Here is a 55,195-nt window from a genome sequence, read left to right as displayed (position 1 = left end):
ATTGTTTCCACCTCCTCCAGTTCCAACTACACAGATCTTAGCTCGACTTCGTTGAATGATGTCTTCTAATTCTTGGTCGATACTACTATCATATCCATGATGCTTTGAGGTTGTCTTCCTATCCCTTCTTTTTTCGGATTCTCTTATGGTATTGTCTATAATAGATTTCAATCTCTACCCCCACAGCAAATGTTACTTATCTTAAATGTGTTATTGTCTAAACTTATATTTAAAAGCAACGGTTATTTAAGCAATAATTTACCATCAATCTAAGAATTTTTGATTAATATCCAAAGATCATCTCCAACATTTGACCATGGAGTGATTGTAAACTCAAAAATTTCACAACTTTGATGACCGAACCATTGGGGGTTAACATCAACTGTTAGAATCATTAGGTTCTAAGGTCTGGGCATAGCAATGATTTCATTTATCCGTAGGTCGAAGAAGTTACCCATGTGCGCTGGCTTCAAAACTACTGCAGTATCAACACCTTTAGCACTTCCACCTATAGCTATAACCTCTTTATCTGTAGGTATTAGCCCAGCATCAGCAGCCATGATACTTATTTCTACACAAACTTTCACTCCCTGTGAGAATAATCTCAAAGTACCAGCTATGATTTCAACAGGGGTGATACCACCGAATTTGTTGCTTATACCCCTTCCAACTCCACTAAGAGAATGTGAACCAACATAGATTGGTACATTTGCATTTTCAAGTTTTTTGACATATTCTTCTTCTAGTTCTAAATCATCCCCACCTTTAAATCCAGAATGGTGAGTGATGCTCACAATCTTTGTATCTGGGATATTTTCCAGAACTTTAACACTGCTTCGCCCGGAAACTGATGCCACAACAATGTTTTCAATACCCAATTCTTCCTTTCTTTCTTTAACCAGTTCAATAACTTTGTCTGTATTTTCCGCACCAGGATTTTCAAAGTAGTTGATTTTTTTCTCCATACATGAACCCTCCTTTTAAAAGTTTATTGGATTGATCACGACTCCAATAAATAAGACTCCAATAAATAATATTCTTTGAATTAATCTATTTTATTTATTCCTATCTCATCAGTCTCTTTAATTTGATATCGCCAATAGTTAAGTAAAATCGACAGTCAAAGTCAAAATTATATTATCTTTCTTGGCCTAATTTCCATATTTGAAAAACTTTATTAAATAAAAGGTTAATTTAAATATGTAATTTGAACTATCTAATTGGGATTAAGTCTATAGTATTCAATTAACATATGTTAATTAAGGATTAAATTATAATAAAAAGATCAAATTATAATAAAACAAATATTATAATAAAAATCTTTTTAAAAAAGTGATAGTAATGAACGCCTTTGATTTTCTAGCTCCTCAACGCAACCCTAAAACAGGTACTGGAATCACCATGATGTTAGATAAAGGGATGGGTCCAGTAACTTTAATAGATCTCCTTGAATTATCTGGAAGATATGTTGATCTGGCTAAATTTGGATGGGGAACTTCTGCCATCCATAGTCGAGAAATGATACAGGAAAAGGTTGAAATCTATCTTTCCTATGATGTAAACCCATATCCTGGTGGAACTCTCTTTGAAATTGCATATTCCCAGAACAAGGTTGAAGATTTTCTTAATGAAGCTGATAAGTTGGGCTTTGGTGCCATTGAAATTTCAGATGGAACCATTAATATTTCACCTGAAGAACGGGAGAAATACATTTCACTTGTTAAAGAAAATGGGTACTTGGTGATAACTGAAGTCGGAAAAAAGGATCCTAAACGGGACCACCTGTTATCAGCCGATGACCGGGTGAAACTGGTCAATCAAGATTTAGAATCTGGGGCCGACCTGGTGCTCATGGAGGCCAGGGAAGGTGGAAAAGGAATTGGTCTTTTCGATGATCATGGAGATATTAAAGGAGATGAATTAGAAGTACTGATTGAAGGTACTCAAGTCGAGAAGATAATATGGGAGGCTCCTTTAAAGAATCAGCAAGTTTACTTCATTTTGAAGTTCGGTGCAAATGTTAATTTGGGTAATATTTCCCCTGATGAAATTACGGCACTAGAAACCATGCGGTTGGGGTTGAGGGGAGATACATTGGGAAAGGTGAATCTGGGATGATAGAAGAAATAACTATTTTAGGGGGTTTTGACAAGCAAGGAAATCCCGAACCAGTGAAAAAAGTTGTAATTAGAAAGGGAGAGATATTTGGAGTGGTTGGACCTACTGGAAGTGGTAAAAGTTCCCTTATCGGTGATATTGAACAGCTTTCCCAGGAAGATACCTTCTCCAAGAGAAAGATTCTGGTTAATGGTGAGGCACCTAGCTATGAGGATCGGACCAACCCCAGAAAAAAGATGGTGGCCCAGTTATCTCAAAATATGAATTTTCTTGCGGATATGAGTGTGGGGGACTTTTTAAGTTTGCATGCTAAATGTCGAGGGGCCAGCAGTAAATGTGTGAACGCTGTGGTGAAATTAGCTAATACTCTAACTGGAGAACCTATAAAAAAGGAACATGAATTAACTATTCTCAGTGGAGGACAATCAAGAGCTTTAATGGTTGCAGATGTGGCCATAATCAGCAACTCACCAATTGTACTAATTGATGAAATTGAAAATGCAGGAATACGAAAACACGATGCTCTGGAAGCATTGGCAGGCCATGGTAAGATCGTAATGGTGGTAACTCACGATCCTGTACTTGCTCTTATGACTGATAAAAGAATTGTAATGAAAAATGGTGGGATGCAGGCAGTAGTGGGAACTACTGATATAGAAAAGGCCATATCCCAAAAATTAAATAAAATAGATGAATTAATGTTAAGTTTACGTGATAAAGTGCGTAACGGTGAAATCATTCATGATATTGAAGTTGAAGAAATCAAATTGTAAGTCTGTCATGAAAATCACCGGACATCATCCCATTGGCACAGTATTTACTAATAAAATTTTTTAAGGCATTGATAGAGTTTAAATTAATCTATCAATAATTCTTTTTGATAAAAATAATAAATTACATTATAATTTGAGAAACATCCATACTCCGTACATGGACACTTAAAATATTGTTTGAAAAACCATGTTATAAATCAGGTTCCAAGGTTCCATATAATAGGTTCCATATAATAAAAATTTGAACTAATAATCTATAAAAAAATTATAATTCATATAAACTTAAGCATAATTTAAAGAAAAGAAAATAGGAAATTTCTCCATTCAAAAAAAGGGTGATTTTTCATGAAAATGGTTATTGTGGCCGGAACACCTGGTTCCGGAAAAACTGCTGTTTTAATTCATGCACTGCGCAGTATAAATGACTTGGGATTGAAATCGGCAGTAGTAAAAGTTGATTGCCTTTATACAGATGACGATCGTAAATTTGCCAAGGTAGGAGTACCCACCAAGGTGGGACTCTCTATGGACATGTGCCCAGATCACTATGCTATTTACAACCTGGAAGAGATGATTGACTGGGCGAATGAAAACCAGGCAGAACTATTAATAATTGAAACTGCTGGTTTATGTCACCGTTGTGCGCCTTTCACTGTAAATTCTCTGGGAGTTTGTGTTATAGATGCCACCAGTGGTCCTAATACTCCCCTCAAGGTAGGTCCATTTTTAAGCACTGCAGATATTGCGGTGATCACCAAGGGAGATATGATATCTCAGGCAGAACGGGAGATATTCCGGGAGCGAATTCTGGAAGTTAATCCAAATTGTAAAGTAATTGAAGCAAATGGTCTGAGTGGACAGGGATGTACTGAATTGGCAGATGAATTCCTAAAATCACAGGAAGTTGCTCTTGATGAGGAAAAACTCCGACATTCAGCCCCACTGGCTGTTTGTACTCTATGTGTAGGTGAAACCAGGGTTAACAAGAAATATCACCGGGGTGTGCTCCGCCGTATTGATGGTTTCCAGACTTATGAGGGAGAATAAGTGAATTTTCAGGTGTTTTATAATGAGTAAAGTTCCAGTTGATATTGGCCAGCAGAACAAAGTATTGATGTTACTTCCAGGTTACAATTGTGGTATTTGTGGATATGCACGATGTGATGAATTTGCAGGTGCGCTCCTTCGGAAAAAAACACAGCTTGAAAAGTGCAGATTCCTATATCAAGAAATATTTCAGGAGGATCTGGCTAAACTCCAGGAGATACTAAAGGAAACAAAAATAATTCCTGAGGAGGAGAAGATTATAGGAGTGCTGGATGGTTATGAGGCTGATGTTGTTCTGAAACCTCTTCCAGGGGAAGAATCATGCAGAGAAACTCTATATCCATTCACCAGAGAAGAGATAAAACCTGGAGATATAATAAGATACCGGCCTTTAGGATGTCCTATTATCCATTTTGCCAATGTACTGGAAGAAAACCAGGGATTAATCACAGTCCACCTGGTGGGACCATGCCATCGTCTGGATCCCGAAGCCGAGTTTGACTATAAAGATGTAGGAGTCTGTATGGTTGGTGGGTTTGAGGGAATGATTGAAGGTGAGTTACCACGAGTGGGAGAAACAGTCCGTTTCTTACCCTACCATTGTATGATGCAAAAGGTTCATTCTGGGGTGGTAGTTCAATTGGAGGGTAGAAGAGCAATCATTGAAGGCATTGATCTAAAAGTGTGGGCACCCCCTATCAAGGGATAATCATTTACCATGGTTAGGTTTTTACCATGTAATTTAGAATCAAAGCTCCTGATCATATCAAAACTTCAATATTTTTTTTAACCATTAATGATAACATGAATGAGAAACATTTTTCAGAACCTTCTTTTATGAAATATACTGAGGCAAAGAGTACATACCTTACAATACCAGTTAACACATTTTATATCAAACCAGGAGAACCCTATGATATTATCATAAAAAATGCAGGGGATCTTTTGAATGAGGATGACTTTTTAGTCATCTCTGAAACACCTATAGCAATATCGCAAGGGCGACTGATTGATGAAGCTGAATTTAAACCTTCTATCAGTGCTTATCTCCTGGCGGATCTATGGTCCAAATATCTATGGGGATACATTTTTGGCCCATTATTCAGAATAAAAAAAAGAACCATCAAAAACCTCCGTAAATTGCCTCACGAGGCTCGTTCACATAAACAACTAATATTACATTATTATGGCTGGAAACACGCCACTAAACCAGCTTCTGAGGCTGGTGTTGATTTGAGTAATGCACCTGGAACATTTGTTTCTTTACTCCCTAATAATCCACAGGGAGTTTCTGAGGAAATAGAAAGAAAAATTTGGCAGATACATGGTAAGAAAGTTACAGTTATGATCATTGATACAGATGCAACCTACAAAATTGGAAAAACAAGATTCACATCCCTGCCTATCTCTATACCTCAAATTAAAAACAATATGGGTATTTTTGGCTATTTATTAGGTCGAATTGGTAGAATAGTAGGGCCTACCCCATTAGGGGTTTCACAACCTCGTAATATGGATGAAATTATGCAGATTGCCAGGGCAGCGGAAGAATGTCAGAAGAATCATGAAAACAACATGGAAACAGTTTATGACATGCAAAAATTAACAAATAAAGACATAAAAGACATAACAGTAGAAATTTTAGACTCTGTGACTCACATGCCTGCTGTCATAGTCCGAAAATGTGATAATGGCCACTAAAAAATTTTTCATATCCTAATTTTGCTATGAAAATGATCCATCAAAAAAATTTAAATACTATCTAAACCCATAAAAATAATTAACCCAAGATATTTTTAATACCCAGTAAGTAACTTTATATCAATGAACACTAGGTGAACAGTGATTATTATTGATAATCACTAAGGGGTCTTACAGGGGCAGAGAGAGGCATTTTAACTTTAAAATTTGGCGGCTAATTTACACATGGCGGTTGAACAAATTTAATTAGCATTGCTTGATTTGACCTATCAGTTTTATGGATGATTTCTTCTCTCTCACTAGGAGGTTTTAAATGCTTAAACTTAATGATCCTGAAATTCAAGAGCTGCTAAAGCTCTCAAAACAAGAAGGAGGAACTCAGATGCTTAAGGATCCTAACGTACAGGAGATTCTAATTGATGTTACTAAAGATCATGATAACAGCATCCCCATTATCCAATGTTTATTAAATGGCAAAAGCACTGATGAAGAAATTGCAGAAGAAACTGAGATTAGATTGAATATTGTAAGAAGAATCTTATACAAATTATATGATGCAGGAGTTGCCAGTTACAAAAGGAGTAAAGATCCAGAAACTCAATGGTATACTTACAGCTGGAAATTTGAAGAAGATAAGATTGCAGAAATCATATCAGAGAAGTTTGAAAAATTCTCTGAAGAAATTCATCAATCTCTGGAATACGAAGAAGAAAACATGTTCTTTGTATGTCCCAATGGATGTCGTTATAATTTCGAAGAAGCCTCGGAAAGAAACTTTATATGTCCCGATTGTAACACAAATTTAGAGTTTCAGGACAATTCTTCAATTATAACTGAATTGAAGGAATTAAAGGAAAGAATGAGTTGAATATTTCCTTTTTTTATCTTTTAGCTTTCAATTCCTTTTTTAATCCATCTTTACAGATGTTTTTAAAATTTAAATTTGAAAAATTAGTTTAACAAGTAAAACCATCCATTTTTTTTGAATCAATTGAATTTTCATCCCACAAATGAGAGGTTGAATACTTGACATCTAATCAATATAACCAATATCATTCTCCAACTATTTTGAAGGAATTAAACTGCCCCTCTTATGTGATAGAACACTCAAAGGCAGTGATGTCAAAGGCAACATACTTGGCACGGAATTTTAAAGGAAATGTGGATGTGGGTTTGGTTAAAGCAGGAGCCATGCTTCATGATGTTGGTCGTTCACAGACCAATGGAATAGAACATGCTGTAATTGGGGCTAAAATCCTTGTGGATAATGGATTTCCACCGGAAATCGTGAAAATTGTTGAAAGGCATATAGGTGCTGGGATAACTCGTAAAGAAGCAGAAATAATTGGATTACCCCCCAGAGATTATCTGCCGGTTACCTTTGAGGAAAAAATGGTGGCCCATGCAGATAACCTCATACACGGAACCAGTGAGGTTGATCTGGATTTTGTGATACGCAAGTGGAACAATAAACTGGGCAGTGATCATCCATCTATTCCCAGAATCATTAAACTCCATCACGAACTTACAGGAGAATGAAGATCACCTTTGAATATCAACAGATTAATAAACTGGTGTTTACATGGAACCAAAAAAAATTGTGGTTTTTATTGGACCTTCACTCCCCTTAGCTGAGGCTCGCGAAATTTTAGATGCTGATTACCATCCTCCAGTAGCTAGAGGGGATATTACGGCTCTTTTAAATGATCCGCCTGATGTAATTGGGATCATAGATGGAGTTTTTCACCAGCAACCTGCAGTTTCTCACAAGGAAATAATTCAAGCTCTCAAAGCAGGAATCATGATTGTGGGAGCATCTAGTATGGGTGCTCTCAGAGCTGCAGAACTGGATTCCATTGGAATGGTTGGAATTGGGACAGTATATCAATATTATAGGGATGGAATCATTGAATCTGATGATGATGTGGCCATAGTTTTTGATCCAGTAACCCATGAACTGCTTTCTGAAGCCCTAGTGAGCATGAGCTACAACTTCCAGATGGCTGAAAACGAAGGCATCATCAATTCTAATGATTATAATGTCCTCTATGAAACTGCTAAAAATATTTTCTATCCTCATAGAACATATCAACGCGTTTTTAACCAGTCAAATCTTGAAAAAAATAAGATCACAGAACTTAGAACATTTTTAGATAAACATGGTATTGATATTAAGGCAGAAGATGCAAAAAAGGCTTTAAAGTATATAAAAGGCATTATATGAAGAAAAAAGGTCGTATACAAAAAGGTTTAAAAAATTAAAAAAAATAATCACATTATTTCCAATTAACAAGATATTTGTTAGTTACCGGATAAATATCAAATTAAATAATTTTGATAAACAAGTCAATGTTTGTGATAATCCATGGAACTTGAAAGAAAACTGGATAATTTAAAGACTTTTTTCAAGAATAAAAAGGTTGTTCTAGCATTTTCTGGAGGTGCAGATAGCACCCTGTTGGCTTTGCTTGCTAAAGATCATGCCAAAGAAGCCCTGGCAGTTACCGTGGATAATGGGGTTATGCCTTCAGAATGTATTGGTAAGGCTGGAGAAATAGCGCAAAAAATTGGAGTTAAACACAAAATTATAACCATGAACTTTTTGGAAGATCCTTCCTTTGAAAAAAATCCACCAAATCGCTGTTACATCTGCAAAAACATAATGCACCAACAGATAAAGAAAATTGCATCGGATTATCATTATGATCTGGTGGTTGACGGCACCAACATAAGTGACCTACTGGAAGATAGGCCTGGAATAATGGTTAATATTGAAAAAAACATCAAAACTCCGCTGGTTGAATATGGATTTACATCTCAAGATGTTAGAACAATTTTAAGAGAATGGAATGTTGACTATCACCCTTCAACCACCTGTTTTGCCACCAGGATCCCCAGTGGGAGAATAATCACTCCCCAAAAAATTCATCGCATTACCTATGCAGAGAATCTTATTCGTAATTTAACGGGTCTTTCTGTGGTTCGAGTGAGGGATGATGAAGGGTTGGCCTGTATTGAAGTGGGAAATCTTGATAAATTCATAGACAAGATTTCGTTGGATTATTTAGATTCTGAACTCAAAGCAATAGGTTTTAAAAAGGTTACTCTTAATATTGCAAGTTATGGTAGTCTTGAAAATGAAATGGTGGTTTACAAACCATGTAAAAGTGGAAAAAATCGGATAATGTTTGAAATTGAACTTCCCTACCCATTAAATATCCCTCTAAGTTGTCAGGAACTTGAATATTTAGGTGAGGTGAAATGTTCTCCAGAGATGGGTTTGGCAATGTTGGAGGTAGATGGTAGAAACATCACATTATTTGAGAAGGGTAAAATCGTGGCTCGACGAGTAAAAGATCAGGAAGATGCTCAAAAGTTACTGATAACAATTTTACCTTGCTTGCGTAGACATTAATGGATTTCAATGAATATAATTGCCGTGATATTACTAAGAGTGTTAAAGATAACTAAACAGAAGATGGATTATTTAATTAAATTTCTCTATGCACGGGTTCTTTAACTTTACGTCTAAATGCAGTGAGTTTCTTGAAAAATCCTCGATTATCATTGCCTGAAAGGATGATAATATCTCCTTCTATGTCTACTGTTTCCCCATCTGCTTCTATATTTTCAATTTCTACAGTGATTTCAGAAGCATCTTTAAGAGTGTCATTAGATGTGTAAATGTAATCTAGAACCAGCTTATTATGAGGATGAACCTCTTGGAGGGCTCTTTTAATGGTTAATTCCAGTATATTGAAGAATGTTTCCAGTTGGGGTGTTCCTTCCCACCATAAAGTGGCCATAATGAATTGGAGATTGATATCATGCAAGACCACGTCTCCTCCTTTTTTGCCCACAATACGGATGATTTCAGGATCTGATTTTATCTTAATAATTGGTTTAGCAATTGGAATTTCTTCAGTCTCATTGGTATCAATGATGTATTCTTCTTCAGTTTCATTGTGATTTGTTTTGGACATTTTAATCATTAATAGAATTTTTTTCGTTTAATTTAATAAATCTGGAACTTAATTAGGGGGTTATCTAAAGATTGAATCACCCTAAACCGGATATTGATCAAAATTCTAGCTATTATTCAAATAATAAATGAATTAAATTAACTTAAATCTTTTCATAACCCATTATTCATAACCTATTGGAATGATTTGTGTTGATATAAAATGATTAGAATAATCATCTATACTTTTGAGTTCTTAATTAAGTTGCTGTTAAGTTATTAAGTTAATCAATTATTGATTTAATTAGATCACTTGCTCTTACCAGTCCAACCAGTTCTCCTTCTACGTCAATAACTGGCAGTTGTTCGATGTTCCTTTGGCGCATCTTGTTAGCACAATCTTTCACAGCAGTTTTAGTGGTGGCCATTTCCAGATCACTGGTTGCAACATCTCGAACCTCTTTGTCAGTGAACTGTAAATGGTTTTTAATAACATAAAGAACGTTTTTACTGTCCCATGACCATTTATCTCCTTCTGTACCCACTGAGGTATTGTGAACTGTCTGTTCAGATACCACTTCACTTTCATTCAAAAAATCGCTTTCAGTTAATACACCTGATGGTTTTCCATCGTTACTCAGTGCTAAAAGTACCTTCAGGTTAAAGTAACGCATAATTGCAAAGGCTACATTGAGGGGTGTTCTCTCCCAGGTAGTGGGTACACTGCGCAGCATGAAATCTTCGGCAGGATCTTTAATGTCCATTTTCCACAGGGCTTTGTTAATTAGATCTGATGCTGTCACCAATCCAACTAGTTCCCCACCATCAACAACAGGAACTCTCCGAATGTCATTTTCTGCCATTTTCCGGGCTGCATCCTTTATATCATCTTCAGGATCCACAGTTATCATTTCCCGGGTCATTATAAGGGCGATTTGTTCTTCGTCAGGGTTTTCTACCAGATCAGTTCTAGTGAGTATACCTGCCAGTTTTTTGGTGCCTTTTTTTACAACAGGTAATCCTGATACATTGTTTTTTCGCATTATTTCCAGTGCGTTTCCACGATTTCCAGGCACTTGAATGAAGTGTATTTCCTTGGACATTATGTCATTTATTTGCATTGTTTCACCAGCCATAAGCTGCAATAAAAAGGAATGTTAGAAAAAAATTAGGAGTGAACCGATAGAACTGGACATTTTGCTGATCTAACTACTTTTTCAGTGACGCTGCCCAATAAAAATCTGTCTAAACCATGTTTTCCCGAGGTTCCCATAACCACTAAATCTATATCTTCTTTTTCTATGGTTTTCAAAATAGAATCTGCTGGAGAACCTTCTTCGCTTTTAAGGGTTATTTTAATATCTTCTATGTTAGATTCCTTTTCACTCTCAGTAACCATTTCTGAGATCTTTTCAAGGGATCTACGTCCTTCTTCTTTGAGCATTTCTTTGATTTTTACTATGAGGTCTTCTGCTGGAAGCCCCACCAGTGATGATGTTTCAATTACATTTAAAACGATGATTTCGGCATTACTTTTGCTTGCAATCCATATAGCATGTTGCGCTGCTTTTTCAGCGAATTTAGAACCATCGGTGGGTAACAGTATTTTGTGATACATAGGTTTCACCTTATTCATATTAATTTACCATCTGTCACTAGACCTATTATGTTTTTCGATTGAACCGGTTTCGTAGTTCAGGATGGAATGTTCCAAAGAGGCAGTTTAGATGCAGTGTTCCAAAGATTTCCAGCATCATCCAAAAAATTATTTTTTCATCAAATAAGGGTGTAACATCACTGAAAATAGCCATAAACTTATTATCTGCATATCGTTTGAGGGAGGCTGTGCCTGCAGGTTATTTTTAATAAAATATTAACAAACCCGCCACAACCAATGATCCATGATTATTCCTGTTTCCCAATAACAGTTTTCCCATTCATGTAGGGAATAAGAACTTCTGGTACCTTGACTGTGCCGTCTGGTTGTTGATAGTTTTCAAGTATGCAACAGATGGTTCGTTCAGTGGCAATAGCTGTGCTGTTAAGTGTGTGGCAGAATTTTTTGGACACAGAATCACCATGAACACCGTAACGTGCATTCAATTTCCGGGCCTGGTAATCCAGACAGTTGGTACAGGAAACCAGTTCGCGGTAAGTGTCAGATCCAGGAAACCATGCTTCTAAATCGTATTTTAGAGAGGCATTGTCGTTAAGTGCAGAAGAAACAATGGAAACTACTCTATAAGGAATTTTCAGTTTTTGATAGATGATCTCTGCGTTCTGGATCAGTTCTTCATGGATTTCCTTGGATTCTTCTTCTTTACAGAAAATAAACTGTTCTACCTTTTCGAATTGATGTACTCTGAATATGCCCAGGGTATCTTTTCCGTGTGATCCTGCTTCTCGGCGGAAACATGTAGAAACTCCACAGTATTTTCTAGGAAGTGTTTCGCCGTCCAGTATTTCATCATGGTGTAATGCAGCCAGTGTTTGTTCAGAGGTGGCAATCATATACAGATCTTCACCCTCCACCTTGTAGAGCATATCTTCAAAATCAGCCAATTCCGCGGCCTCCTTCACAACTTCGTGTTTAATGAAGAAAGGGGTTTGGAATGGTGTGAAACCACGTTCTACCAGCACATCCAGGGCGAATTTCATGAGGGCGAGATTCAAATAAACTAGATCTGCTTTCAAATAATAAGAACGGGAACCTGCTATTTGTGAAGCCTTCTCCAGGTTAACCCCATCAACACTATGAATTAAATCCACATGGTTGCATGGTTTATAATTAAATGAAGGTAATTCACCCACTTTACGAACAATCAAATTATCTTCTTCATTTTCAGAGAGGGGAACAGATTCATCCAACAGATTTCCAACTTTATAACGATATTCATCCCGTTTTTCAAGAAATTCCTGAATTTTAGGTTCCAGTTTGCCAATTTTTTTACCCAAATCCTTGGACTGAGCCCGGATATTTTCAAATTCAGCATTTCCTTCTTCGGTTTTCTTTTTCCTGGCATTTTTAAAAGATTCAGATAGTTTATTCCTTTTGCTTCGCATCATGTTCAGTTCATGAATTGCTTCACGCCATTTATGGTCATATTCAATAACTTTATCAACGTTGGTTGTGTCACGAAAACGTTTTCTCTCAGATTCCCGTATTAAATCAGGAGTTTCTCTAAATAATTTGATGTCCAGCATATAAATCCCATTTATATTCTTTTTTAATGAATGTTCTTTTAATGAAAGATGTCCTTATGTTAGGTTATTTTTTTTAAGAAAGTTTATCTAAAAAGTTATTTTTCTAAGAAAACACCATCCTTTTTTCTTTTAGGAAGCATCATTTTTTTTGGAAAAATATGATGCCTCCACTTATCAGGTTTTTAATGTTTTCTGGTTCAGTTCGGTTAATAAGTGATAGTACTGGATCCATTGAGAGTTGTTGAGTTACCATAACATCAGCTCGTCTTCCTTCTTCCAGACAACCACTATTCAATTTAAATACTTGGCCTGGGTTGACTGTGGCCATTTTTAATATCTCTTTAGGGGGAAAATATTCTTTACTCAGTCCCCGGGTAATTTTAAGTGCATATTCCATTTCTCTGAACATGTTCGGTGAGTTAAACATCAGATTGTCAGTTCCAAGGAGCAATTTGATACCCATATCCCACATCCTTTTTAAAGGGGGAATCCCCACTGACAGGGTGCCATTGGAACGGGGACAGGAAACAATTGGAATATTATTATCTGCCACCAGTTTTAGATCAGAATCAAGAGGTGATGTCAAATGAATCAGGAGGTCAAAACCTGCTTCAATTGCCCTTTCAACTTCGGTTTTACCGGTTCGTTCCAGGGATTCTTTTTGAACTGTTTCATATTCAGCAACGTGTATGGCAGATAGTTTCCCTTCATCATGACAGATCTGTGTTATTAGTCTGGCTACTTTGTCACTGACCTCACCAAAGCCACTTAAACCGATTCCATGACTTGATTTTATAATTTCATGACAGGCTTTTTCAACTTGGGATAGTTCTACATTGGGGTCTAAAAATGAGTTATGACGTCCCAGGGGCAGGGCATTAATAGGCAGATCATCAGTGGCTTTTTTTAATAATTTTAATCCTTCAAGATCTCCTTCTCTGAAATCCAGGAAGCTGGTGGTTCCAGAAGATAACATGTCTTTTATGGAACTTCTCATGGATTTTACCATGGTTTCAGGTGTTGTTTCTGTCAGAATGCGATGTTTCAAACCATAGGGGGGTTTCACCAGGTTTTTTATGGGTTCACCATCACCTAAATCCTTGGCCACGGAATCTCCAAGGTGCACGTGGCTGTTTATTAATGAAGGTGACACTATGCAACCTTCAGCATCTATTTTTTTCCCTCCAGAAGCATGAGGTGAAATCTCCAAAATCAAATTATCCTCAATTAAAATATTTGATTTAACGGGTTCCAGTTCAGGACCATGGAGTACCAGGCCATTTTCAATAGTAATCATAACATGAGAATGTATGTTTAGGGAGATATTTATCCTTTGACTTATCGGATTATGATGTGACTTATCAACTTACCACTTATTTGAATAAGTTTATTTTTGACGGAATAAATTATCCTAAACTCCTAAAAATATAACCAAATTTAAAATAATGCCTTTTTAACCCGAAATTCAAATTTGAACTAAAAAATAAGGATTAAAAATCTAATATGTTGGCAAAATTATAATTAAAATTAAATAAGGTTAAATAAATTAAGGAAAAGAAAAATAACATCTCAAGGGTTTAAACAGTTTCGTGGTACTCTTTGAGAGATTTAACGCCAATTTTACCTTCTTCTACATTTTCAATAGCATTTAATGCTGCCTTTGCACCTGCAAGCGTGGTTACGTAGGGTATGCCCAGTTCAACAGCCATTCGTCGAATGTAATATCCATCATCAGCGGACTGCTTACCTGAGGGAGTGTTGATAATCATGGCCACCTTATCATCCCTGATGGCATCGCGAATATTGGGTGAACCCTGACTGACCTTACGTATGATATCAATTTTTACCTGATCTCCAACTGCCCGGGCAGTTCCTCTGGTGGCTATTAAGTTAAAACCAAGTTCTTCTGCTTTTTTCACAATGTCAGTGATTTTGTTTTTATCGGCATCACGGACACTGATGAAAATAGTCCCACTGGGGGGAAGTTCCATACCTGCAGATAACTGGGCTTTATAGTACGATACTCCGAAGTTTGTATCGATCCCCATACTTTCCCCAGTTGACTTCATCTCAGGTCCCAGAACAGAATCAGCTTCTGGAAGTTTTATAAATGGGAAAATAGATTCTTTCACAGCCACATGTCTGATCTTGACCTCATCTTCCAGTCCAAAATCTCTTAGTTTTTTACCCATCATTAATTCAGCAGCTATCTTAGCCAGAGGAACGCCCACAGCTTTGCTAACAAAGGGAACAGTTCGACTGGCACGGGGATTAGCTTCCAATATGTAAACTTTCGGTTTATCATTTTCGTCCATTTTAACTGCGTACTGGATGTTCATTAACCCTACTACGTCCAATTCAAGGGCTAACTTGACAGTGTAATCTTTAATGGTTCTTAAAACTTTATCAGAAATGCTCTGTGGGGGTATAACACAAGCAGAATCTCCAGAGTGCACCCCGGCTTCTTCGATGTGTTCCATGATTCCGCCGATGAAAACTTCCTCACCATCGGAAAGCGCATCTACATCTATTTCAATGGCATCTTCCAAGAATTTATCCACCAGTATTGGATGTTCTGGGGATATGCGTACTGCTTCCTCCATGTATTCCCGTAATTCATTATTATCATAAACTATCTCCATGGCCCGACCACCAAGTACATAGGAGGGCCGCACCAAAACCGGGAACCCGATACGTTCAGCTGCTTTGTGCGCTTCTTCATATGAATAGGCAATTCCATAATCAGCCTGGGGGATTTCTAATTTATTAAGAACTTTAGTGAACCTTTCCCGGTCTTCAACCCGGTCTATACTCTCATAAGGTGTTCCCAATATACGAACTCCTTCACGGGCCAGGGGAACTGCAAGGTTGATGGAGGTCTGACCTCCGAACTGTACCACCACTCCGTAGGGTTTTTCCTTGTTAATTATACCCATCACATCTTCCAAGGTCAATGGTTCGAAGTAAAGCTTGCTGGAGATGTCATAATCAGTACTGACTGTTTCAGGATTATTGTTAACGATAATAGTTTCAATGCCATCTTCTTTAAGGGCCATAGCTGCGTGAACACAGCAATAATCAAATTCAATCCCTTGACCTATTCTAATAGGTCCAGCTCCAATTATTATAACCTTTTTTTCTTCAGATACGGCTACTTCATCTTTTTCTTCATAACAACCATAGTAATAGGGTGTTTTGGCTTCAAACTCCGCAGCACAAGTATCAACCATTTTATAAGTAGGGATTATGCCTTCTTTTTGCCGGAAGTTTCGTATGGTTTTCTCGTCTAAACCAGTTATTTCTGCTATTTTGCCATCTGAAAAGCCCATTTTCTTAGTTTGGTGCATTATATCCGGTTTTAGGATATTTTTGGGAGTGATTTGCTGTTCCCATTCTACTACATTCTTTATTTTGTAGAGGAAAAATAGATCAATCTGAGTAATTTCATGTATTTCTTCAACAGTTATTCCTGATTTCAGGGCACTGTAAACTTGGAAAAGGCGTTGGTCAGTGGCATTTTTAAGTTTTTCTTCATCAAATTCCACAGTTTCAAATCCAAAGCTTCCCACATCCAGGCTACGAATGGCTTTGTGCAAAGACTCCTCCAGGGTTCTGCCAATGGCCATAACCTCTCCTGTGGATTTCATCTGCACCCCTATCTCCCTGCTTATGCCTTTAAATTTGTCGAATGGCCAGCGGGGTATTTTGGTGACTATGTAATCCAGGCTGGGCTCGAATGATGCTGGAGTTTCCTTGGTGATATCATTTTGAATTTCATCCAGGGTTTTTCCCACAGCGATCTTGGCAGAAATCTTAGCAATGGGATACCCAGTGGCCTTGGAAGCCAGAGCACTGCTTCTGCTCACCCGAGGGTTAACTTCAATAACTTTATATTCGCCAGTTACAGGATGAACAGCAAATTGAATGTTACAACCACCCTGGATCTCCAGGGCACGGATAATTTTGATGGAAGCGTTTCTAAGACGTTGATTATCCACGTCAGATAAGGTCTGGGAAGGGGCAACTACAATACTTTCTCCAGTGTGAATTCCCATGGGATCCATATTCTCCATGTTACACACAATGATGCAGGTGTCGTTTTTATCCCGCATCACTTCGTACTCGAATTCTTTCCAGCCCATCACAGACTGGTCAATGAGCACCTGGTTGATATAGCTCATATCTAATCCTCTGGTGGCAACTTGTTCCAGTTCCTTGCGATTATGAGCTACTCCTCCCCCGGTTCCACCCAGGGTAAATGCCGGTCTGACAATAACAGGGTATCCTATTTTTTCTACAGCTTCAAATGCTTCTTCCAATGATGATACAGCTTTAGCTTTGGGAACCGGCTCATTAAGTTTTTTCATGAAGTGATCAAAAAGGTCCCGATCTTCCACGTTTTTGATGGTTTGAACTGATGATCCAATGACCTTCAAACCTTCAAGGGCACCAATTTCCTCCAGGCCAGTAGCAACATTTAAGCCAGTCTGTCCTCCCATAGTAGGGAGAATGGCATCAGGTTTTTCCTTTTGGATAATTTTGGCCACAATTTCAGGGGTTAATGGTTCCACATAAACCTCATCAGCCATATCCATGTCAGTCTGGATGGTGGCAGGGTTACTGTTCACCAGCACAGTTTCTATACCCTCTTCTTGGAGTGATTTGCAGGCTTGAGAACCAGAATAATCGAATTCAGCAGCCTGACCGATCTGAATAGGTCCTGAACCAATAATGAGTACTTTGTTAATGTCTTTGTCCCGTGGCATTTCTAATCCTCTTTCCTCTTCCTATTAATGTATAATTTAATTAGTTAAGTAAAATTTATTTTAATGTGTCTAAATTATTTAAATCTCACTTAAATCCTTTTATTCAACATTCAAATATTATTCAATATTTTTTAAGGTTTTCTACGAAGTTATCAAAGTAATAATCACTGTCGTGGGGTCCTGGTCCTGCTTCAGGATGGTACTGTACACTGGATATGGGGAGTTCCTGGTGTTTGATTCCCTCTACTGAACCATCGTTAAGGTTGATCTGGGTCACTTCTATGGGTAGATCCTTACAGGATTCAGGGTCAATGGTGAAACCATGATTTTGAGAAGTTATGGAAACTTTTCCTGTTTCTAGATCTTTCACTGGCTGATTTATCCCTCTATGTCCGAATTTCATTTTGTATATTTTGGCACCAAAGGCCAGGGAAATGATCTGTTGCCCTAAACAAATGCCAAAAATAGGGAGTCTTTCAGAAAGATTCCGCACGGTTTTGATGGCATCCTTAACACGGGTGGGATCTCCTGGACCACTTGAAACTAAAAGAGCCCCTGGTTCAAAGTCAAGAATTTCTTGTGCAGGAGTTTTGTATGGTACAAGAACCACACCAACTTTCCTTTTCAAAAGAGCATTTATACTGTTATTTTTTATACCACAATCCAGAATAACAGCTCTATCTTTGTATTCTTCCCCCATGATCTGGGGTTCAGTAACTGATACTTTATTAACCAGGTCTACTTCTTCTATACCTGGCTGATTTTTGGCCAGAGCCAGTAATTCTTCATCTTCTATTTGGGAAGTTGCAAGAGCACCCTTCATAGTCCCATACTTTCTTATTTTAAGAGTTAAAGAACGGGTGTCAATTTTACTGATCCCAGGGACCTGGTATTCTTCTAGAAAACTCGAAAGATTCTTTTCTGAGAGACTGTGGGATGGATGGGGATTTTGTTCTCTTACTATAAACCCTTCAGCCTTTATCCCATCAGATTGAAACCAATCTTCTGATACACCATAGTTGCCTTGTAGTGGGTAGGTAGACATTAAAATTTGGCCTTTATAAGAGGGGTCTGTAAGGGACTCCACATAACCGGTCATTCCAGTGGCAAATACCACTTCTCCTGTTTTTATTGTGGAATGTCCGAATCCTTCTCCTTTGAGGATGGTACCATCCTCTAAAGCTAATTTAGCCTCTTTTTGCATTGAATCACCGTGTAATAGTTACCATTAAATTTTCATCTTTTTATTAGATATTCAGGGGATTATTTATTTTAATAATTTATTTTAGGCATTTTAAGAATTTATTCCAGGATTTTTAAGTGTTGGTACGTTATCCTCTCTAAAAATTCTAGTATTCAATTCAGCATGAATTTGATTTGATTCAGGTTTATTAATTTTGTCATTGCGAATATTATGTAGTTTAACTCCTTATCTATTGGATAAATTCATATCTTTATCAATTCATTCAAATTTATGTCTATGCATACTCATTAATGAAATTTTTTTTATGAAATATTTTCTAGGTATGGTCATAAATTCCATTTAATTGGAAAATATTTCATGAATCTGATTTTTCAGTTTTTGTTTCCTTTTCAGAAACGTTTTCAAGGTTTGAAGATTCTTCAACTTCTTTTAGGAACTTTTCCATGACTACGGCATCTTCCCCATCTTCATAGTAATTCACTAATGGAGTTTTCTCAATAAAACCTAAATTTTGGTAGAATTTACGGGCGTTTTTGTTTCCTTTCCTTACTTCCAGCCGTATGTGTCTAACATTATATTTTTTAAATATTTCAAGAGTGGTTTCCACCAATTGGGTTCCGATCTTCTTTCTGTGATATTTTTTGTCAACAGCTATGGATATGATATGGCCCTCATCCTCAAATCTGATCCAAAATATAATATATCCTACCACCATATTATCTTGCTGTGCCACTAGAAATCCTGCCCCTAAGTTGTAAATGTCAACTAAAACATGGGGAGGGTAGGGGTCATCAAAGGATTTTAATTCAATTTCCAGAACTTTTTTTAAGTCTGGACGTTTGAATTCTCTTATTATCATGAACTTCTCCATTTCTGATTGATAGTGATAAAATGTGGAATGATTTTGCTGATTATATTATCAAACATTATTCCCGCTCTTCCCTTATTGTGGAAGTGGGAGCCGGACATTTTCAACAAGTTGTGTGTAACCTGAAGAAACATCTTAAGGTGGATATCATCATGACGGATATTAAACCTTATCATGACCAGATTATCTTAGATGATATTAGGCAACCTAACTTAAAAATATATGAGAATGCCCAACTCATCTATTCCATAAGGCCACCTGAAGAATTACATCCCCACTTGGAGAATCTTTCTGATATTACCGGGGCTGATCTAATAATAAAACCACTTTCAACAGATTCCATTAATACTAGGGGGAAAATGAACCTGATTAATTATAAAAAAGCAGTTTTCTACAAAAGCAGTAACAAATAATGATTATTGTTATATAGGCATAGATTAAATTACACGAGGATTAGAAAAAAATATCATATTAAATATTAAAAACGTAACAATAAATTTTATGTATCAATTTTAGGTGTGCATCAATCATGAATTGGAAGAAATTAAGTGTAGATGAAACTTTAAAAAAACTTAATACTAATTTTAAAGGTTTAAACAGTTCCGAAGCGCAAAAACGCCTCGCAGAACATGGTAAAAACGAATTAATTGAGGAAAAAAAGGCAGGACCAATTCAGATATTTTTAGGCCAGTTCATGGATATTCTTATCCTCATCCTGATCATAGCAGCTGTTGCCGCTTATTATGTGGGGGACACCCTGGACGCGATTGTCATACTGATTGTGGTAGTTATAAATGCTGTTGTTGGATTCATCCAGGAGTACCGTGCTGAAAAGGCAATGGAGAAACTGAAAGGCCTTATATCTCTTGAGGCAGTGGTTATTCGTGATGGTCATGAGCAGAAAGTACCAGCAGAAGAACTCACCCTGGGAGATATTGTACTTTTAGAGGAAGGAGACAATGTACCTGCTGATCTCAGGATAATTAAAAGTTATGACCTTCTCATAGATGAATCTGCCATGACAGGCGAATCTTTACCTGTTGAAAAACATCCTAACATCCTATCCTCTGATGATCATGGCACAGAAAACATGGCATTTATGGAAACCGATGTTGCATCTGGCAGAGGAAAAGGAGTGGTTGTAAAAATTGGTATGGGCACTGAAATTGGTAAAATTGCCGAGATGATCCAGGAAGGAGAAGAAGAAACACCCCTGCAGCGAAAAATAGCGGGTCTCGGGAAAACCCTGGGTTTACTGGCTGTTTTAGTATGTTCCGTTGTATTTGCACTTGAATATCTTCAGGGAACACCCCTGGTGGATACTTTCATGACCGCAGTTTCCCTGGCTGTGGCCGCAGTTCCTGAAGGACTACCTGCCATTTTAACACTTACACTGGCCCTGGGAATGCAAAGAATGGCCAAAAGTAATGCCATAGTTCGTAAACTCCTTGCAGTAGAGACTCTCGGTTCATGTAATGTTATATGTACAGATAAAACAGGAACACTCACTTTAAATCAGATGACTGTCCGTGATACGCGTGCAAACGATACAGAAATGGTTTACAAAATATCTGCACTGTGTAATAATGCCACCCAATCTGATGGAAAGATTTTAGGAGATCCAACTGACGCAGCACTACTCCTATATGCCAATAGTAATGGTTACAACCGGAAGGAATTGGAGGAAAAATATCACAGATTACTGGAGATACCTTTAGACAGCACAAGAAAGAGGATGACCACTGTCAATCAAATTGATGGAGAACGATATCTCCTGATAAAAGGAGCTCCTGAGGTTCTTTTGAAAAAATGTTCCAAAATCGAGAAAAAGGATGGAATTTGTTCCATCAAACCTGAAGATACGGATGCAGCCATAAAAAACTTAAAAGAAATGACTGGAAATGCCCTTCGTGTTTTGGGATTTGCTTACCGTAAATTAGGCCCTGAAGAAGACTTAGAAGATAAAGAAGCTCTGGAAAAGGATTTGATCTTCGTTGGTCTGGTGGGCATGATGGATCCACCACGAGAAGAAGCTAAAAATGCCATAGCAACTGCTAAAAAGGCAGGTATAAGGGTGGTGATGATCACTGGAGACCACAAAGACACTGCTGTAGCAATTGCCCAAGAAATCGATCTTGTTGAGGGGGATATAGTTGCCCTCACAGGTTCAGATCTGGATGCACTCAGTGACCAGGAATTCGAAAACATGGTGGATGATGTTAGTGTTTACGCCAGAGTTTTCCCAGAACAGAAGGTGCGCATTGTAGAAACCCTTAAAAAGAAAGGTAATGTTGCATCAATGACTGGAGATGGAGTAAATGACGCTCCTGCACTAAAAAAAGCAGCGATTGGTGTGGCCATGGGTAGTGGAACTGATGTGGCCAAGGAATCTGCTGACATGTTACTTCAGGATGACAATTTTGCCACAATAGTTAAGGCAGTGCGTGAAGGACGTACCATTTTTGACAACATACGCAGATTTGTCCGGTTCCAGCTTTCCACCAACATTGGAGCCATAGTAACCATAACGTCTGCATCAATAATGGGTTTGCCAGTTCCCTTCAATCCTATACAGATTTTATGGATAAACATCATAATGGATGGACCGCCTGCCCAATCACTGGGAGTGGAACCACCAGAAAAAGGGGTCATGGAACGCCCACCCATCAAAGAAGATATCATCCCCCGAAGAAACATTTTAAAGATCGTCATTGCAGGAGTGGTTATGAGTTTAGGAACCCTGGCACTTTACTATTACATGTTAAGTGCGGGTGCAGATTTAACCAAAGCCATGACCATGGCATTCACAGTCTTTGTAATGTACCAGATATTCAACGTGTTCAACTGCCGTTCTGATGGAGGATTTTCCAATAAATTCTTCTTTATAGCGGTAGGAGCTTCATTCCTACTTCAGTTAGGTGTTATATATTTACCGTTCTTGCAGGGGATCTTCAGAACCACATCCCTGGGTGGAATGGAATGGGTTTTAATACTGTTGGTTGCAAGTACAATATTTTTCACTAACTGGTTGGCAGAGAGACTCATCAAATGAATTTACTCATGAAATTTGCGAATTTCCAAATCATTTGATTTAAAGGAGTTAAATAACTGAAACCTAATAAATGACTAAATCACCAAATAAAAGGGTAAGAAGAGGTTCATAAAATGAATATAATGGTAATGGCAGGGACCAGTGATGCCAGAAAGATCATCAAAACACTTTCAAACAGAAAAGAAATCAATATTCTGGCCACTGCCACCACCAGCCATGGGGCAGATTTAGCCAGATCTTCAGGCGCAGATAATGTTCGGGAAGGACGTTTTGATTCAGAGGCATTGGCTGGGATAATTAAAGAAAATGATGTTGAACTTTTAATAGATGCTACCCATCCCTTTGCTTCCGAAGCTACCCGAAATGCCATTCGTGCTTCCGATACTGCGAGTGTGAAGTACATAAGATTTGAAAGACCCCCAACCGAACTTCCAAATAGTGAATTTGTCTACCAATGTTCTTCTTTTGAAGATGCAGCTTTTAAGATTCTTCAAATTCTAAAGCAAACTCATAATAATTCTGATAAAAACGGGAAAATTTTTCATCTGGCTGGAGTGAACACTCTCCATTATCTCACTCAGAAAATTCCAGGAGAAATGATTGTAGCCAGAATCCTCCCTTCTGTTTATTCTGTCAAAAAATGTCTAAAACTTGGCATTCCCCATAAAAACATTGTTGCCATGGAAGGAACTTTTTCTCAGGAATTTAATAGTATTTTAATGGAAGAATACCAGATCGGTGTGGTTTTAACCAAAGAAAGTGGGCAAAGTGGAGGTACTTTTTCAAAAATTCAGGCGGCTATTGATTTAGATATATCCGTGGTAGTTGTAATGCGACCTGAAATTGTTGAACTTCAGGGAAAACTAAGCTTTGATGATGTTAAGTCCCTGTGTGATGAAGTTCTAGTGGAATAATTAGTAATTTATTGAATAATTTGTACTCTTTTTGGAATAGTAGCAGACATAGATTTTTAGTTATACCGAGTTTGGGTTGAAGATAATAGGAAGGGGGTAATCACACTGTTAAATAAAATAGATAAGCCTCAGCTCGCCCATCAGTCATCACGGTTTCAGAGCTCATAGGGTTCATCATTGGCTTAGAAAGTTGTTTATGAGTTTTAGACTACTCCATTACATCACAGTCATAGTAGTATTATAATACAGTCTATAATCATGATCAAGATATAAATTTTACCAGTAACGTTTCGGTTTAAAATGATGGTTTATAACTAGAGATCACTACTAATTTTCAAATTTCAACAGGTGAATGAATTTGCCACTTGATCTTAATGGTATTTAGTAGTACATTTACTGCCGGTTCAACTTGGAAATGGTAAGTCTGTTCCATTGATCTGTTGAAGATATAATATGCATCTGATTGTTTTCTTCATAATACAACCACCACAGGGTAGAAATCCGGACTAAATAAAAGAATATCACCTTTTCCAGTGGTTTTAAAATAAAAATAAAGGGAAGATAAAACTAAAATCTCTATTTTCTATTTTCCCGCCAACACAGCATTGACTTTACCTCGGAACTGGCTCATGTAGAGGTCGTAGTAAAACCCCTTCATATCCAGTAGTTCATGGTGAGTGCCCCTTTCTATTATTTTCCCATCATTAATAACCAGTATCTGGTCCGAGTTTTGTATGGTTGATAATCGGTGGGCTATTATGAATGATGTTTTGCCTTCCTGCAGTTTGAGTAGGCCTTCTTGGATCAGTTTCTCGGTCCGGGTGTCTACGTTACTTGTGGCTTCATCTAAAATGAGCATGTGGGGGTCGGCCACCATTGCTCGGGCGATAGTGAGCATCTGTCTCTGACCCTGGCTTAGGTCGGCTCCACCACCCCTTAACATGGTATCGTATCCATGGGGTTGTCTCATTATAAAGTCATGGGCATTGGCCTGCTTTGCTGCGTGGATACAGTCCTCATCAGTGGCTCCTTCTCTGGCGTATTTAAGGTTGTTCATGATGGTGTCAGTGAAGAGGAATGGTTCCTGGAGTACTTGTGCTATCTGGATACGTAGGGTGTCCTGTTGTACTTCATCGACGCGGTGATCATCTACCCTGATTTCCCCGGAGTCCAAGTCGTAATAACGGGTGAGTATATTCATGATGGTGCTCTTTCCTGCCCCGGTGGGTCCGCAGAGACCTATCATTTGTCCAGGGTTGGCATTGAAACTATTATTTTTAAGTATCTTATGTCCAGGAACGTAACTGAAATCAACGTCAACGAATTCTACATGGCCTTCTACTGGGGGCATTGATGGGGCGTCTTTTTTATCGGGTAATTCTGTTTTTTCATCCATTATATGGAATACCCTACCAGCACCCACTGCTGCTGATATAATCTGGTTGTAAAATGCGAATATTTGAGTTAGAGGTGCCATCAATATTGAACTGAAACCGATGAAGGCTACTAAATCCCCAAAGGTAGCCTGCTGCTGAAGCACCAGATATCCACCCACCACAAATATTATTATGTTCTGTAGGTTCTGGAAAACTACGGCAACTGCAGTATTAGTCATGGAAGAAAGTTGTGCTCTTTCACCAGTTTCATCAACCTTTTTACTCATCTTATCAAATTTTTGTATGAACGGCCATTGTTGATTGGATGCCACCACTGTTTTTTGGCCGGACATCCTTTCCTCGGCATATCCATTAAGTTCAGCCATTTGCTCCTGTAGAAGTACAAACGCCTGTCCAGCTATCCGGGATAGAAACCCTGAAACAGCCAACATACCCAGGATAGTTATGTAGGTTAGGATGGTAAAATAAGGATTAATAAATACCATGAAGATGGAGGCGATGGCCACGGTAATGAAAGCCTGCATCACAGTCATGAAACTTACACTGAGGAACTGGTCTACCACATCTAAATCATTGGTTACATTGCTCATTAACTCCCCTATAGGTCTTTTATCGAAAAAATTAAGGGAAGATCTATGTATTTTACTGAAAATTTCTGTCCTTAAATTGTAAAGTGCCTTCTGAGCTACACCAGCCAATATCCTCTGAGACACGTTTCCAAAAATCCAGAACAATATTACAGCGACAACTAAAACAACGATAATATTTTGGAATTCTGTTAAAGACCCTGAACTTCCCGAAAGAATGTTCATTATTATACCAGAGATGGTGGGGATGATAGCCAGCATGACAGAATACCCAATCATGATGATTATCATCAATGTGAAACGAACCTTGTATCGAGTGAGATAACCTAATAGTCTCATTAAATTGGTCATCATACCTTTCTGTTTCGCTTCAATGTTATTTTTATCAGTGTTCATTCTACCACCCCTAATTTAGTAGCTTCAACACCAAATTGGGAAGCATATATCTCTTGATAAAGTTTGTTTGATTCTAAAAGTTCTTCATGACTTCCCATGGCAATTATTTCACCATTGTCCATTAGCACTATTTTATCAGCGGTGATAACTGCACTTATACGTTGTGCCACTATGATTTGGGTTACGCCATCCATTAAATCCCGTATAGAATCCTGGATGCGTGCTTCGGTGGCCACATCAACTGCACTGGTAGAATCATCTAAGATGAGAATTTTGGGATTTAGCATAAGGGTCCTGGCTATGGAAAGTCTTTGTCGCTGCCCTCCGGATAAATCTGCCCCACTTCTGGCTATAATTGTATCATATTTTTGGGGCATGGTACTTACAAACTTATGAGCATCTGCAGCTTTAGCAGCCCGAACCATGGCATCGTAGCTAGAATCTATATGTTCTGAAAATGTATTTTCCGGAGTAATTGGGACTGAAAATTCTTTAGCAGCCTGTAACATGGTATCAACATCTACTCCTGAAACAAGATTGTCACGAATAGTGCCTGAGAAAAAGTCATTGCCCTGGAGACAGACAGCTGCAACATAACGGAGGGTTTCTATTGGCATTTCACGCACATCGATTCCATCTATTTCAATTTTACCATTATTAACATCGTAAAAACGAGGTATAAGATTTATTAGTGTTGATTTTCCTGAACCGGTCGCCCCTAAAATTCCAACAACTTCTCCCGGCTTGATATCTAGATTTATATTTTTTAAAGCAGCCGTGGGCTGATTTTCATCTTTCACTGGATAAGCAAAATTCACGTTTTCAAAGCGTATACCACCCTTTAACTTACCAGCATCAACTGGTTTCACGTTTGGAGCATTTAAAACATCAGTTTCTTCATTTATTATTTCATAAACACGTCTCAATGAAGATATACCTGAGGTAACAAAGGGTATCATGTACCCTACAGTCTGGATCGGAATTAATGCCATAACGAGATAAGTCATTGCGGCAGTTACACCACCGAGGGTTAAACCTGTGCCTTGAAGCAATCCTGTTCCTCCTACATACAAAATTCCGGCAGTGCCCATGTAAACCATCATCATGAGAGTGGGTGTGATGAATGCATAATAATATTGAGGTTTTAAGGCAGCTCCACGGAGGTCTTCAGATGCTTCTTGGAAACGCTTATTTTCAAGGTCTTGTCTTACAAAAGCCTTCACCACTCTTACACCTGCCATACTTTCCTTTAAAACCTGATTAAGCCGATCATATTTAACTTGCTTTTTATCGTAGGCTTTAGTGGAGTACCACAGATATACAACCAGTAAAAGAAATTCTACAATAATTAAAATAGCAGCTACCCACATAAGTTGTGGAGCTGTAATATAAAGGAAGAATAGTGCCACAATAAGGGTTAAAGGAGATTTGAACACGTTTATTAATGTTTGCTGTACTCCGATCTTTATATTCTGGATATCTGTAGTTAGACGAACCAAAAGGTCACTGGAGCTGTATTTGTCCAAACCTGCAAAGGAAAACGATTGAATATGGGCAAATGATCCACTTCGCAGTCCATGACAGGTTCTCTCTGAAAAGGAAACGGCGATTGCAATATTTAAAAATTCACAGATACCTACGATAACAGCCATAATAAGCATATAAATGCCATACCTTACTATGACATCACTGTTTCCCGCTGTTATACCATCATTTATCAAAAAAGAACTGAAGTAAGGTATTAAAAGTGTTCCTGAAACACTTATCACCACTAAAAACAATGAAAAACCCAACCACTTATAGGATCCCTTCCAATCCCTTAACAGTAACTTCACTACTTCTAAACTTTCCACGAAATTATCCCCCTACATCAATATTACTAATTTTTACTCCCAACAATTGTAAGTTCACTTAATAAACACCAATATTTTTTCTAATTAAAATTTTGGAATTTTCAGAGAGTTAATAAATTTTAGAAAATCTAAATAAAACGACCTTCATTTTCAAATTTTAGTTGATGGTCTTGGGCATGTTTTAACAGGAATTTCTCCACCTGCTGATTTCCCAGGATGTATCCTCCATATATATCGCTATTGGGCTGTTCAGTACTATTATCCCTCCCTTATGTTCACTAACATTATCAAGACTATAGGATACTGCTTCATCTGCAGTGTCTTCGATGGCCTTTTTCAACCGTTTTTGGGTTGCACCCTGCCCTGTAGATAAATACTTCTCTTTTCAGGAGTTTTTCACACAGTGCATAGCCTATTCCGGAGTTTCCTTCAGATACGATACAAGTTTTACCGTGGTAGTACTATAAATCTATCATACTAATATCTCACAAGATTATTCTATAATACGGGCGCCAAACGCTCGAAGATTAACCATTCCTTCCGACAACATGGCACCAGTTATGCCCTTTATGGGTAGGGTGGCAAGGCTATTTATGATATGGAACTGGGATGGATTCTGCATCGGAGCCAGCTCAGTCCACTTAAGTCTGCCGTTTCCCACATGTGCCTTTTTTACCTCCATACCCTGGGGATACAAGATAAATTGACTTAATTCTGCCCCTGGGGCACCGACTTTAGGAATATATCTCCACCCAATGACATCCGAATTTAAGGACTGTGCTTTTACCTGTTCAAATTCATCCATGGTAAGCTCACCAGTGGCTTCGAAGTTCATGTTCAAGAAGGTATTCCCATTTAAACTTGCTGTGGTGGCGTAATGGGGCTTTAAGATATGCAGGTCCTGGATATCTGCGTAGATTTTTGGGATCCCGGTTTGTTCTCGCCCTCCAAGGATGGGTGTGGTGTTATTCTCCCACACCACCAGTGAGTACTTTCCGTCCATCTGGTCCTTCTTTCCATTAAATCTTACTGGTACTGAAACATCGATGAGGTTGTAGTGACCGCCCAGCATCCAGTTTATCTCTCTAAATGAACTGAAAATCACATGAACCTCTGGAGCCAGTAATTCAAATACCCCCGGAATGTAATTTTCCAGAAGTTTCCCTTGAGTTTCATAACTGATTAATAGGGTAGTTGCCTTCTGGGTTAGTTTGGCATCTGGGTCAAATTTAACTCCCCCAAAATGGGCTGGCATTGAATATGTGAAATCTTTTTCCAGTTTAAACATATTATCCTCCTATTTATTAGAAATAGGTACCTTTTTTCTCGTATGCTTCTCTACGCTCATGTGCCATCTGTAAAAACATATCGTCTGCCACCCCAATGACATAAGCCTGCCATAACTTTCTAAGTTCTTCAGGAATAATTATAACTCCTTCGTGTTCTGCTACACGATCCAGAATAAATACTGCTGCCTGGTCTGCACGAATTGCATCATCCGGGATCTCCGCTTGTTCATGAAAAGTTCCGTCAAATGATTTTTTAAAGATGGGTGTGGCAATGTTTCCAGGGCAGATGGTTGAAAAATGAATACCCTTCTCTGCATACTCGAATCTCAAACTTTCAGTAAATCCGGTTACACCGTACTTGGTGAGGGCGTATAGTGTCTGGAAGGAATTTGGATATATCCCAGCAGCAGAGCTGGTGTTAACTATATGTCCATATCCTTGTTTGAGCATGATGGGTACCGCGGTGTATACTCCGTAGATAACGCTCCAAAGGTTGACATCAACGATTTTTTTCAAGTCATCCAGGGTAGCTGTCTCAAATGGCATGGTACCTCCGATTCCTGCGTTGTTAAATAAGAAGTCCAGCCTACCTGCTTCGGCAGCTGTATCCTCGATGGCTTCCTGCACCTGTTCAGGAACTGTCACGTCCACAATGATGGTGTTGACACGGGCACTGTATTTTGAGAGCTGTTTTGCAGCTTTTTCAACCTTTTTCGGATTACGCCCGGCCATGTAAACAACTGCCCCTCTTTTCAGGAGTTCTTCACACAGTGCATAACCTATTCCGGAGTTTCCTCCCGTTACAATACAAATTTTATCTTCATAATAACCTGATTTATTCATATACGATCACCTATTTATTTTTCAAAAAAGAAAAATAGGGTTTATTTCCTATTTGAAAGTATTATTCCACCTAAAAGCAGTACTAAAGCCATTAATAGGTAGCTTATAGGTGTCCCTGCATCTTCCATATCTATGACATCTAAATTTACTGGTTCAGGTTCTCCCAGTGTGGTTACGAAGGTTTGCCCTGTCTGGTAGTCTGAGCCAGTTACCTTGGCGATGCCAGGTCTTTCATCTCCTCTTAGGATCGCGGTGGCCAGACCGTTGATCCAGTCCACCGTGATTATTTTGCTTCCAATGTTACTCTGGTTGGTGGTGAAGGTTACCTTCGGTCCGCTGAAGTAGTTAGCCGCACTTGCACTGTGGTCACCTCCGGCTGAATCACGGTATACATCGGCGGTTATAACCGATTTTCCACCCACGTGTATGGTGTATGGGTTGGCGTGTATACTTAAAATCAGCCAGGGGTCGTAGTTGATGGTTCCATTCCATGGTAAGAATTTACTGCTTCCTGGGTCGTTATTGGTTCCGAACCAGTTGTAACGGGCGTCGGTGTGGCTTGGATTATCCCTGTTTATTTTGTCTATCAATTCATGAAAGGCAGATATTATTTGATTTATCGTTCACCACATTGAAACCTACGTCTACTGGTTTTGTTTCATCGGTATCATTATTGTTAACTTTAATGGTCAAATTTTTATTTATTACAACGTCTTCTTCATATTTCCATTAAAAACGTTTATAACATCTCCATCAGTGGTATTTATATTATCTACAGCATCTTGGACGTTGTTGTAATTCTGTTCAGCCCCAACATTCCATTGCGCTGCTGAAACATGGCTAAAACTCAAAAAAAGAATTAAAATTAGAGACATGGCTGCCAAAAATCTATTTGAAATCTTTTTTTCTATATTTATCCCCCTCTTATTATGGGAATGGACTTAAAAGAATAATTTTCCCATCCAATTAATAATATCGTAAAATTTTTTTAAATAATTAATAATGAAGGTTTTGAACCCTACGGCGAATGCAGTAGCCTCTCCATGTGGAGTAGTAGTACTTTGTGAAGCCAGTTTTTTCCCATCTTTAACGATAATTATTCTCAATTTTTTGTCTAGTGACTATATATACGTTTTTATTTCTATTTTTGTCATGATAAATGTAAAATTACATTATTAATCCTTAATTAACGTGGAAATTATAAACTTAAATAGAAAAAAATTTTGATTGCATGATCTTCATACTAAATCAGAAACTCTGATAAAAAATAAGTAAGTAGAGTACTAAAAGTACTCATTAGTGTATTTACTCGTTTTAATGGTTTAAGGAGTTAAATAGACGCTGATCCATGCATCATCTAATTCTCCACCTGTAGATTCAACGGCACTACTTCCCTCTTGAATAGTTTCATCTCCTCTAATTAAAGAAAGTTTCAGTGTATCGTTACTGGGTTCTTGTTTTTCAACATGAACTGTTAAACCACCAGTCATACTACCCAGTTCAATGGTTTCATCACCGGTACCTTCTATGTTCTGGGTTCCTGAAGAGTCAGTGGTTATGGTACCATTCCAACTACCAGGATAACTTATAACAAGTTTAAGTGGAGATGCCATACATCCTGATACAGCCACCACTGCACATACAAAAATTATTAATAAACCAATTTTGATTTTTGACATGTTCAATCCTCCCCCCAATATGGATATAAAAAAAATACCAATTGGATACTATTAAATAATCATTGAACTGATCCGTCATTTAAACTTTTGGGACCCTTTTAAAACACTTCTTTTTTGCAGAGAAGGTCATATTTAAAGAAGGGGCTATCATTATCACCAATATTATTAATAATATCATAAAAAAAATACCACAATCACTTACGTGATGAATCCAAAAATTTTGTGGTGAGTATACTTAACTTAAGATAGAAAAAATAAACAACAGGGGGGGTATCTGCTCTGAAAGAACTTAGATGGGACAATAAAAGGAAACTGTTCTATAATCAATATTAAAATTGAATTAAATTCTTTTAATAATAAAATAGCCGGATAAAATCCTCTAAAAAAAATGAAAAGATAAATCTAGTTTAAAACTAGATCATCCGTACATCACTCCAGCTTCTTTACGTATTTCTTCGTCGCGTTCCATGCCGATGATCTTATCAACAGCGTCCAGGAAGTCGTTCATACCTACAATAGGTTTTTCTTCCCTTATTGCAAACATACCTGCTTCAGTACATATGGCTTTAAGATCTGCTCCAGAAGCACCTTCACTAAGGCTGGATACCAGATCTATGTCCACATCTTCATCCAGGTTCATGTTTTTAGTGTGGATCTTGAGGATCTCTCTCCTACCATCTTCATTAGGTATGGGTACTTCAATGAAACGGTCGAATCGTCCAGGCCGTAATAGTGCTGGGTCTAGGATGTCGGGTCGGTTGGTGGCTGCAACTATTCCCACATCTCCCCTTCCTTCAAACCCATCCATCTCTGCTAAAAGTTGCATAAGGGTTCTTTGAACTTCACGGTCACCACTGGTGGAACTTTTCAGTCTTTTGGCGGCAATGGCATCGATTTCATCGATAAAGATTATACTGGGAGCTTTTTCCTTGGCCAGTTCGAAAACGCCACGCACCAGCCTGGCACCTTCTCCAATGTATTTTTTAACGAATTCAGATGCCACAATCTTAATGAATGTGGCATTGGTTTCATGGGCCACTGCTTTGGCCAGTAATGTTTTACCAGTTCCTGGAGGCCCGTATAAAAGAACTCCTTTTGGTGGTTCAATTCCTATCTCTACAAATAGTTCTGGTTTTTTAAGTGGAAGTTCGACGGTCTCTTTAATTTCCACTATCTGTTCTTCAAGCCCACCTATCTGTCCATAACTTACTTCTGGCTTCTCTTCAACTTCCATACCAGTAACTAGTGGGTCTTTTTCTGACGGTAAAACACTTACAATGCTAAATGTTTGCTGGTTAAGAGCTACTCTGGCTCCTGGTTCCAGTGTATTTTCATCTAAGAAACGTGAATAGCCAATTACAAAGTGGGGTCCGGTACTGCTTTTCACCACTACTTTTCCTTCATCTAGAACTTCAGTTACAGTGGCAATTACCAGTGGTGGTGATCTGAACCTTTCAATTTCTCCCCTGAGGGATTTAACTTCACGATCCAGTCTCATCTTCTCATTTTCAATGAGAAGTTTGTCTTTTTCCAGTTTCCTAACCTTCCACATTAAATTCCTTTTGGTTTTGGCATTATCCTCTTTGAGGATTTTTATCTCCTTTTTAAGGTCTTCTATCTTTTTTAAGATATTTTGGGATGTTTTTTCCATCTTACAAATACACTCCTCATAGATTTGTGGAGAAAAATAATATCAGGTTATATTGATATTATTTGTTGCATTTTATTTCTCTAATAATATTTAAGTATTGAGGTGTCTAATTATATACCATTAAAACTAAAGGGATCATCATGAGATGTGAGATATGCGGAAAGAAGGTTATTGGAAAACCAGTGCGAACAAAAATAGAGAATTCTATAATGTTAACCTGCAATGAATGTTCTAAGTTTGGTAAAATACAACGAGAACCTCCCCGACCCCAGCGTGGTCCGGGTGGACGTGCTCCAGCTGGCAGAAGACGATCATTCAGACCTCGGGAACCAACACATGAAGTTATTGAGGATTTTCAGAGAGTGATCAGAGAGGCCCGAGAGAAAAAGGGATGGTCCCGTGAGGATCTTGGTGAAAAAATATATGAAAAGGTTTCAGTGATACATCGTCTTGAATCTGGGAAGATGGTTCCTGATCTGAAACTGGCACGGAAACTGGAGAAAACATTAAAGGTTACTCTTTTGGAAAAAACCGAAGAAGCGCAACTTGATGATTTAAGCGGTTCTAATATGAGGAAAGCCACTATTGGAGATATAGCCAGGATAAAAAAAGGTTAGAAACATCATTTCATGTAAATGGAACTTGTTATAAGATAAAAAGTGGATAGTAATGTGTATTATCGGTTTTTTATCATTTTTTTACTTTTTTTTAGGCGAATTTTTACTTTTTTTTCCAGAATAATATCCTTTGAGCAGTGGGAGAGTGCTATAGATCTTTTTTAAATCTTTCCACTCAGGATATTCTTTACTTATAACCATGATGTGTGCTGGGGGGTGTATTTTTCTTATCCTAACAATACTACGCGTTGCATCATCTTCAACAGATATGAGGGCTGCAATTTTAGATTTTGATCGTAATTTGTCTTTAATTATCCTTTGAACATATTTATCCGCTATTTTTGAATCAATGATTCTTGGTTTTCCGTTGATCTTAAGTTCAGCGTGTCTTTCAATATCTGCAAGGCTGTTAAGAATTTTTGCCTGGTTTTCGGCACGAACAAGTATCAGGGTCAATTAATTACCGCCTTTTTTTAAGGAAGGAGCTGATTAGAGTACTGCGGAATAAAACTAGAATGATAAGTATTAGTCCAATTGCAGTTTGTATACTCCCTACAATGTCCAGTACGGATGAACTGATGGGTAAATCCCAGGCAGGAGATGTTCGGTGATTAGCAAGAGGTTTGTAATAGACACCAACTGCTCGGGTACTTTCCACGATGTTAATGTCTTTAGGTTCGATATAATTCACTCCAACAAGGTTACCGTTGTCTATGGCTTTGTTAATAGCACTGGCAATTGTAACAGCGTTAAAACCGTTTTTGTTAACGGAATAGGTAACAATTTCATCAGTGGTTTCACTGACACCGGCTGCATCTGTTCCATAGACATAAATGTTAGTTTCATTGTTAGTCACAGTAATGGCATCTACCATGGCATCATAGGCATAAATGGTCTTTAACGTGGTCCCGTCATAGGGACAAGTTTGATAGTTTTCTGCTTCAGGAAACGCAACACTCCAGCCACATTCAGGGCATTTTTTAGAATACTCAGCGTCCATGGGAAAACCTGTGGTGTTGAGGGTTTCAGGGGTGAACATGTCACCAGTGGTTAAGGAAGATACAAGGTTATCTCCTCCTCCACCATATTTTTCCCCTGAATCTATGGCAACTTCTTTAAAAGCTGCACCCAAGATTTCAGTGGCAGGATATCCATCTCGAATCATTTTACCAATAGTAATTGCTGTTTCTTTTCTAACTGTTGAGGCTGTTCCATATTGGGGATTACCATGGGTGTTACGCAGGTGAATTATAGCGCCTTTTTTTCCAGCTGGAAGGGTGGCCAGACCACTGGATGCTGGTGTGGCTGTTATGGTTCCATCATCATCCACAACTACCACATAAGCATCAAAGGATCCTCCTACTGCTGCTCCGATGGTGGGACCTCCGCACATTATTCTGATTCCAGAAAAACTACTAGCAGCGCTGGCAGCAGTTGATGCACTGGCACCATTCTCTAACCGTTTAATTGTTTCAACAATGGCCCCTAATCTGGGAGTTTGATTACCTTCTCCCCCTGAAAGAACTGCAAAATGATTATTTTTGGACATAATGAAGGTAGACTGGAACATGTTCTCTGCATAGGACATACTTCCTGCTGCAGCTCCATTGGGATCCTTTCCAGTGGGGTCAGTGATAATAATTATGTTACATGTGGCTGCTGAAGTGTTAATCAGCACAACCAGTATTAACATAAACGTTATTATCTGGGGTAACTGTTTTTTCATCATCGTTAGTATCACCTATGAAGAAGTCTGATTTACTTGAACTGTGGAAAAGTCTTCTATAACAGTAACAGTCAATATGCCTGTTTTTTTGTCTAATTTAACACTGACTGCTTTTATGGGAGTTATTGTTGTTCCAGGGACTGTTGAAAGCATAGCCGCTTGCTTTGCATTCTCAAGGGCCTCGTTCAAGGGAACTTTTCGTTTACTGGTTATGAGAGTGTCTCCATTTATGTAACTACCTGATCTGAAACCAACATTGGCAATATTAGTTTTGATTGAGTCGGTAGGTACTATGTCGTTTCCTTTTACTATAACTCCGGCTATTGGAATTCCTTGTTCTGTTTCTGTGGATGAAGCGTAGGACATATATGCCATCAACCTTCCAGATACTATAAGAATAAAGGCTAACATTAGAATTATTAGGGTGTCTCTTCTCACCTTTATAAACATTTTCTCACCTTATTTTTCACCATTTTTTTCCATATTTAAATCGATTAAAAGTTTAATATTATCTTTAAATTTAACTGCAGCTTCACCAATACATACCACTGCATCTGTGTTACATTCTAATCCTTTTTTAAGCCCCTCAATCACCTGTTCTTCTGTTGCTCCCAGTGTACCGCTGCGAAACTTGTCAGGTTCTTTATCAGTTAATTTGATCTTCCCTGATGAAATATATTTTCCTGCTGCATGTCTAGAATAGTAGGAGGCAGGTATGATAAAATCAGCATTAGCCATTGTTTTTGCCATGATTTCTTCGTCTCCGGTTCTTCCGGATTCAGAAGAGATGGTGATGACCACTGCTAGTTTGTCATAGGTTTTTTTAAGCTCTCTAAGTACAGTTTCAACTCCTGAAGGGTTGTGCGCATAATCTACAATTAAATTCAAGTTTTCACCGTGATAAACGCATTCTAAACGTCCGGGAACGCCTTTAAAAGTTTTAATATATTTTTTAATGTCTTCAAGTGGTATATTCAATACTTCGTGTGCTGTGGCAATGGCTCCCAGGGCATTGTAAACATTATGCAATCCTGAAATTCCCATTTCTATTTCTATAACTTCTTGGGGAGTTTGAAGTAAAAAAGTATTTTCGGTTATATTTTTGGCCAAATAATGAGGAATGGGTCGTTTTAGGCCGCACTGGCACTCATAATAACCTAATCCTGAAAGGGTTTCTTTGATTATAATTTCTCTTTTGCACCAACAAATTTTTTTACTTACTCCTTCAGGGGCATGATCAACACCAAAGGTTACCACTTTCCCTTGGTAATTTAATTCTGATAAAAGTCCCCATATAGTGGGATCATCACTGTTAACCACAACAGTTTTCCCCTGAAGCTCTTCCAGGAGTTCTCCTTTTATGCGGGCGTATTGCATGAAGTTTGACCCATTATTCAGGTGATCGGGGGTTATGTTAGTTATAACACCACAGGAAGGACGGCATCGTTCAATGGTGAATTTCAAGTCTCCTTTTTCTCCTTCGGTCCCGGTTTCCACCACTGCAATGTCTCCTTTTAATCTGCACTGCAATGGAGGAATGTAAGCAACATTACCCTGAAGTGTTTTGAATCCGTGTTCAGTGGGCTTTAAACCTATCATATAACAGAAATGTTTCAGAAGGGTAGTGGTTGTGGTTTTCCCATTGGTACCGGTAATACAGATCACTGGTTTATCCGGGCTGATCTGCTCAATAATATCATCTACTTCCATTAGTTGGGAATTACTTTTCATAATTTTTTTGAACATTTTTGAAGTTTTTGATAAACTTGGCGGGGGAATTATGTAATCTGAAGAGCTGAAAAACGATTCAGGATGGTTTGATAAATATATAGGGGGGTTATATTCTGCAAGCGTGTAAAGGAATGGGCAATTGTCTGAATCCTGAAGATCAGTACATATTACGTTGTGTTGGTGGTCCATGAGAACTCTGGCAACTAAATTTCCAACTACACCACAAATACCTATGACTCCGTATGTTTTGCTTTTGGAGAGGAGAACTTTTTCCAGTCTGGATGAATGGTTGTTCATATTAGCACTCATTTTATTTATCACCATATCTTTATTTTCCTTTATTTCTCTGAAAAAACCGTCTCCATCTAATAACTATTTTTTTGAATCTTCCATCCAAAAAAATCCAGTAGGTAATTATAATCCAGTAGGTGATTTTGTTAATGGAATTTTCGATAGTAGTATTCCGACTAGTTTTATTAGGATTATTTTGGTTGACAATTTTTAATTTTTAGTTTAATAGGAATTTATCAAGGTTATTCTGTAATTTAACATTTATAAAGTCATTTGTAAATCATCAACAAAATGTTACCATAATATTAGATATTTTGTGGTACAAGTGAATGAACTGGATTGAATGTACACGTATAATATGACCTTCACATAGGGTTAAAAAAGGTATTATAATGATTTATTGGATAAATATGTTGATAAATTTAGATCGATTAAAGAAATTAAATTTGACAAATCCTTTTAATTGGTTATATTCTTTTTAATTAGTTATATATATTTTAAATCTTTTAAAACATTATATGCAGGGTCCATACCCTGAGCACCAATAAGAAGTATAGTATCTTTATCATTAGCTCTTTTTAAGGTTTTTTTCAGGGCTTTGGTCAGTGTGTTATAACATGTGCAATTGATTCCTTCCTTTTGCAGTACATCTATAAAAATCTTTTTCTCTGGTGGCATAACCCAGTTGGCATCATCCACCACATCTTCACTGCTGGTCACTGTTAAGTTACAATTAATCTTTTTAACCGAATCAGCAATAGCCTGGGCATTTAACTGGTTGATGGAGTTCCCTCTAGAACCCCGAATGGCGCAAACAATGTAGAAATTCCCAGAAACTAACTCCAATGCACTTTGTATAGTAGCTCTGATACCATCAGGGTTATGGGCAAAATCATCAATGATAAGGGGGTTATGTCTAAGAATGTTGAACCTGCGTTTGAGTGCTTCATATGATTTTACAGCCTTTTTAATAGTTTTGAAGTCTATTTTCAATGCAACTCCGGTTGCTACAGCTGCCAGAATGTTTTGAATAAAATGAGGACTTTGGAAAGGGAAATCTTTTGTGGGAATGATTAATTGTTCCTGGTAATAAATTCCTCCTTCCTTAAATTCAACATTGGTTCCGGACCCATAGAACAATACCTCAGCATTTGGAACTAACTGCCCCATTTCACGTATTAATGGGTCATCATGATTCAGGATAACTTGTTTGCCATCAAATCCTCTCAATGAACCTGAAATCTCTTTTGATGCATCTTCCAATGAATTAACCAGTCCAATATGATCCAGGGACACGTTGGTTAAAACAACTATATGGGGCTGGATGGCACGTGTCATGCGATGAGCATGACCCACCATATTCCTATCATCCCATCCCTGAACCTCTGAAACCTCCAAAACCAGGGCATCCAGCTTGCCCTGAAATTCAGCGATCTGTTTGGCTACCATGGGATCAATGAGAGTGTTGAATTCTGATTCTGAATCGGTATTGGTGTGGGCATTGAAACCGGCTTCAAGGAGGATTTTATGTATCATGTGGGTAGTTGTTGATTTCCCGTTGGTACCGGTTACCACAATTCTAATTGTATCATGGGCGAATGTGTCTATAGCCCACTTGAGAGCGAAAGCATTTACCAGTTCAATTTTTTCAGTTAAAATTAAGGGCAAACCAACTTCTTTGGCAAGTTCAACAGAGTTTCCACGGGCATCCTGGGTCACTACACATGAAGCACCTTTTTCTGAGGCCATTTTAATGCCTACCTCATCGATCCAGTGCCTTACTACAACATCACCTTCTCTGGCATCCTTCAGAATATTGAATATCCCATTTATCGCTATGTTTTCACCAATCAGCTTCCCTTCAGATTTTACTGCAAGATAAGCTGTGTTAAATTCTTTCATATTATTTATCCTTTGAGTTCTGGAAACTGGATTAAACCGGATTTCAACATATTTATTTGAAAAATTTAATTAAATGGAAATTTTATATGTTTGGCCAGTTTTAGAATATTACCAATGAATTGATGGATTTACCATAGGAATTGATAAATTAAAATGGCAACTAGGCAGATTATTAATGTCATTGACCAGTAGAGAGCCACTATCTTTTTTTCAGACAGTCCTTTATAATTTAAAGTATGATGAAGTGGTTCAACTGGGAGTTTTATGATGTGTGCACGGTGCATGAGACTGATAATCACGGAAATTATGGGTATAGCTAAAGCTATAACTGTGAAGTAAATAATATCTCCTAAAAAACCGGCAGTGAGGTATCCTGCACCCAGGGCAAATGATCCAGTATCACCCATAATAATACTGGCAGGATAACGGTTGAAAACCAGAAAACCAATAGAAACACTGGTTAAAATTGTAAATGGGAGAGCAGCACCAAAATTTCCCTGAAGCATTGAAAAAATGACGCACGAAGCTGATGCAATGGTTAATATTCCTGCTGCTAGACCATCCATTCCATCAATAAGGTTCACTGAGTTAATAGATCCTACAATGCCAAATATAACTACTGGTATGATGAAGAGGCCTATTTCAAATCCTAAAACCATGCTACTAACAGCACCAGTGGCTACCAGGAAAACACCAATTACAATCTGGGCGATTATTTTATTCCTTTCAGTTCCTTCGCTTTTTATGGGAGTTTCACCAGTGATTTCAACTTTACCCTGTTCTAACAATGTTGGTAAATCGTTTCTAGCTTTTTTGGTTGCTACACGGGCTTCTTCTCCGGGTTCCAGGGTTAAACGGCCAATTGTTACTGGTTGTGTGCTGATGTTGCAGGCTACTTTCTGCACTTCCTTGATCTTCAATCCCAGTAAATCATCCAGTAAACCAACAATACCTGCGGCTAACATGATCAACACGGTTAAAATAAGATTTTTTTCGTTACAATACACTGAAGCAGCCAGTGCAGCACCTAAAAGGATGGCTAAGCCACCCATGGTTGGGGTGCCTGTTTTATGTTTGTGTTCAGTTACAATGGGTTTGTCAGTTACATCTGCATCTAATAATATCTTCCGAACAAAGTATGTAAAGAATACTGTAGCTAAAAATGTTATAACCAATGCTAAAATCAGATTATATGTATTGTTCAAGTTATCACCTTAATAATAAACATTTATAAAATTTTTGCACTGAATTAAGGAATTAAATTCAATTTTTAAATTCAATCTTATGTTAAAGAATCTATTTCATTTAATTTCGGATATTCATCAACTTATTTTACTTACTCTATACCTTCTGTTACTTAAAACTCTATACTTGCTACATCACTTAAAACTTTCACATGTTGTTTTTATTATTCTTAAATGGTAATGGAACTATTGATTTATCTATTAATGTAAGGATAGTTTCTAAATTGTAAATCTTTGATTTTTTCTTTATTATTTATCTTATTACTAAATTATTTTAATTATTTACTAATTATCCTATTACCAAATTAATTATACTAATTCTTACCTAATTCCTAAATTTTTTTAGGTTTAAATTTAGTTGGGCTGCTGTTTTTAAAGTATCTTTTTCATTTTTTCCTCGGATTGTTATCCGTTGATGGTTTGGTGGCCCGTGAATGATCCAATCATTATCTCCGCGGAATTTTCGGAAAAGGTAGTTATTTTTATCAGTGTGATAATCGCCCACAGGTAATTCAAGTGCAGCATATTCTTTTATCCTTTTTTTAACACTCTTAACCTTCCATGATCCGGTGGCCATATCAACAAGTTCATTTAAAGGATTTATATCGGATGATGAATCAGTTAAATAACGAGTACCACTGGGTCTGGCGTTTATCTCCAAAACATAAGTCTTTTTGTTTATTTTATCAAAGATAAGATCCAGATCTGCTGTGCCCTCAACACCCAAAAGCTTAGCAATGTCACTGGCAATGTTCCTGATTGTTTGATTGTAGTGACGTGCTTCTAAACCTGAATCTGCACTATCTATATTTAGGGGGGCTTTTTTCAATTTTTTCAGGGGATGAATACCATCAAGAGTTGTTTTACCTTTATGAACTGGGACTAGGGGAATGGAATGGTTTTTCCATCTTAAGATCTCTACAGATATTTCAATTCCATCTAAAAAACGTTCAACCAGGGAGTTGTCATAGTTTTCCAGGTAACGCTGCACATCTTCTTCAGATAATGCAATTTTAATATCTCTACCTCCCTGCCCCTGGGCCTGTTTAAGAACCAATGGAAATTCTTTTAAATCATTTTTTTCTTTGGAATTGATTAAGTGGTGTTCCGGAGTGTTTATATTATTGTTAAGGAGAAATTCTTTGGTTTTGATCTTGTCTCCGGTGATTGAAACTGTATTTATGGGAGAAGCTACTACTGGCAAACCATAATCTGTTTCCAGTTCTTCTTTAAGCAGGGCCACTTCCTTCAAGGGGTCATCGATCCCTATTAGGGGCACCACACCATCGACATCTTCTTTAATGGCAATTTTTTTAGGGTGTTCCATTCCTCTGGGAACAAGGTGATATGAATCAGCTAAATCCAGATTTTGTGCTTGAGGATTTGATTCTGTAAGAACAGTGGTAATCCCCATTTTTTTGGTGTAGAGGGCAACATCATCAAATAGACGCGCACCTATAAATAGTAGTTTCATGAGTAATCCTGAGTTATTTTTTTCAATAATCTTTATACATATTCGTGTGGTGTGTTATAAAAATTTTGAGAACAATAACTCTACTAAAATAACAAATTGAATTATATTTATTTAAAAAATATTAAGGTAGATGGGGAATACTATTCCTAAATGGAATCATTCCAGAAATAAAATGATATTATAATTGAATGTAATTTATTTCTTATTTTAAAAGTGCATGAAATAATTTTAATATGTAATTGGCGCTGGTTTGGACTTCCGGGGACATTTCATTGGTTAAATCCATATTTTTAGGTTGTATTCCCAGAAGAATTATTTTCGCAGATGATGTTGATTCAAGGTATTTAATTAGAAAGGATAATGGCATGGCATGGGTTGAAATGTTGTAGTTTTCGATTTCCTCTTTGTTAACCAGTTTAATCTTTCCTGGCTTTTTATTCATTTCCACTGCATCTAAGAGGATAATATGGCTGGGGGTTTCTCTTTTTATGGTGCCAGTGAAATTTTCAGGAACAGTTTTCCCATCAATGATTGTAATGTTTTCATTTTCAATGAATGATTTTGACATTTCCTGGGCAAGAACAGACCCTATGGAATCATCACCCCTCATTTCATTACCAATTCCCATTATGACTATCTTACGATGATCTTCAAGGAATTGTTTCAATTGATGCTCTAATTGTATCTAATCCACCCCCCATGGAATATTTCAGGTCTATATTAATGGATTCTCCTTTTTCCATATTTAAATTATTGGTAGGAATGAGAAGAGGTGGATTAAGCATGGGTGTCGGGCCACAAATGAGGTTGGATGTTAGAAGAGTGAATGTCGTAATCTTAATACCCGAAACTGTGCCGTTGCTGTTGATGGGAATGGTAATTTGGTGTTCAGTTTCCTCTTTAATATATTTCTTAAAATCAATTTTATCGTATATGAGGAGTTTACTCATCAATTCAGGTTGTGGTATTTGCCCTTCTTGGTAGATGGTGTGTTTACTTTCAAGATGAATTGCTTCCACGCCGTTAAACACCCCACATGGAATAATATCCCCATCTTTTTTAAGATATTTTCGCACAGAATTAAGGACTGGAACTTGCTCTTCATCGATGAGAGCAGTATCCATCATTTCACAAATTATAAGGTCAGCGTTTTCAGAAAAATTAATATTTTTAGCATTGTTTACCAGTATGGAAACGTTATCACAGGTGCTAAGATTTTTTTGGGCTAATTTAGCGGTATGAGGATTTTTTTCCACCGCGTAAACAAAACGAGCTAAAGGGGCAGCCCAGAAGCTAAAAACTCCAGAACCGGTCCCTAAATCGTATACAACACCTTTCGACTTTTGATTAATAGCTTCGTAGAATGCTGCCAATCGATGGGTATCCGAAAGCAAGTTTTGTTGATAGGATGTAAGTTTCATCCTCTTTTTTTTGTTAATTTGAAGTAAAATTATTTTATTACTTCGGTCCACTAGCGGTACTGGTTAATTTAACGTGTTCTACACCTTTAAGTCTCATTATCTTTTCAGTGAGGTCTCGGATGTATTTAACGTCTCCTTTAACAACTATTACCTCTAAACAGTATTTTTCCGTCATGTGAACGTGCATAACGGCGTTAATATATTCTCGGAAGTCATGCTGTATGTCAGTAAGGTCTTCCATAACTCCAGTGTAGTGATGGTCATAAATTACAGCAATGATACCTATTCGGTCACCTTCCATCTCTTTCATCCATTGATAACGGACGATATAATCCTTTAGTGCATCTCTAATACCTTTGGATCTAGATTGGTATCCTCTGTCTTTCAATACTTCATCGAACTCATTCAACAATTTTTTTGGCAGTGACATGCTTATTCGCATCAACTTGTTCCCTCCAACTTCTATATTATTTTATTACTATTTTATACTATTTAAATGTTGTAGAATATTTAAAATATTGTTAATACAAAACAATTTTTAAGCATAATTTTTCTAAATAATTTTTTTATTTAAGTATAAAAATCTGTTATATATAAACTTTGGTATGTTTTACTATGGACATTATCAATATGTTTTTTAAATTATACATCTCTCATTGTTAGAATTTGAATTTGGAATCAGTATTAGGGATAAAAAGTCTGGTTTACTTAAATAAAATCATTTTAGTAACTTCAACATAAGTAATACTGATCAAATGATGTTAATCATTTATATTAAATGTTGTATTAAATGAATAAGATATTTTTAGATATTTTTTTGAAAAAAACTGGTTTTTGGGTAAGTTAATCATTTCTTCATTTTTATACAAATTGCCTTAAATCATGCCACTGCCTTTGATTTGTATCATGATTATATTTTGAATGAATTCTGATAATTTGTATGAATTCTTTGCATCTAATTTTCCATACTAAACTATACTAGTGATGTCGTGATATAATAATTACAATAGATGTAATGATGATCATGCTCGGGTGAAAACATGAAAGTTGAAGATGCCATGAATAAGGGTGTTATAAGCATTAATGTAGATACTCCTCCAACAGAAGCCTTTCAAAAGATGTATAGGGAAGGGGTGAGAAGACTTTTTGTGATGGATGATGCAGGAGAACCTATGGGTGTAGTTTCCTATTCAGATATTATTGGAGTTCTTGGAACCATTAAACCTTCGGCTAAAGATGCTGTTTCCCTTCAGATCACGGATATAATGTCTGAGGAGGTTATAACCATTTCTGCAAATAACGGTATAGAAGATGCTGCAAATCTTATGTTAAGAGCGGACATATCTGGTTTATTGGTTTTGGAGGATGATAAACCGGTGGGAGTTATTACAAAGACAGATATATGTCGTATGGTGGCTGCAGAACTTTTAGTTCCGGTTTAAATAAACAATACAAAGAAATCTAAGTTTTGATCATTGATAGATCTTTGATTAAATCAATCTCTTTTTAATTTTGGCCACAGTTGGTCCATAAACAAACGAATTTATTCAACTTATTAATATGTTGGTGAATTGTCTGGTTTAGTGAATTGTCTAATATAGGCATATAAAAATAATGAGAAATGCGGCTGCCGGGATTTGAACCCGGGTCGTAGGCTTGGAAGGCCCAAGTCCTAACCAGACTAGACTACAACCGCGATGCGGCGTCCGGGATTTGAACCCGGGTCGCTGGCGTGGCAGGCCAGTGTCTTAACCAGGCTGGACTAACGCCGCATACCGTGATTTTTCTATTCATGTTATTTATATCTTTAGGTTTTTACTTTTTTCATTGAAATTTTCTCAAGATGAAATAAATAATATCAATTAAGTAAAGAGTCTTCTAATTTCTTATTGGGCTTTCTAATCATCTTTTAAATTCGATTCAAATAATTTTTCTACTCATTCTATTTTTTTTATCACGTGCTGTAGATGAATAAATAAAAAAGTTTATTCTAAAGTTTACAAAATACACTCCTGAGGAATGATATGTACAAAAAAATTTTATTACCTACTGATGGTTCAGAATATTCCAAAAAAGCTGGTGAACACGCAATATGGTTTGCGGAGGAGGCTATTTCTCAAATTATTGTTTTAAATGTCATTGACACATCTTACCTGAATTCTATACCTCAAGAAGATCTTGGATCAACTTTAGAGGATCACTTTAAGGCAGAGGGGAATAGGGCAGTTAATAGATTTTCTGAAAAATTACAGAATGATCAATGTGATGGCAAATGCAAAAACGTCCAGTTTGTCACCAAAATAAAAAAAGGTCAACCTGTTGATGAAATATTGAAAACCATTAAAGAAGAAGGCATTGATCTGGTGGTGATGGGTGCTTCTGGTAAACATGGATTAAAAAGATTATATCCAGGAAGTGTTACTGAAAGAGTGGTAAGATCTGCAGAATGCCCAGTTTTAGTGATTAAATAAATCAACTTTTTGGTGATCTATTGCTTTAAAATATTCTTTGTCTGATATTTTTCCACTAATTTTTTTAAATACCAATTAAATCTCTAAATATAACTATTTTTCTAAAAAAAACTATTTTTAGCTTATATTTAGCATAATATTTATTTAGCTGAAGTATTGTTTGGTCATTGAGTCAGTGAATTTTTCCAATTCCCGTAAACTTTATATTACTAAATCTTCCTAACAATACAAGTTACCTAATGATTTTAAATAATCGTTTTAATGCATTAAATGTTCTTTAATCTATAAATAATTATTAAATCAAGATTTAGTAAGGGTGTTTAAATGTACGTAGTGATAATGGGTGCTGGAAGAGTTGGTTTGACTCTGGCTAACTATTTAGTGACATCTGGAAATGATGTAACTGTTATAGAGTCCAACAATGGATTATGCAGTGAAGCAGCAGCGAATTTAGATGCTTTAATAATCTGTGGTAACGGCACCAATACAAAGACATTAGAAGATGCCAACATCTCTGATGCTGATGTTTTTGTGGCTGCCACTGGTTTTGATGAGGCTAATCTACTTTCATGCATCCTGGTAAAAGATTATGATGTATCCAAGATTATAGCAAGGGTAAGCAACCCTGATCATGAAGAAGCATTTAAAAAAGTAGGCATTGATTACGTTATCAGTCCAGAACTCACAGCAGCGGGATATCTTGAAAAACTAATTAACCGTCCAAAAATTGCTGATTTAATTGTTGTAGGTAAGGGAAATGCTGAATTGCTGGACATAAGTATTCAGAATTCAAGAGTTGTTGGAAAATGTGTTGGTGATCTGAGTCCTACTGATGACTACATAATTGCTGCAATTCATCAAAACGGTGAGATGCGCATCCCTCATGATGATTGGGTGTTGAAAAAGGATGAAAAGATATCGGTACTGGTGAAAACCACCGCAGTTAAAAAAGTTACTTCTGTTTTTATTTAATCTTAGTTGTATACGATTCAGTTGTATACAATTTTGTTAATTACAATTCTTTTATATTAATATTGGTTGTTCAAATCTTCTTTTGTTGTTCTTTTCTTAAATAATTCTCTTTTTCATTATATGGGCTTTTCCAGGATAATTAAATGTGACAACGTAGTACATCTTCCAGGAGCCGCATGTCAATGTTATTTTCCACCAGATCAGATAAACGCTGAATCGAGAATTTTTTTAGTTCTTCAAATTCATCATGTGAATATCCTAATGGTTCAAGGCCATTAACTTCCCTTAAATAATCTGTGAAGGATCTGCGGAAATTAAAATTATGGAATATTCCATGGAAATAAGTACCTGCAGCTAAACCGTCCTGAGCACCATCAAAACCAGATTCAGGATAATTACCACAACCTTTAAGAACTTTAAGAAGAGGTTTTGACTTACCCAGGCGAGAATAACCTTCATGGAGTTCGTAACCCTTTAAAATTTCTTTTTTCCTGTTTTTAAAGATTCCATTACCAATAAGAGTTCCCTTGCTCTGGCTAATTGTTTTTTCAAATTCGCCAAAGCTGGTTTTCACATCCAAAATTCCCATACCATCGATACTACCTATATTGGATTCTTTGAGGGATTTATCTATTATCTTTGTTCCCAGCATTTGATAACCCCCACAAATACCGAAAACAGGAATTTCTTTGGCAAGAACTTGGATTTTGTCAGTAAAACCTTCTTTATCAAGGGTTACCATGTCACTAATACTGTTGCGTGTTCCAGGAATAATTAGTGCATCAACGTTTCCAATCTCATCATCCATCTGGATAAGTCTTACTCCTATTTCATCTTCATATTCAAGGGGGTCAATATCTGTGAAATTGGAAATGCGTGGTAATCGCATCACACCTACTGTGATTTTGCTGTTACCATTATATTTACGTTCAGATAGTGAAGCTGAATCTTCTTCAGGGAGTTTAAGGTCATGATCATAGGGTAAAACTCCTAAAACTGGAACTCCTACTATTTTTTCGATTTGACGGATTCCTGGCATCAGAATATCCAGATTCCCTCGGAATTTATTGATGATGATGCCTTTAATCCTTTTTCGATCTTCAGGGGGTAAAAGTTGGAACGTTCCAGCAATTGATGCAAAAACTCCACCTTTGTCAATGTCTGCCACTAGAATTACATCAGCATCAGCCAGACGTGCAATCTGCATGTTGGCCAGATCCACATCTAACATGTTAATTTCAGCAGGCGAACCTGCTCCTTCCATGACAATAATATCATAATCCTCTTTCAAAGCATTTAAAGAGTCTTTAATAGCTTTTAAAGCTTTATCCCTGAAGTTATGTTGATAATGATAAAAATTCATATCCCCTGCAGGTTTTCCATGCACTATAACCTGGGAAATAAAGTCTTCCTTGGGTTTAAGAAGAACAGGATTCATGTTATGATGGGGTTCCACACCAGCAGCTTCAGCCTGCAGAACCTGAGCCATGGCTATCTCCCTGTTTTCAGAGGTGGTGAATGAATTGAGAGACATATTCTGAGATTTGAAGGGAGCAACACGATATCCTCTCTGGGAGAAAATACGACACAGTGCAGCTACCACCACGCTTTTACCTGCATTGGAAGCAGTTCCCTGGACCATGATACATTTAGTTCTCTTGGAAGGTGTCATTTTCTTCACTTTTTTCTTTTAATTGGATAATAAACTTTTAATTGAATAATGAATCTGTTAAATAGTTATTTCAAGATCAGATTATTAATTTGAATTTTGGATGAATTTAGTATGGTGAATTTAAATAATCTTAACACTTTTATATACTTAAAATGAATTATATGTTTCATGACATCTGCTGATGGAATTGATCTAAAGAGCAAAAAAATATAGAATAAAATCCAAAGCAAATGTTCATATACAAGTTTTACTATAGTCATTAGAGTATATTCGATTATAAAAACAGGTTGATTTTTTATAAATCTAAAATTAGGGAGGTTAATAAAGCCTATGGCAAATAATAACCCAAATTCTGAGCTTTCTCATGATGAAACTCTCAAAATTAGTACTTACAAATCTTCAGGAGACATAGATGTCCCTGATAAGATTATAGATCAGATAATTGGCCAGAAAGAGGCTGTGGAAACAGTTAAAAAAGCAGCAAAGCAGCGCCGTAATGTTCTCTTAATCGGTGAACCCGGTGTGGGAAAATCCATGCTAGCCAAGGCAATGGCTGAATTGCTCCCCCCTGAGGAATTACAGGATATATTGGTATATCCTAATATGGAGGACAGTCACAATCCCTTAATCGGAGTAATGCCTGCTGGTGAAGGAAAAAATGTAGTGACCAACTACAAAATCAAGGCAAAAGGACAGGAAGAACGCAAAAACATGTTCATGATTGCCATCATCAGCCTTATCCTGGTGATTGGTTTTGTAATGAACCAACCCCTGGCAGCAATAATAGCCGCAGGTATTGTATTCCTGGCAATACAGCAGATGAAACCGCGCAGTTCAGTGATGGTTCCTAAACTTTTAATAAATAATGAAAGAAAAAACATGGCCCCATTTGTGGATGCCACTGGAGCTCATGCTGGAGCCCTTTTAGGTGATGTTAGACATGATCCTTACCAGTCTGGTGGACTGGGAACCCCTGCCCACGAAAGAGTGGAACCAGGAATGATCCACAAAGCCAATAAAGGAGTACTCTACGTTGACGAAATTGGATCTATGGTTATGAAAACCCAACAAGAGCTCCTAACTGCCATGCAGGAGAAAAAATATCAGATAACTGGGCAGAGTGAAACCAGCAGTGGAGCAATGGTTCGTTCCCAGGAAGTCCCATGTGATTTCGTACTAGTTGCTTCCGGAAACCTGCATGTTCTGGAAGGAATGCACCCTGCACTCAGAAGCAGAATACGTGGTTATGGTTACGAAGTTTTCATGAAAGACACCATGAAAGACACCACGGAAAACCGTGATAAACTGGTCCAATTCGTGGCCCAAGAAGTTAAAAAAGATGGTAGAATACCTCATTTCAGTAGTGAAGCTGTTGCTGAAATAGTACACGAAGCCCAGCGCAGAGCCGGTAAAAAAGATTCATTAACCCTCAAATTAAGGGATCTCGGGGGTTTAGTAAGAGCTGCCGGTGACATAGCAAAGGGTGAAAAAGCAGATGCCGTCACAGTAAAACATGTTCTAAGCGCTAAAAAACTGGCAAGGACGTTAGAACAACAAATCGCTGATAGATACATTGTCCAGAAAAAACGTTATAGAGTATTCAAGTCCGAAGGTGGTGAAGTTGGAAAAGTCAATGGATTAGCCATTATCGGAGATCGTAGTGGCATTATAATGCCAATCGCTGCTGAAGCAGCACCTGCACAGAGTAAAGATGAAGGTAAAATCATTGCCACTGGAAAACTGGGAGAGATTGCTAAAGAAGCAGTACAAAACGTAAGTGCCCTGATAAAGAAACATACTGGAACTGATATATCCAACTATGATATTCACATACAGTTCCTCCAATCCTATGAAGGAGTTGAAGGAGATAGTGCCAGTGTATCTGTGGCAACTGCAGTTGTATCCGCACTGGAAAACATACCTGTTGACCAATCAGTAGCCCTTACAGGATCTTTAAGCATTCGGGGCGATGTGCTCCCTGTTGGAGGAGTCACTGGCAAAATCGAAGCTGCAGCAGAAGCAGGAATACGCAAAGTCTTAATTCCTAAATCTAACATGGAAGATGTCCTGATAGAGGAACACTACCGTGAAAAGATTGAAATCGTACCTGTAGAAACTCTGAGTGAAGTTTTAGAGCATTCACTTCTCGGAAAAGGTAAAAAAGGTCTCATGGACAAGATGCAGAAAATCACGGACATGGTACCTACGGGAATACTCCATAAACCTACAACCAACTAATTTTTTAAGGTTTATTCCCAATATTCCCCTTTTTAAAATTTTTCAGATATTAAATTGAGTGATTAGATCTAAAATGTTCGTTTGCTTAATTTTTTTAGAAAAGTTCACAAAGTCTAAAAAACCTATTACTTTAAAAGCATTGAACTACTAATTTATAAAAAGAAAAAAAGTAAATATGGATTTTTTTAATTATCTCTGCTATTTTTAAGATGCTATTTGTAGAGTTATAATTGGATTTGCCTGATTTTACTTGAACTGAATTAATGATATTAATAATCATTACTTGAATTATTAAATAAGGAAGATAACATGGAAAGTTTATTATTTGAAGATTTAGAATTATCTCGTGAAATGAAAAAGGCCATAGCTGACATGGGATTTGAAGAAGCAACTCCTATACAATCCCTAGTTTTACCACATATATTAAATGGTAGGGATGTCATTGGCCAGGCACAAACCGGAACTGGAAAAACAGCAGCTTTTGGAATACCAGTTTTAGAAATGTTGAACTTGTCTAGTAGGGATGTTCAAGCAGTCATTTTATGTCCAACCCGAGAACTTGCCATTCAAGTTGCAGAAGAAATAAAAAAACTATCTAAATATAAAAAAGCTTCTGTGCTACCAGTTTATGGTGGTCAACCCATTGAAAGACAAATCAAAGCCCTGAAAAGAGGAGTACAAATTGTTATTGGCACTCCTGGAAGGGTAATGGATCATATTCACCGCCGCACCCTTAAAATGGACCAGGTGAAGATGATTATCTTGGATGAAGCAGATGAAATGCTTGATATGGGTTTTAGAGATGACATTGAATTCATCCTCAAACGAATTCCTGACCAGAGACAGATGCTGTTATTTTCAGCTACCATGTCTCCGGTGATCCTGGGATTAACTCGAAAATATCAGAACAATCCTGAAATGCTGAAAGTAGCCCATCAGGAACTGACAGTTCCTGAAATTCGTCAGATATATTTCGAAGTCAAGGAAAAAATGAAGTTAGACCTTTTAACCCGACTCATAGATATGCACAACCTGAAACTATCTTTGGTATTTTGTAACACTAAACGAAGGGTTGATCGCCTTGTGAATCACTTACAAACTAGAGGATATTTTGCGGATGGACTTCATGGGGATATGAGTCAGAATCAACGGGACAGAGTTATGTCCAAGTTCAGGAAGGGCCAGATCGAAATTCTGGTAGCCACAGATGTAGCAGCCAGAGGAATAGATGTGGATGATGTGGAAGCAGTTTTCAACTACGATGTGCCAAACAACGAAGAGTACTACGTCCACAGAATCGGAAGAACTGGGCGTGCTGGTAAAACCGGCCAGGCATTCACCTTTGTATCTGGAAAAGAAATATACCAATTAAGGGATATTCAGAGATACACTAGGGTTCGAATCGAACAGCAAAAAATCCCATCCCTTAGTGAAGTTGAAGAGGTCAAAAGAGATCTTTTCCTGGAAAGACTAAAAAAAGAGATCAATACCAGTAATTTAGATAGAGAAGTGTACCTGATTGAAAGATTAATGGAAGAAGATTACAACTCACTGGATATTGCTGCTGCTTTATTAAAACTTTACACCGGCAGGGAGGACTCCCGTCAAAATTCTGATTCGGAATATGGTGATACCGGTGCTCAGCCAGGTATGGTAAGATTTTTTGTAAACGTGGGTCGTAAACAAAAAGTTAAAGCTAAAGATATAATCAAAGCCATCCGTGAAGTTTCAGGACTCTCTTCAACTAGCATTGGCAGGATCGATGTTCTTGAAAAATTCTCCTTCATAGAACTACCTGCAAAAAATGCTAAAGAAATTTCCAGCACCCTTCAAAAGAAAGGAATTAAAGGTTTAAGAGTGAATTTGGAACCTGCCCATAAAAAAATGTAAAAAATGGTTTATTCCATTTATTGTTCTTTTTTAAGATCTTTGGAAATGGTGAGTCTGATTGGTATCATGGGAACGAATAAATTTTCAACCACTGCTAAGGATGTTCACTCCTGAGTATGAACCGTAGATTGAAATAGCACAGAATATTAAAATAAAAATTTTTTTTATTGTTGATGGTTAACCTGCCCTCAAGAACTTATGGTGAAGTATTTGAACCGACTCCGGAGATAGGCTATGACTATAATAACACAGACTTATCTCCACCAGATCTGTAAAAAGAGTTATACTTAGAGGGTCTATGATAATCTGAATTATTTTTAATTATTTATTTTCGGTTTGGCATGATTTTTTTTGAGAATTAATTGAGTATATCCTATTCTGTTTTGTTAATTGGGATATCATTAGTTTTAAAAACTGGCGATAGCGTCCTCTTGTGAATCATAAATCTGGAAGAGTGGAGTAAAACCAGCGATTTCAAAGACTTCCAGAACATACTGTTGTAAACCGGATAATTTTAAGGTGCCCCCCATTTTATTTAGTTTTTTAAGGGAGGCTAACATCACTCTTAGACCAGAACTACTGATATAGTCCACCCCAGAAAGATCAGCTACTATTTGGATTTTGCCAGAGTCAATGATTTCATTGAACTTACCTTCAACCAGGTTCGAGTTATAGGCATCCAACCGACCACTCACAAATACTACTTCTACACCATTTACACTTTTTCCAGTTATTTCCATTTTGCACACTCCCTATCAACAACAATTACACAATATCTGTTTAAGTTAACTTGAGTGGGTTTCCCATTCCTGTACTATGTAATTAAATAATTCTTTAGCAAATTCAGAGTACACATCCACGGTTCCAGGATCAAAATTCACACTATGAAGGTATTGTAGACGTAGGGCGTCACCGTCCAGATATTCTGGCATCAAACCACTGAAGAAAAATCTCATTTTTTCGATTTCAGGACATAGTATGGCGGTGTTAGGATCCTTTAGTGGAAGATCCAGAACTATTAGTTCGATCTTTCTCTTTTTTAGATCCTGAACATGAAGTTTTAGTTCATCCATGAAATCTGTTCCATATTTGTTAACTCTTAAAAAAGCACTAGCCATTTCTGGTAAAATGTGTGAGTGAATATCAGAATGAAAAGCTAAATTAACATTATCAGGGTTTGCCATTTTCAAAACCCTTTTTAATCCAGTGTGTTTGTAGATTTTCCTGAGTACATATTGATGTTTATATGGTAAAAAGACGGTTTGTTCCTGGTCAGGTGCCACGAGCACGTAAAAGAGGGCTACAGTACGGCGGATCCCCACATCCTCAGTTTTCATTTTTTTAAAGATTGCAGTGGGCGGGGAATGTGCCAAGACAAAACCAGTCTCTTTGGCGCCCATTTCCACATTTGACTTTTGAGATGCCATATGAACTGTCACAGCTCTACTGTAAAGGCCTAAAATGCCTTTAGATGCCACTTCTTTCATCATCATCTTCTTCATTTTTGGGAAAAGTCCCCTTCCACGGTAACAGGGGTCCACCGCGGCCAGAGCAGATTCCCCTACGTGATCATCAGGAGTTTCCAGGAAAACCCCCAGATGACCCACAATTTCATTCTGTTCGTTTACAGCAACACAGGAGGTAACCAGTCCAGATTTTATTAGAGATGCGAATTTTTCAGGATAATAAATCTCTTCATGGGGATAGGTGTAACCATAAACACGATATATTAACCTGGCCAGGGACACTGTTTCATCTGGACGCATTAAACGTAAATCAACCATTTCTGATTTAGGGGCCAGATCTTCTTTAGGGGATATAAGTGTATTTGGAGGAGATTCCAGTTCATTAACCGATTCAAAGGGGAAATTTTTAACCAATTCTACCACCTTTCCTTTTTTCCCCAAATATTTGCTTTTGATCTCATCAGTACAAGCTCTCATGAGTTTAACCCCAATATCAGAGTTTTTTTCTTCTTTAAGTCGCTGAAGGTTAAAGGGTATGCCTTGATCTCGTATCGTGACCCTAAAACAAGTAGGTTCACGGTGAATTTTTACCTTATAATATCCATGTTCCCCGGGCTCATAGGCGTGTTCAATGACATTATGGCATGCTTCTTCAGTTGCCAGCTCTAAATCCCTCACAGCAGATTCATTCAACCCATAACCTGAAGTTACATCTCTAACTGCACGTAAAACAATGGGAAGTAATCTTAATTCTGCTTTTACCTTTAATGAGGCAAG

Annotated in this window: 50 protein-coding genes and 2 tRNA genes (2 of these 52 cut by a window edge); 18 read left to right on the top strand and 34 right to left on the bottom strand. The window is 37.5% G+C overall.

Translation table 11 applies throughout. The features are described 5' to 3' along the window. Window positions 1–171, bottom strand: the 5' portion of a protein-coding gene (gene ftsZ / locus J2743_RS07360) for a cell division protein FtsZ (protein WP_209625928.1). The gene continues 981 nt to the left of window position 1, outside the view; the window shows 171 of its 1,152 coding nt (coding positions 1–171); the start codon lies at window positions 169–171; its stop codon lies off the left edge, out of view. Between the two features lie 230 nt (window positions 172–401). Continuing rightward, window positions 402–965 (bottom strand): pyruvate kinase alpha/beta domain-containing protein, encoded by a 564-nt coding sequence (locus J2743_RS07355; protein ID WP_209625927.1) that lies wholly within the window; start codon window positions 963–965, stop codon window positions 402–404. A 376-nt stretch (window positions 966–1,341) separates the two neighbouring features. On the opposite strand from J2743_RS07355, the gene comA reads away from it, so the two are divergent. The 9 genes from comA to larE all read left to right on the top strand — a co-directional run bounded on the left by comA (window position 1,342) and on the right by larE (window position 9,054). Beyond that, window positions 1,342–2,118, top strand: coding sequence for a phosphosulfolactate synthase (comA, locus tag J2743_RS07350; RefSeq protein ID WP_209625926.1), 777 nt, complete (start codon window positions 1,342–1,344; stop codon window positions 2,116–2,118). Next, complete coding sequence (locus J2743_RS07345; RefSeq protein WP_209625925.1) at window positions 2,115–2,891, top strand: ATP-binding cassette domain-containing protein; 777 nt, start codon at window positions 2,115–2,117, stop codon at window positions 2,889–2,891. The genes comA and J2743_RS07345 overlap by 4 nt, the downstream gene beginning before the upstream one ends. A 345-nt stretch (window positions 2,892–3,236) precedes the next feature. Continuing rightward, window positions 3,237–3,938 carry a GTP-binding protein gene (locus J2743_RS07340; RefSeq protein WP_209625924.1) on the top strand — a complete coding sequence of 234 codons (702 nt, stop codon included), beginning with the start codon at window positions 3,237–3,239 and terminating at the stop codon, window positions 3,936–3,938. Window positions 3,939–3,960: 22 nt separating this feature from the next. Beyond that, entirely contained in the window at window positions 3,961–4,647 is a 687-nt protein-coding gene (locus J2743_RS07335; protein WP_209625923.1) for a (Fe-S)-binding protein, read from the top strand. 95 nt (window positions 4,648–4,742) lie between these two features. Beyond that, window positions 4,743–5,639, top strand: a complete 897-nt coding sequence (locus tag J2743_RS07330; RefSeq protein WP_425342807.1) for a coenzyme F420-0:L-glutamate ligase — start codon at window positions 4,743–4,745, stop codon at window positions 5,637–5,639. 313 nt (window positions 5,640–5,952) lie between these two features. Further along, window positions 5,953–6,507: a transcription factor E gene (tfe, locus tag J2743_RS07325; RefSeq protein ID WP_280904535.1), complete on the top strand. Its 555-nt coding sequence runs from the start codon at window positions 5,953–5,955 to the stop codon at window positions 6,505–6,507. A gap of 158 nt (window positions 6,508–6,665) precedes the next feature. After that, on the top strand, window positions 6,666–7,178 hold the full coding sequence (locus tag J2743_RS07320) for a TIGR00295 family protein (protein ID WP_245248131.1): 513 nt from the start codon (window positions 6,666–6,668) through the stop codon (window positions 7,176–7,178). A gap of 43 nt (window positions 7,179–7,221) precedes the next feature. Beyond that, window positions 7,222–7,863: a TfuA-related McrA-glycine thioamidation protein gene (locus tag J2743_RS07315; RefSeq protein ID WP_209625922.1), complete on the top strand. Its 642-nt coding sequence runs from the start codon at window positions 7,222–7,224 to the stop codon at window positions 7,861–7,863. Window positions 7,864–8,004: 141 nt separating this feature from the next. Next, window positions 8,005–9,054, top strand: coding sequence for an ATP-dependent sacrificial sulfur transferase LarE (gene larE, locus J2743_RS07310; RefSeq protein WP_209625921.1), 1,050 nt, complete (start codon window positions 8,005–8,007; stop codon window positions 9,052–9,054). Window positions 9,055–9,130: 76 nt separating this feature from the next. On the opposite strand, the gene J2743_RS07305 is transcribed toward larE, so the two are convergent. The 8 genes from J2743_RS07305 to rimI all read right to left on the bottom strand — a co-directional run bounded on the left by J2743_RS07305 (window position 9,131) and on the right by rimI (window position 19,633). Continuing rightward, entirely contained in the window at window positions 9,131–9,622 is a 492-nt protein-coding gene (locus J2743_RS07305; protein ID WP_245248129.1) for a hypothetical protein, read from the bottom strand. Window positions 9,623–9,884: 262 nt separating this feature from the next. Beyond that, on the bottom strand, window positions 9,885–10,721 hold the full coding sequence (locus J2743_RS07300; RefSeq protein WP_209625920.1) for a CBS domain-containing protein: 837 nt from the start codon (window positions 10,719–10,721) through the stop codon (window positions 9,885–9,887). Between the two features lie 47 nt (window positions 10,722–10,768). Further along, window positions 10,769–11,218, bottom strand: coding sequence for a universal stress protein (locus J2743_RS07295; RefSeq protein ID WP_209625919.1), 450 nt, complete (start codon window positions 11,216–11,218; stop codon window positions 10,769–10,771). A 287-nt stretch (window positions 11,219–11,505) separates the two neighbouring features. After that, a complete protein-coding gene (gene serS, locus J2743_RS07290) occupies window positions 11,506–12,804 on the bottom strand; it encodes a serine--tRNA ligase (RefSeq protein WP_209625918.1) in 1,299 nt (432 codons plus the stop codon). 139 nt (window positions 12,805–12,943) lie between these two features. Further along, complete coding sequence (locus J2743_RS07285) at window positions 12,944–14,101, bottom strand: amidohydrolase family protein (protein ID WP_209625917.1); 1,158 nt, start codon at window positions 14,099–14,101, stop codon at window positions 12,944–12,946. A gap of 280 nt (window positions 14,102–14,381) precedes the next feature. Continuing rightward, window positions 14,382–17,570: a carbamoyl-phosphate synthase large subunit gene (gene carB, locus J2743_RS07280; RefSeq protein WP_209625916.1), complete on the bottom strand. Its 3,189-nt coding sequence runs from the start codon at window positions 17,568–17,570 to the stop codon at window positions 14,382–14,384. 121 nt (window positions 17,571–17,691) lie between these two features. Further along, window positions 17,692–18,774, bottom strand: coding sequence for a glutamine-hydrolyzing carbamoyl-phosphate synthase small subunit (carA, locus tag J2743_RS07275; RefSeq protein WP_209625915.1), 1,083 nt, complete (start codon window positions 18,772–18,774; stop codon window positions 17,692–17,694). A gap of 355 nt (window positions 18,775–19,129) precedes the next feature. Continuing rightward, window positions 19,130–19,633: a ribosomal protein S18-alanine N-acetyltransferase gene (rimI, locus tag J2743_RS07270; RefSeq protein WP_209625914.1), complete on the bottom strand. Its 504-nt coding sequence runs from the start codon at window positions 19,631–19,633 to the stop codon at window positions 19,130–19,132. A 32-nt stretch (window positions 19,634–19,665) separates the two neighbouring features. Here rimI and J2743_RS07265 point away from each other — a divergent pair, with 32 nt between their 5' ends. The 3 genes from J2743_RS07265 to cobK all read left to right on the top strand — a co-directional run bounded on the left by J2743_RS07265 (window position 19,666) and on the right by cobK (window position 23,608). After that, complete coding sequence (locus tag J2743_RS07265; RefSeq protein WP_209625913.1) at window positions 19,666–20,055, top strand: UPF0146 family protein; 390 nt, start codon at window positions 19,666–19,668, stop codon at window positions 20,053–20,055. Window positions 20,056–20,171: 116 nt separating this feature from the next. Next, complete coding sequence (locus tag J2743_RS07260; RefSeq protein ID WP_209625912.1) at window positions 20,172–22,694, top strand: calcium-transporting P-type ATPase, PMR1-type; 2,523 nt, start codon at window positions 20,172–20,174, stop codon at window positions 22,692–22,694. 113 nt (window positions 22,695–22,807) lie between these two features. Further along, a complete protein-coding gene (cobK, locus tag J2743_RS07255; protein WP_209625911.1) occupies window positions 22,808–23,608 on the top strand; it encodes a precorrin-6A reductase in 801 nt (266 codons plus the stop codon). 583 nt (window positions 23,609–24,191) lie between these two features. On the opposite strand, the gene J2743_RS07250 is transcribed toward cobK, so the two are convergent. From J2743_RS07250 to J2743_RS07210, 9 genes are all read right to left on the bottom strand, one after another. Further along, the gene (locus J2743_RS07250) at window positions 24,192–25,988 is read right to left on the bottom strand and encodes an ABC transporter ATP-binding protein (protein WP_209625910.1); all 1,797 of its coding nucleotides are present in this window, start codon (window positions 25,986–25,988) and stop codon (window positions 24,192–24,194) included. Beyond that, window positions 25,985–27,841: an ABC transporter ATP-binding protein gene (locus J2743_RS07245; protein WP_209625909.1), complete on the bottom strand. Its 1,857-nt coding sequence runs from the start codon at window positions 27,839–27,841 to the stop codon at window positions 25,985–25,987. Before J2743_RS07245 ends, J2743_RS07250 begins: the two co-directional genes overlap by 4 nt. A 181-nt stretch (window positions 27,842–28,022) precedes the next feature. After that, window positions 28,023–28,181, bottom strand: coding sequence for a hypothetical protein (locus J2743_RS07240; RefSeq protein WP_209625908.1), 159 nt, complete (start codon window positions 28,179–28,181; stop codon window positions 28,023–28,025). Window positions 28,182–28,334: 153 nt separating this feature from the next. Then, window positions 28,335–29,129 carry an acetoacetate decarboxylase family protein gene (locus tag J2743_RS07235; RefSeq protein WP_209625907.1) on the bottom strand — a complete coding sequence of 265 codons (795 nt, stop codon included), beginning with the start codon at window positions 29,127–29,129 and terminating at the stop codon, window positions 28,335–28,337. Between the two features lie 16 nt (window positions 29,130–29,145). After that, window positions 29,146–29,973 (bottom strand): SDR family NAD(P)-dependent oxidoreductase, encoded by an 828-nt coding sequence (locus J2743_RS07230; RefSeq protein WP_209625906.1) that lies wholly within the window; start codon window positions 29,971–29,973, stop codon window positions 29,146–29,148. A gap of 41 nt (window positions 29,974–30,014) precedes the next feature. Further along, the gene (locus tag J2743_RS07225) at window positions 30,015–30,563 is read right to left on the bottom strand and encodes a hypothetical protein (protein WP_209625905.1); all 549 of its coding nucleotides are present in this window, start codon (window positions 30,561–30,563) and stop codon (window positions 30,015–30,017) included. A 114-nt stretch (window positions 30,564–30,677) separates the two neighbouring features. Continuing rightward, complete coding sequence (locus J2743_RS07220; RefSeq protein ID WP_209625904.1) at window positions 30,678–30,857, bottom strand: hypothetical protein; 180 nt, start codon at window positions 30,855–30,857, stop codon at window positions 30,678–30,680. Window positions 30,858–31,295: 438 nt separating this feature from the next. Continuing rightward, complete coding sequence (locus J2743_RS07215; protein ID WP_209625903.1) at window positions 31,296–31,652, bottom strand: hypothetical protein; 357 nt, start codon at window positions 31,650–31,652, stop codon at window positions 31,296–31,298. 418 nt (window positions 31,653–32,070) lie between these two features. Next, complete coding sequence (locus tag J2743_RS07210; RefSeq protein ID WP_209625902.1) at window positions 32,071–33,303, bottom strand: proteasome-activating nucleotidase; 1,233 nt, start codon at window positions 33,301–33,303, stop codon at window positions 32,071–32,073. A 140-nt stretch (window positions 33,304–33,443) separates the two neighbouring features. On the opposite strand from J2743_RS07210, the gene J2743_RS07205 reads away from it, so the two are divergent. Further along, entirely contained in the window at window positions 33,444–33,920 is a 477-nt protein-coding gene (locus tag J2743_RS07205) for a multiprotein bridging factor aMBF1 (protein ID WP_209625901.1), read from the top strand. Between the two features lie 81 nt (window positions 33,921–34,001). On the opposite strand, the gene J2743_RS07200 is transcribed toward J2743_RS07205, so the two are convergent. From J2743_RS07200 to nikR, 10 genes are all read right to left on the bottom strand, one after another. Continuing rightward, window positions 34,002–34,376: a DUF356 domain-containing protein gene (locus J2743_RS07200; RefSeq protein ID WP_209625900.1), complete on the bottom strand. Its 375-nt coding sequence runs from the start codon at window positions 34,374–34,376 to the stop codon at window positions 34,002–34,004. 4 nt (window positions 34,377–34,380) lie between these two features. Further along, a complete protein-coding gene (locus J2743_RS07195; RefSeq protein WP_209625899.1) occupies window positions 34,381–35,649 on the bottom strand; it encodes an Mfer764 family protein in 1,269 nt (422 codons plus the stop codon). 12 nt (window positions 35,650–35,661) lie between these two features. Beyond that, window positions 35,662–36,096, bottom strand: a complete 435-nt coding sequence (locus J2743_RS07190) for an Mfer763 family protein (protein ID WP_209625898.1) — start codon at window positions 36,094–36,096, stop codon at window positions 35,662–35,664. A gap of 9 nt (window positions 36,097–36,105) precedes the next feature. Further along, window positions 36,106–37,686 (bottom strand): pseudomurein biosynthesis peptide ligase pMurC, encoded by a 1,581-nt coding sequence (murC, locus tag J2743_RS07185; RefSeq protein WP_245248127.1) that lies wholly within the window; start codon window positions 37,684–37,686, stop codon window positions 36,106–36,108. Between the two features lie 468 nt (window positions 37,687–38,154). After that, window positions 38,155–39,570, bottom strand: coding sequence for a pseudomurein biosynthesis peptide ligase pMurE (gene murE / locus J2743_RS07180; protein WP_209625897.1), 1,416 nt, complete (start codon window positions 39,568–39,570; stop codon window positions 38,155–38,157). A 128-nt stretch (window positions 39,571–39,698) separates the two neighbouring features. Continuing rightward, window positions 39,699–40,775, bottom strand: coding sequence for a pseudomurein biosynthesis MraY family phospho-N-acetylmuramoyl-pentapeptide-transferase (mraY, locus tag J2743_RS07175; protein ID WP_209625896.1), 1,077 nt, complete (start codon window positions 40,773–40,775; stop codon window positions 39,699–39,701). 364 nt (window positions 40,776–41,139) lie between these two features. After that, entirely contained in the window at window positions 41,140–42,288 is a 1,149-nt protein-coding gene (gene ddl, locus J2743_RS07170) for a pseudomurein biosynthesis D-Ala-D-Ala ligase (RefSeq protein ID WP_209625895.1), read from the bottom strand. A gap of 202 nt (window positions 42,289–42,490) precedes the next feature. Then, window positions 42,491–42,955, bottom strand: coding sequence for a hydrogenase maturation peptidase HycI (gene hycI, locus J2743_RS07165; protein WP_245248125.1), 465 nt, complete (start codon window positions 42,953–42,955; stop codon window positions 42,491–42,493). After that, on the bottom strand, window positions 42,939–43,709 hold the full coding sequence (locus J2743_RS07160; RefSeq protein ID WP_209625894.1) for a methyltransferase domain-containing protein: 771 nt from the start codon (window positions 43,707–43,709) through the stop codon (window positions 42,939–42,941). Before J2743_RS07160 ends, hycI begins: the two co-directional genes overlap by 17 nt. A 37-nt stretch (window positions 43,710–43,746) precedes the next feature. After that, window positions 43,747–44,151 (bottom strand): nickel-responsive transcriptional regulator NikR, encoded by a 405-nt coding sequence (gene nikR, locus J2743_RS07155; RefSeq protein WP_209625893.1) that lies wholly within the window; start codon window positions 44,149–44,151, stop codon window positions 43,747–43,749. A gap of 598 nt (window positions 44,152–44,749) precedes the next feature. Between nikR and J2743_RS07150 the strand changes: the two genes are divergently transcribed. Next, entirely contained in the window at window positions 44,750–45,151 is a 402-nt protein-coding gene (locus J2743_RS07150; protein WP_209625892.1) for a CBS domain-containing protein, read from the top strand. A 180-nt stretch (window positions 45,152–45,331) separates the two neighbouring features. On the opposite strand, the gene J2743_RS07145 is transcribed toward J2743_RS07150, so the two are convergent. Both J2743_RS07145 and J2743_RS07140 read right to left on the bottom strand, forming a co-directional pair. After that, window positions 45,332–45,405: transfer RNA gene (locus tag J2743_RS07145), tRNA-Gly, on the bottom strand. Between the two features lie 2 nt (window positions 45,406–45,407). Then, a tRNA-Gly gene (locus tag J2743_RS07140) sits at window positions 45,408–45,481 on the bottom strand. Between the two features lie 252 nt (window positions 45,482–45,733). Here J2743_RS07140 and J2743_RS07135 point away from each other — a divergent pair. Beyond that, complete coding sequence (locus tag J2743_RS07135; protein WP_209625891.1) at window positions 45,734–46,180, top strand: universal stress protein; 447 nt, start codon at window positions 45,734–45,736, stop codon at window positions 46,178–46,180. A 324-nt stretch (window positions 46,181–46,504) separates the two neighbouring features. Continuing rightward, entirely contained in the window at window positions 46,505–47,152 is a 648-nt protein-coding gene (locus J2743_RS07130; RefSeq protein ID WP_209625890.1) for a potassium channel family protein, read from the top strand. 139 nt (window positions 47,153–47,291) lie between these two features. On the opposite strand, the gene cobQ is transcribed toward J2743_RS07130, so the two are convergent. Beyond that, entirely contained in the window at window positions 47,292–48,824 is a 1,533-nt protein-coding gene (gene cobQ / locus J2743_RS07125) for a cobyric acid synthase CobQ (RefSeq protein ID WP_209625889.1), read from the bottom strand. A 330-nt stretch (window positions 48,825–49,154) separates the two neighbouring features. On the opposite strand from cobQ, the gene lonB reads away from it, so the two are divergent. Further along, entirely contained in the window at window positions 49,155–51,062 is a 1,908-nt protein-coding gene (gene lonB, locus J2743_RS07120) for an ATP-dependent protease LonB (RefSeq protein WP_209625888.1), read from the top strand. A 309-nt stretch (window positions 51,063–51,371) separates the two neighbouring features. Beyond that, window positions 51,372–52,952, top strand: a complete 1,581-nt coding sequence (locus tag J2743_RS07115; RefSeq protein ID WP_209625887.1) for a DEAD/DEAH box helicase — start codon at window positions 51,372–51,374, stop codon at window positions 52,950–52,952. Window positions 52,953–53,359: 407 nt separating this feature from the next. Here the strand turns inward: J2743_RS07115 and J2743_RS07110 are convergent, their stop codons facing one another. Continuing rightward, a complete protein-coding gene (locus J2743_RS07110) occupies window positions 53,360–53,692 on the bottom strand; it encodes an STAS domain-containing protein (RefSeq protein WP_209625886.1) in 333 nt (110 codons plus the stop codon). Window positions 53,693–53,737: 45 nt separating this feature from the next. Next, window positions 53,738–55,195 carry the 3' portion of a GNAT family N-acetyltransferase gene (locus J2743_RS07105; RefSeq protein WP_209625885.1) on the bottom strand. Its footprint extends 30 nt past the window's final position, so only the last 1,458 of its 1,488 coding nucleotides appear in the window; the start codon falls outside the window, past its right edge; the stop codon is at window positions 53,738–53,740.

It is taken from the genome of Methanobacterium petrolearium (assembly GCF_017873625.1).
Lineage (GTDB): Archaea > Methanobacteriota > Methanobacteria > Methanobacteriales > Methanobacteriaceae > Methanobacterium > Methanobacterium petrolearium.
The sequence above is the reverse complement of the archived record's forward strand: the minus strand, read 5'-3'. Positions and strand labels throughout refer to the sequence as shown.

Bases quoted from the DNA above. Each gene is read 5' to 3' on its own strand.
- J2743_RS07195 (WP_209625899.1), bottom strand. From the start codon at position 35,649: ATGATGAAAAAACAGTTACCCCAGATAATAACGTTTATGTTAATACTG.
- J2743_RS07110 (WP_209625886.1), bottom strand. From the start codon at position 53,692: ATGGAAATAACTGGAAAAAGTGTAAATGGTGTAGAAGTAGTATTTGTG.
- lonB (WP_209625888.1), top strand. From the start codon at position 49,155: ATGGCAAATAATAACCCAAATTCTGAGCTTTCTCATGATGAAACTCTC.
- J2743_RS07205 (WP_209625901.1), top strand. From the start codon at position 33,444: ATGAGATGTGAGATATGCGGAAAGAAGGTTATTGGAAAACCAGTGCGA.
- larE (WP_209625921.1), top strand. From the start codon at position 8,005: ATGGAACTTGAAAGAAAACTGGATAATTTAAAGACTTTTTTCAAGAAT.
- J2743_RS07345 (WP_209625925.1), top strand. From the start codon at position 2,115: ATGATAGAAGAAATAACTATTTTAGGGGGTTTTGACAAGCAAGGAAAT.
- tfe (WP_280904535.1), top strand. From the start codon at position 5,953: ATGCTTAAACTTAATGATCCTGAAATTCAAGAGCTGCTAAAGCTCTCA.
- J2743_RS07330 (WP_425342807.1), top strand. From the start codon at position 4,743: ATGAATGAGAAACATTTTTCAGAACCTTCTTTTATGAAATATACTGAG.
- J2743_RS07355 (WP_209625927.1), bottom strand. From the start codon at position 965: ATGGAGAAAAAAATCAACTACTTTGAAAATCCTGGTGCGGAAAATACA.
- murC (WP_245248127.1), bottom strand. From the start codon at position 37,686: ATGAGTGCTAATATGAACAACCATTCATCCAGACTGGAAAAAGTTCTC.
- murE (WP_209625897.1), bottom strand. From the start codon at position 39,570: ATGAAAGAATTTAACACAGCTTATCTTGCAGTAAAATCTGAAGGGAAG.
- J2743_RS07210 (WP_209625902.1), bottom strand. From the start codon at position 33,303: ATGGAAAAAACATCCCAAAATATCTTAAAAAAGATAGAAGACCTTAAA.
- J2743_RS07130 (WP_209625890.1), top strand. From the start codon at position 46,505: ATGTACGTAGTGATAATGGGTGCTGGAAGAGTTGGTTTGACTCTGGCT.
- cobK (WP_209625911.1), top strand. From the start codon at position 22,808: ATGAATATAATGGTAATGGCAGGGACCAGTGATGCCAGAAAGATCATC.
- serS (WP_209625918.1), bottom strand. From the start codon at position 12,804: ATGCTGGACATCAAATTATTTAGAGAAACTCCTGATTTAATACGGGAA.
- J2743_RS07230 (WP_209625906.1), bottom strand. From the start codon at position 29,973: ATGAATAAATCAGGTTATTATGAAGATAAAATTTGTATTGTAACGGGA.
- J2743_RS07295 (WP_209625919.1), bottom strand. From the start codon at position 11,218: ATGTATCACAAAATACTGTTACCCACCGATGGTTCTAAATTCGCTGAA.
- J2743_RS07250 (WP_209625910.1), bottom strand. From the start codon at position 25,988: ATGAACACTGATAAAAATAACATTGAAGCGAAACAGAAAGGTATGATG.
- J2743_RS07160 (WP_209625894.1), bottom strand. From the start codon at position 43,709: ATGAAACTTACATCCTATCAACAAAACTTGCTTTCGGATACCCATCGA.
- comA (WP_209625926.1), top strand. From the start codon at position 1,342: ATGAACGCCTTTGATTTTCTAGCTCCTCAACGCAACCCTAAAACAGGT.
- J2743_RS07215 (WP_209625903.1), bottom strand. From the start codon at position 31,652: ATGTCAAAAATCAAAATTGGTTTATTAATAATTTTTGTATGTGCAGTG.
- J2743_RS07260 (WP_209625912.1), top strand. From the start codon at position 20,172: ATGAATTGGAAGAAATTAAGTGTAGATGAAACTTTAAAAAAACTTAAT.
- J2743_RS07300 (WP_209625920.1), bottom strand. From the start codon at position 10,721: ATGCAAATAAATGACATAATGTCCAAGGAAATACACTTCATTCAAGTG.
- J2743_RS07265 (WP_209625913.1), top strand. From the start codon at position 19,666: ATGTGGAATGATTTTGCTGATTATATTATCAAACATTATTCCCGCTCT.
- rimI (WP_209625914.1), bottom strand. From the start codon at position 19,633: ATGATAATAAGAGAATTCAAACGTCCAGACTTAAAAAAAGTTCTGGAA.
- J2743_RS07235 (WP_209625907.1), bottom strand. From the start codon at position 29,129: ATGTTTAAACTGGAAAAAGATTTCACATATTCAATGCCAGCCCATTTT.
- J2743_RS07335 (WP_209625923.1), top strand. From the start codon at position 3,961: ATGAGTAAAGTTCCAGTTGATATTGGCCAGCAGAACAAAGTATTGATG.
- nikR (WP_209625893.1), bottom strand. From the start codon at position 44,151: ATGCGAATAAGCATGTCACTGCCAAAAAAATTGTTGAATGAGTTCGAT.
- J2743_RS07190 (WP_209625898.1), bottom strand. From the start codon at position 36,096: ATGTTTATAAAGGTGAGAAGAGACACCCTAATAATTCTAATGTTAGCC.
- J2743_RS07305 (WP_245248129.1), bottom strand. From the start codon at position 9,622: ATGTCCAAAACAAATCACAATGAAACTGAAGAAGAATACATCATTGAT.
- J2743_RS07285 (WP_209625917.1), bottom strand. From the start codon at position 14,101: ATGATTACTATTGAAAATGGCCTGGTACTCCATGGTCCTGAACTGGAA.
- J2743_RS07150 (WP_209625892.1), top strand. From the start codon at position 44,750: ATGAAAGTTGAAGATGCCATGAATAAGGGTGTTATAAGCATTAATGTA.
- J2743_RS07135 (WP_209625891.1), top strand. From the start codon at position 45,734: ATGTACAAAAAAATTTTATTACCTACTGATGGTTCAGAATATTCCAAA.
- ddl (WP_209625895.1), bottom strand. From the start codon at position 42,288: ATGAAACTACTATTTATAGGTGCGCGTCTATTTGATGATGTTGCCCTC.
- carB (WP_209625916.1), bottom strand. From the start codon at position 17,570: ATGCCACGGGACAAAGACATTAACAAAGTACTCATTATTGGTTCAGGA.
- cobQ (WP_209625889.1), bottom strand. From the start codon at position 48,824: ATGACACCTTCCAAGAGAACTAAATGTATCATGGTCCAGGGAACTGCT.
- J2743_RS07340 (WP_209625924.1), top strand. From the start codon at position 3,237: ATGAAAATGGTTATTGTGGCCGGAACACCTGGTTCCGGAAAAACTGCT.
- J2743_RS07315 (WP_209625922.1), top strand. From the start codon at position 7,222: ATGGAACCAAAAAAAATTGTGGTTTTTATTGGACCTTCACTCCCCTTA.
- J2743_RS07115 (WP_209625887.1), top strand. From the start codon at position 51,372: ATGGAAAGTTTATTATTTGAAGATTTAGAATTATCTCGTGAAATGAAA.
- carA (WP_209625915.1), bottom strand. From the start codon at position 18,774: ATGCAAAAAGAGGCTAAATTAGCTTTAGAGGATGGTACCATCCTCAAA.